The sequence below is a fragment of the Ramlibacter albus genome, assembly GCF_014297445.1.
Taxonomy (GTDB): Bacteria; Pseudomonadota; Gammaproteobacteria; order Burkholderiales; family Burkholderiaceae_C; genus Ramlibacter; species Ramlibacter albus.
This window is the reverse complement of record NZ_JACORU010000001.1, coordinates 1-56,800: the sequence shown is the minus strand read 5'-3', so window position 1 is coordinate 56,800 and position 56,800 is coordinate 1. Positions and strand designations below refer to the sequence as shown.

The 56,800-nt window shown below is 65.4% G+C and carries 52 protein-coding genes (1 of these 52 cut by a window edge); 21 read left to right on the top strand and 31 right to left on the bottom strand.

The window, feature by feature from the left end; all coding sequences use genetic code 11:
- Positions 1–1,130, bottom strand: the 5' portion of a protein-coding gene (locus H8R02_RS00260) for an AMP-binding protein (RefSeq protein WP_187079351.1). It extends 838 nt beyond the left edge of the window; only the first 1,130 of its 1,968 coding nucleotides appear in the window; the start codon lies at positions 1,128–1,130; the stop codon falls past the left edge of the window.
- A gap of 80 nt (positions 1,131–1,210) precedes the next feature.
- On the opposite strand from H8R02_RS00260, the gene H8R02_RS00255 reads away from it, so the two are divergent.
- Together H8R02_RS00255 and H8R02_RS00250 are read left to right on the top strand one after the other, a co-directional pair.
- Positions 1,211–1,894: a nitroreductase gene (locus H8R02_RS00255; RefSeq protein ID WP_187079350.1), complete on the top strand. Its 684-nt coding sequence runs from the start codon at positions 1,211–1,213 to the stop codon at positions 1,892–1,894.
- Positions 1,895–1,940: 46 nt separating this feature from the next.
- The gene (locus H8R02_RS00250; RefSeq protein WP_187079349.1) at positions 1,941–2,432 is read left to right on the top strand and encodes a flavodoxin family protein; all 492 of its coding nucleotides are present in this window, start codon (positions 1,941–1,943) and stop codon (positions 2,430–2,432) included.
- 8 nt (positions 2,433–2,440) lie between these two features.
- Here the strand turns inward: H8R02_RS00250 and H8R02_RS00245 are convergent, their stop codons facing one another.
- The 8 genes from H8R02_RS00245 to H8R02_RS00210 are packed head-to-tail and all read right to left on the bottom strand — an operon-like array spanning position 2,441 to position 10,650.
- Positions 2,441–3,640: an ABC transporter substrate-binding protein gene (locus tag H8R02_RS00245; RefSeq protein ID WP_187079348.1), complete on the bottom strand. Its 1,200-nt coding sequence runs from the start codon at positions 3,638–3,640 to the stop codon at positions 2,441–2,443.
- 38 nt (positions 3,641–3,678) lie between these two features.
- Positions 3,679–4,716 (bottom strand): branched-chain amino acid ABC transporter permease, encoded by a 1,038-nt coding sequence (locus tag H8R02_RS00240; protein ID WP_187079347.1) that lies wholly within the window; start codon positions 4,714–4,716, stop codon positions 3,679–3,681.
- A complete protein-coding gene (locus tag H8R02_RS00235; RefSeq protein WP_187079346.1) occupies positions 4,716–5,588 on the bottom strand; it encodes a branched-chain amino acid ABC transporter permease in 873 nt (290 codons plus the stop codon). Before H8R02_RS00235 ends, H8R02_RS00240 begins: the two co-directional genes overlap by 1 nt.
- Entirely contained in the window at positions 5,588–7,465 is a 1,878-nt protein-coding gene (locus H8R02_RS00230) for an AMP-dependent synthetase/ligase (protein WP_187079345.1), read from the bottom strand. The genes H8R02_RS00235 and H8R02_RS00230 overlap by 1 nt, the downstream gene beginning before the upstream one ends.
- Positions 7,462–8,241: an ABC transporter ATP-binding protein gene (locus H8R02_RS00225; RefSeq protein ID WP_187079344.1), complete on the bottom strand. Its 780-nt coding sequence runs from the start codon at positions 8,239–8,241 to the stop codon at positions 7,462–7,464. Before H8R02_RS00225 ends, H8R02_RS00230 begins: the two co-directional genes overlap by 4 nt.
- A gap of 10 nt (positions 8,242–8,251) precedes the next feature.
- Entirely contained in the window at positions 8,252–9,043 is a 792-nt protein-coding gene (locus tag H8R02_RS00220; protein WP_187079343.1) for an ABC transporter ATP-binding protein, read from the bottom strand.
- 16 nt (positions 9,044–9,059) lie between these two features.
- Entirely contained in the window at positions 9,060–9,845 is a 786-nt protein-coding gene (gene badI, locus H8R02_RS00215; RefSeq protein WP_187079342.1) for a 2-ketocyclohexanecarboxyl-CoA hydrolase, read from the bottom strand.
- Between the two features lie 10 nt (positions 9,846–9,855).
- Entirely contained in the window at positions 9,856–10,650 is a 795-nt protein-coding gene (locus H8R02_RS00210) for an SDR family NAD(P)-dependent oxidoreductase (protein WP_187079341.1), read from the bottom strand.
- A gap of 135 nt (positions 10,651–10,785) precedes the next feature.
- Between H8R02_RS00210 and H8R02_RS00205 the strand changes: the two genes are divergently transcribed.
- Positions 10,786–11,178, top strand: coding sequence for a hypothetical protein (locus H8R02_RS00205; RefSeq protein WP_187079340.1), 393 nt, complete (start codon positions 10,786–10,788; stop codon positions 11,176–11,178).
- 4 nt (positions 11,179–11,182) lie between these two features.
- Here the strand turns inward: H8R02_RS00205 and H8R02_RS00200 are convergent, their stop codons facing one another.
- Positions 11,183–12,340, bottom strand: a complete 1,158-nt coding sequence (locus H8R02_RS00200; protein WP_187079339.1) for an acyl-CoA dehydrogenase family protein — start codon at positions 12,338–12,340, stop codon at positions 11,183–11,185.
- Between the two features lie 7 nt (positions 12,341–12,347).
- Entirely contained in the window at positions 12,348–13,748 is a 1,401-nt protein-coding gene (locus H8R02_RS00195; RefSeq protein WP_187079338.1) for an MmgE/PrpD family protein, read from the bottom strand.
- Positions 13,749–13,903: 155 nt separating this feature from the next.
- Between H8R02_RS00195 and H8R02_RS00190 the strand changes: the two genes are divergently transcribed.
- Together H8R02_RS00190 and H8R02_RS00185 are read left to right on the top strand one after the other, a co-directional pair.
- Positions 13,904–15,076: an ABC transporter substrate-binding protein gene (locus H8R02_RS00190; RefSeq protein WP_187079337.1), complete on the top strand. Its 1,173-nt coding sequence runs from the start codon at positions 13,904–13,906 to the stop codon at positions 15,074–15,076.
- A 17-nt stretch (positions 15,077–15,093) separates the two neighbouring features.
- Positions 15,094–15,882, top strand: coding sequence for an enoyl-CoA hydratase/isomerase family protein (locus tag H8R02_RS00185; RefSeq protein ID WP_187079336.1), 789 nt, complete (start codon positions 15,094–15,096; stop codon positions 15,880–15,882).
- A gap of 38 nt (positions 15,883–15,920) precedes the next feature.
- Here the strand turns inward: H8R02_RS00185 and H8R02_RS00180 are convergent, their stop codons facing one another.
- Genes H8R02_RS00180 through H8R02_RS00150 form a run of 7 tightly spaced genes read right to left on the bottom strand, consistent with a single transcriptional unit; the run spans position 15,921 to position 24,552 of the window.
- Entirely contained in the window at positions 15,921–17,087 is a 1,167-nt protein-coding gene (locus tag H8R02_RS00180; protein ID WP_187079335.1) for an acyl-CoA dehydrogenase family protein, read from the bottom strand.
- 31 nt (positions 17,088–17,118) lie between these two features.
- Positions 17,119–17,922: an enoyl-CoA hydratase/isomerase family protein gene (locus tag H8R02_RS00175; RefSeq protein ID WP_187079334.1), complete on the bottom strand. Its 804-nt coding sequence runs from the start codon at positions 17,920–17,922 to the stop codon at positions 17,119–17,121.
- Between the two features lie 50 nt (positions 17,923–17,972).
- Complete coding sequence (locus H8R02_RS00170) at positions 17,973–18,893, bottom strand: SDR family oxidoreductase (protein WP_187079333.1); 921 nt, start codon at positions 18,891–18,893, stop codon at positions 17,973–17,975.
- Between the two features lie 49 nt (positions 18,894–18,942).
- Positions 18,943–20,073, bottom strand: a complete 1,131-nt coding sequence (locus H8R02_RS00165) for an acyl-CoA dehydrogenase family protein (protein ID WP_255429104.1) — start codon at positions 20,071–20,073, stop codon at positions 18,943–18,945.
- 35 nt (positions 20,074–20,108) lie between these two features.
- Positions 20,109–21,302 carry an acyl-CoA dehydrogenase family protein gene (locus H8R02_RS00160; RefSeq protein ID WP_187079332.1) on the bottom strand — a complete coding sequence of 398 codons (1,194 nt, stop codon included), beginning with the start codon at positions 21,300–21,302 and terminating at the stop codon, positions 20,109–20,111.
- 14 nt (positions 21,303–21,316) lie between these two features.
- Complete coding sequence (locus H8R02_RS00155) at positions 21,317–22,483, bottom strand: acyl-CoA dehydrogenase family protein (RefSeq protein ID WP_187079331.1); 1,167 nt, start codon at positions 22,481–22,483, stop codon at positions 21,317–21,319.
- Between the two features lie 17 nt (positions 22,484–22,500).
- Complete coding sequence (locus H8R02_RS00150; protein WP_187079330.1) at positions 22,501–24,552, bottom strand: NADPH-dependent 2,4-dienoyl-CoA reductase; 2,052 nt, start codon at positions 24,550–24,552, stop codon at positions 22,501–22,503.
- 147 nt (positions 24,553–24,699) lie between these two features.
- Here H8R02_RS00150 and H8R02_RS00145 point away from each other — a divergent pair, with 147 nt between their 5' ends.
- From H8R02_RS00145 to H8R02_RS00135, 3 genes are read left to right on the top strand one after another with little or no spacing between them, the layout of a single operon-like run.
- Positions 24,700–25,392: a transglutaminase-like domain-containing protein gene (locus tag H8R02_RS00145; RefSeq protein ID WP_187079329.1), complete on the top strand. Its 693-nt coding sequence runs from the start codon at positions 24,700–24,702 to the stop codon at positions 25,390–25,392.
- Complete coding sequence (locus H8R02_RS00140) at positions 25,379–26,278, top strand: alpha/beta fold hydrolase (protein WP_354004847.1); 900 nt, start codon at positions 25,379–25,381, stop codon at positions 26,276–26,278. The genes H8R02_RS00145 and H8R02_RS00140 overlap by 14 nt, the downstream gene beginning before the upstream one ends.
- Before the next feature lie 20 nt (positions 26,279–26,298).
- Positions 26,299–27,807: an AMP-binding protein gene (locus H8R02_RS00135; RefSeq protein WP_187079327.1), complete on the top strand. Its 1,509-nt coding sequence runs from the start codon at positions 26,299–26,301 to the stop codon at positions 27,805–27,807.
- A 37-nt stretch (positions 27,808–27,844) separates the two neighbouring features.
- Here the strand turns inward: H8R02_RS00135 and H8R02_RS00130 are convergent, their stop codons facing one another.
- Positions 27,845–28,654: an SDR family NAD(P)-dependent oxidoreductase gene (locus H8R02_RS00130; RefSeq protein ID WP_187079326.1), complete on the bottom strand. Its 810-nt coding sequence runs from the start codon at positions 28,652–28,654 to the stop codon at positions 27,845–27,847.
- A 57-nt stretch (positions 28,655–28,711) separates the two neighbouring features.
- Between H8R02_RS00130 and H8R02_RS00125 the strand changes: the two genes are divergently transcribed.
- From H8R02_RS00125 to H8R02_RS00110, 4 genes are read left to right on the top strand one after another with little or no spacing between them, the layout of a single operon-like run.
- Positions 28,712–29,884: an acetyl-CoA acetyltransferase gene (locus H8R02_RS00125; protein ID WP_187079325.1), complete on the top strand. Its 1,173-nt coding sequence runs from the start codon at positions 28,712–28,714 to the stop codon at positions 29,882–29,884.
- Between the two features lie 14 nt (positions 29,885–29,898).
- Positions 29,899–30,300 (top strand): Zn-ribbon domain-containing OB-fold protein, encoded by a 402-nt coding sequence (locus tag H8R02_RS00120; protein ID WP_187079324.1) that lies wholly within the window; start codon positions 29,899–29,901, stop codon positions 30,298–30,300.
- 7 nt (positions 30,301–30,307) lie between these two features.
- Entirely contained in the window at positions 30,308–31,540 is a 1,233-nt protein-coding gene (locus H8R02_RS00115; RefSeq protein ID WP_187079323.1) for an acyl-CoA dehydrogenase family protein, read from the top strand.
- Positions 31,518–32,309, top strand: a complete 792-nt coding sequence (locus H8R02_RS00110) for a TauD/TfdA dioxygenase family protein (RefSeq protein ID WP_255429101.1) — start codon at positions 31,518–31,520, stop codon at positions 32,307–32,309. The genes H8R02_RS00115 and H8R02_RS00110 overlap by 23 nt, the downstream gene beginning before the upstream one ends.
- A gap of 114 nt (positions 32,310–32,423) precedes the next feature.
- On the opposite strand, the gene H8R02_RS00105 is transcribed toward H8R02_RS00110, so the two are convergent.
- The 11 genes from H8R02_RS00105 to H8R02_RS00055 are packed head-to-tail and all read right to left on the bottom strand — an operon-like array spanning position 32,424 to position 46,267.
- Positions 32,424–33,578: an acyl-CoA dehydrogenase family protein gene (locus H8R02_RS00105; protein WP_187079322.1), complete on the bottom strand. Its 1,155-nt coding sequence runs from the start codon at positions 33,576–33,578 to the stop codon at positions 32,424–32,426.
- 47 nt (positions 33,579–33,625) lie between these two features.
- On the bottom strand, positions 33,626–34,408 hold the full coding sequence (locus H8R02_RS00100) for an alpha/beta fold hydrolase (protein WP_187079321.1): 783 nt from the start codon (positions 34,406–34,408) through the stop codon (positions 33,626–33,628).
- A gap of 4 nt (positions 34,409–34,412) precedes the next feature.
- Positions 34,413–35,609 carry an acyl-CoA dehydrogenase family protein gene (locus H8R02_RS00095; RefSeq protein ID WP_222622291.1) on the bottom strand — a complete coding sequence of 399 codons (1,197 nt, stop codon included), beginning with the start codon at positions 35,607–35,609 and terminating at the stop codon, positions 34,413–34,415.
- Between the two features lie 31 nt (positions 35,610–35,640).
- Positions 35,641–37,422, bottom strand: a complete 1,782-nt coding sequence (locus H8R02_RS00090; protein ID WP_187079320.1) for an acyclic terpene utilization AtuA family protein — start codon at positions 37,420–37,422, stop codon at positions 35,641–35,643.
- A gap of 26 nt (positions 37,423–37,448) precedes the next feature.
- Positions 37,449–37,946, bottom strand: coding sequence for a PaaI family thioesterase (locus H8R02_RS00085; protein WP_187079319.1), 498 nt, complete (start codon positions 37,944–37,946; stop codon positions 37,449–37,451).
- 7 nt (positions 37,947–37,953) lie between these two features.
- Positions 37,954–39,351, bottom strand: coding sequence for a VWA domain-containing protein (locus H8R02_RS00080; protein WP_187079318.1), 1,398 nt, complete (start codon positions 39,349–39,351; stop codon positions 37,954–37,956).
- On the bottom strand, positions 39,335–40,303 hold the full coding sequence (locus H8R02_RS00075) for an AAA family ATPase (protein WP_187079317.1): 969 nt from the start codon (positions 40,301–40,303) through the stop codon (positions 39,335–39,337). Before H8R02_RS00075 ends, H8R02_RS00080 begins: the two co-directional genes overlap by 17 nt.
- Positions 40,287–41,459, bottom strand: a complete 1,173-nt coding sequence (locus H8R02_RS00070) for an acyl-CoA dehydrogenase family protein (protein WP_187079316.1) — start codon at positions 41,457–41,459, stop codon at positions 40,287–40,289. Before H8R02_RS00070 ends, H8R02_RS00075 begins: the two co-directional genes overlap by 17 nt.
- Positions 41,456–42,604: an acyl-CoA dehydrogenase family protein gene (locus H8R02_RS00065; RefSeq protein WP_187079315.1), complete on the bottom strand. Its 1,149-nt coding sequence runs from the start codon at positions 42,602–42,604 to the stop codon at positions 41,456–41,458. The genes H8R02_RS00070 and H8R02_RS00065 overlap by 4 nt, the downstream gene beginning before the upstream one ends.
- 58 nt (positions 42,605–42,662) lie before the next feature.
- Positions 42,663–44,636 carry an acetyl-CoA carboxylase biotin carboxylase subunit gene (locus tag H8R02_RS00060; protein WP_187079314.1) on the bottom strand — a complete coding sequence of 658 codons (1,974 nt, stop codon included), beginning with the start codon at positions 44,634–44,636 and terminating at the stop codon, positions 42,663–42,665.
- Between the two features lie 11 nt (positions 44,637–44,647).
- A complete protein-coding gene (locus H8R02_RS00055) occupies positions 44,648–46,267 on the bottom strand; it encodes an acyl-CoA carboxylase subunit beta (RefSeq protein ID WP_187079313.1) in 1,620 nt (539 codons plus the stop codon).
- 92 nt (positions 46,268–46,359) lie between these two features.
- On the opposite strand from H8R02_RS00055, the gene H8R02_RS00050 reads away from it, so the two are divergent.
- The 8 genes from H8R02_RS00050 to H8R02_RS00015 all read left to right on the top strand — a co-directional run bounded on the left by H8R02_RS00050 (position 46,360) and on the right by H8R02_RS00015 (position 54,236).
- The gene (locus H8R02_RS00050; protein ID WP_187079312.1) at positions 46,360–47,058 is read left to right on the top strand and encodes a TetR/AcrR family transcriptional regulator; all 699 of its coding nucleotides are present in this window, start codon (positions 46,360–46,362) and stop codon (positions 47,056–47,058) included.
- Positions 47,055–47,804 carry an electron transfer flavoprotein subunit beta/FixA family protein gene (locus tag H8R02_RS00045; RefSeq protein ID WP_187079311.1) on the top strand — a complete coding sequence of 250 codons (750 nt, stop codon included), beginning with the start codon at positions 47,055–47,057 and terminating at the stop codon, positions 47,802–47,804. The genes H8R02_RS00050 and H8R02_RS00045 overlap by 4 nt, the downstream gene beginning before the upstream one ends.
- A 1-nt stretch (position 47,805) precedes the next feature.
- Complete coding sequence (locus H8R02_RS00040) at positions 47,806–48,747, top strand: electron transfer flavoprotein subunit alpha/FixB family protein (protein WP_187079310.1); 942 nt, start codon at positions 47,806–47,808, stop codon at positions 48,745–48,747.
- Positions 48,748–48,825: 78 nt separating this feature from the next.
- Positions 48,826–49,977 carry an acyl-CoA dehydrogenase family protein gene (locus H8R02_RS00035; protein ID WP_435531248.1) on the top strand — a complete coding sequence of 384 codons (1,152 nt, stop codon included), beginning with the start codon at positions 48,826–48,828 and terminating at the stop codon, positions 49,975–49,977.
- A gap of 12 nt (positions 49,978–49,989) precedes the next feature.
- Complete coding sequence (locus H8R02_RS00030) at positions 49,990–51,165, top strand: CaiB/BaiF CoA transferase family protein (RefSeq protein ID WP_187079308.1); 1,176 nt, start codon at positions 49,990–49,992, stop codon at positions 51,163–51,165.
- Entirely contained in the window at positions 51,166–52,542 is a 1,377-nt protein-coding gene (locus H8R02_RS00025) for an MmgE/PrpD family protein (RefSeq protein WP_187079307.1), read from the top strand.
- Positions 52,539–53,405 (top strand): HpcH/HpaI aldolase/citrate lyase family protein, encoded by an 867-nt coding sequence (locus H8R02_RS00020; RefSeq protein ID WP_255429100.1) that lies wholly within the window; start codon positions 52,539–52,541, stop codon positions 53,403–53,405. Before H8R02_RS00025 ends, H8R02_RS00020 begins: the two co-directional genes overlap by 4 nt.
- A 42-nt stretch (positions 53,406–53,447) precedes the next feature.
- Entirely contained in the window at positions 53,448–54,236 is a 789-nt protein-coding gene (locus tag H8R02_RS00015; protein ID WP_187079306.1) for a citryl-CoA lyase, read from the top strand.
- Positions 54,237–55,346: 1,110 nt separating this feature from the next.
- Here the strand turns inward: H8R02_RS00015 and H8R02_RS00010 are convergent.
- Positions 55,347–56,081, bottom strand: a complete 735-nt coding sequence (locus H8R02_RS00010) for an SEL1-like repeat protein (RefSeq protein WP_187079305.1) — start codon at positions 56,079–56,081, stop codon at positions 55,347–55,349.
- Positions 56,082–56,226: 145 nt separating this feature from the next.
- Here H8R02_RS00010 and H8R02_RS00005 point away from each other — a divergent pair, with 145 nt between their 5' ends.
- A complete protein-coding gene (locus H8R02_RS00005; protein WP_187079304.1) occupies positions 56,227–56,724 on the top strand; it encodes a hypothetical protein in 498 nt (165 codons plus the stop codon).
- Positions 56,725–56,800 lie beyond the last annotated feature (76 nt).

Genomic DNA, 56,800 nt, shown 5'->3' with positions numbered 1-56,800 from the left:
CGCATGAGGCTTCGAATCAGGGTGGGAGCGACTCCGAGATACGTGACCCGATGGTCCTGCAACAGGCGCCAGAAGCGGCCGGTGTCCGGGTAGTCGGGCGTTCCCTCGGCCACGAGCAGGCTGCCGCCGAAGTAGCTCGGGATGCACGCGCACATCGCGCCCACCATCCAGCCCATGTCGCTCATGAAGAAGAAGCGGTCGTCGGGGCGGAAGTCGGCGCAGATGTGCATGTCCCGGGTGACCATGGACCCGAGGAAACTCACATGGGTCCAGACGCAGCCCTTGGGCTTGCCCGTCGTGCCGGAGGTGTAGAGAAGAACCGCGGGATCGTCGGCCGACATCTCCGCCGTGGCGAGTTCGGCGGGTTGCCGCGAGACTGTTTCGGCCCAATCGAGGTCGCGAGCCGCAGCCATGGGGCACTGGATCGCGTCGCCCAGGTGCCGCAGTACGAGCACGTGCTCCACGCTCGGCACCGACGCGAGCGCGTCGTCGAGCACCGACTTCATCGCGCCTGCGGTGCCGCGCCGCCACGTCCCGTCCGCGGTGAGGACGATCTTGGCTTCTCCATCGTTCAGCCGTGCCACCAGCGGCTGGGGGCCGAAGCCGGAGAAAAGCGGCATGACCACGGCGCCGATCTTCAGTGCCGCGAAGAAAGCCACGAACGTTTCCGGCAGGTTCGGCATGTACAGGCCCACGCGGTCGCCTTGGCCAACGCCCAGCGCCTTGAGCGCGCCCGCGAGCCGGCAGACTTCGGCGTCGAACTCGCGATAGCTCAACTCGCGGCGCTGCTTCGGATCTTCACCTTCCCAAGTGATGAAGGTGCGTTCCCACACTGGCGAGCCTCTGTGCCTGTCGATGCAGTTCAGCACGATGTTGGTGGTGCCTCCGGTGCACCAGCGTGCCCACTCGATGCCCCGTGAGGTGTCCAGCATGGATTCGGGACTCCTGTAGAAACGGAAGTCACAGAAGTCGAAGACCTGGCTCATCAGCCAGGCAGGATCGGCATCCGCCCGTCGCTGCAGGGCACGAAGGTCCGGCTGTGCGGTATGGCGAATGAAGGCCGACAGGACGGACCGCGAAACAGTCTCGTCATCAGGGAGCCAATCGAACGGTCGTTTGGTAGAATCCATTGCCACGAGATTAGCGCAACCCCTTGGTGCCGTCCAGCGCGGAGTGGCGGCAACAGGACTCCCCGAGGAGATCACGCCCTATGCATGTCGATGAAGCCATACGCACCCGCAAGTCCGTGCGCCGATTCCTGCCTGAGCCCGTTGCGGCATCCGTTGTGCGCCACATCCTGGAGGTGTCCGCCCGTGCGCCGAGCGGGAACAACGTGCAACCCTGGAAGGTTTATGCCGTCGCGGGCGATGCGAAGGCGCGGGTCTGCGAGTCGATCATGGAGGCCGCCACAAGCAATCCGGATCGCCACCAGCCGGAATACGCGTACTACCCGACACAGTGGGTCGAGCCGTACCTCGACCGCCGGCGGCGGTGCGGCTTCGGCCTGTACGCCACATTGGGCATCGCGCGTGACGATGCCGAGGCGCGCCAGCGGCAGATGCTCCGAAACTACGTGTTCTTCGACGCGCCCGTGGGCCTTTTCGTGACGCTGGACCGGCGGCTGAACACGGGCAGCTACATGGACCTGGGGATGTTCGTCCAGAACATCATGGTCGCGGCGCGGGCGCAGGGCCTGCACACATGCGCCCAGGCGGCCTTCGCCTGGTTCCATGACGTGGTGCGCAGGCATTTGCCGCTGTCAGAGCACGAAATCCTCGCTTGCGGCATCGCGCTCGGCCACGAGGACGTGAATGCGCCGGAGAACGCCTTCATCACCGAGCGTGCGCGGCCGGAGGAATTCGCGCACTTCGTGGGATTCGAATCGAGGGGGTGACCCAGTCCATGCGTTCGCGGCCGCTTGGATGCTGCGCCGCCCCACGATGAAAACGTTGCTGGTCGTCCATCACACCATGACGGGCGGAACTGCCCAGATGGTGGCGGCCGCGGTGGAAGGAGCACGACGCGAGCCCGGGGTCGAAGTCGTGATGCGGCGGGCCTTTTGTGCATCCGCCGAGGACGTCCTGCCATCGGACGGCTACCTGTTCGCGACGCCGGAGAACCTGGCGGCGATGTCGGGTGCGTTGAAGGACTTTTTCGATCGCACGCACTATTCCGCGCTCGACCGGCTCAACGGGCGGCCGTATGCCGTCATGATTTGCGCGGGCACGGACGGCATCGCCGCGGCGCGCCAAATCGAACGCATCGCGACGGGGTGGCGCCTGCGGGCTGTCGCCGAACCGCTCATTGTGCGGACCGGCGCGCAGACCCCCGAGGCCATCCTTGCCTGGAAAAAAATCGACGAGGCCTCGCTCGTTCGCTGCCACGAGCTCGGCCAGGCGATGGCTGCCGGACTCGCGGGCGGCGTGTTCTGAGTTTCGGTCTACTTGTCTGAGAGCCAATCCGAGGCGCGCTCGAACTTGCCCGATGCCACGTTCGCCTTCAGTAGGATCGGGCGCGTTCCGCTCTGGCGGATTCCGGGCCCGAATGTCAGCGGCGCCATGATGCCGTCGCTCGTGAAGTTCCTGGTTTGCTCCAGCTTCTGCACCAGGCATGCCCGGGTGAGGTTGCGGCCGCAAGCCTGGAGTGCCGATTCCAGAAGCATTGCCGCCACATAGCCGGTCAGCGAGTAGCGGTTCATCGCCTTGACGTCGTCGGCGCTCAGGTACTTGTACGCCAGGGCGTTGAGGCGGCCGATGCCCTGCGTTTCCGTGTCAGTGATCGGCGGCACGTAGTCCGCCACGAGAAGGCCGTCGGCGGCGTTGCCGGCCAGCTGCAGCACGGCCCCAAGGTGCGAGGGGTGCGCCGCGAGGCGGACGACGTCCATGCCGTTCTTCTGGATCTCCTTGAGCATGGTCGCGGTTTCGCTGATGATGCCGCCCACCAGCACGAAGGTCGCGCCCGACTTCTGCACCGACAGCACTTCGGCGGAAAAGTCCTTCTGGGCCCGCTTGTACGGCACGTTGATCGCGCTGGTGAGGCCTGCGGACTTCAGGGCGGCGTCGTAGCCGCACTTCACGTCCGCCCCGAAGTCGTCATCCTGGTAGATCAGGGCGAACTTGGCCTTCTGCAGTTTGCGCGACGCGATGAGATGCTTCATCGCGCCCGTGATCTCCTGGCAGTACGTGGCCCCGATGTTGAAGATCGTTTTTCGCGGCGGGTTGAAGTGAGGTCCCGCCACGGCCGCGAAGTTGATCGCCGGAATCTGGTTCTCTTCGATCGTCGGCATCATCGCCAGCAGGTGCGAGGAGCCGGACGTGCCGATCACCGCGAACACCTTGTCCACGTCCACGAGCTTCTTGATCGCTTGCACGGAGCGCTGCGGAACGTAGCCGTCCTCCTCGACCCGCAGGTCGATCTTGCGTCCGTGGATGCCGCCACGCGCATTCACGTCCTTTTCCCAGACGCGCAGCGCGATCACACCGGCTTTGCCGATCAGGCTGGGCGGGCCCGTCTGCGGAAGCACGCCCCCGATGACAAGCCGGTCGTCAAAGACACCGGGGTCCGCGGCGTTCGCCGCCGCCGTCAGGCCCGATAGTGCCAGGACTGCAAACGGGCGCAGGATGCGAGCGATTCTGCTCATGTGGGTCTCCTCAGATTGGGTGGGGCCCCATGCCCCGCCTAGTAACGAAATGGCCAGTGGATCCAGTAGTGCTTCAAGTCGCGCCAGCGTCCGACGAGGCCGTCCGGCTCGAACCGCAGGAACAGCACGATCGCCAGCCCGTACACGATTCCCTTGATCTCGAACGCGGCAGTGGACAGCATTCCCGACCCCAGGGCGCTGAACAGCAACCCGAGGCCCTCGTTGAGAACGAAGATGAAGACCGTCCCGAGGAGGGCGCCGGTCACGGTGCCCAGCCCGCCGACAATCAGCATCGAAAGCGCCTCGATCGAAATGAGAAGGCTGAAGCTGTCGACGTTGAGATAGCGGGTGTAGTAGGCGAGCAGGGCGCCGGCAATGCCCGTGTAGAACGCGCTGACAGTGAAAGCGAGCAGGCGCCAGCGAATCAAGTCGACGCCCATCGCGCGCGCCGCGATGTCGTGCTCGCGGATGGCCATCAAGGCGCGGCCCACCCGGCTTCGTTGGAGATTGAGCGTGGCGAACACAGCGAGCAGCAGGACAGCGAACACCACGTAGTAGTAGCCGCCTTCCGCGGCAAGCGGCTGTCCCAGCAACGCGGGTTGCGGAACCTTGAGGCCCTCGGACCCCCCGGTCAGCGCCCCTCCGTTGAGGATGAGGTGGTTGATGATGACTGCGAATGCCATTGTCGTGATGGCGAGATAGAGCCCCTTGAGCCGGAGCGAGGGAACACCCACCACCAGACCCGCAACGGCCGCCATGACGCCACCTGTGACAATGGCGAGAGGCATCGGCCACCCCCAATGGGTGGCGACGATGCCGGCCGCATAGGCACCCACCGCCAGGAAACCGGCGTGCCCGAGCGAGATCAGACCCGTGGTGCCGGTCAGAATGTTCAGTCCCAGCACGCCCACTGCGGTGATCATGAGCAGCACCAGCAATGAGACGAAATATTTGCCGACCACGAACGGCCCGAGCCCGACGGCCACCACCAACACGATCGACCACGCCACGACGGGCCTGGAGTCGGTCAATGCCAGCAACTGCCCGTACGTTTCCTTGAAGTTTCCGCTACGCATCAGACACGCTCGATCTCGGCTTTGCCGAACAGGCCATAGGGGCGGACCATGAGGACCACGAGGATCAGCACGAAGCCCGCGATTTCCTTCATTCCGCGGCCGATGTAGCCTTCGGACAGGTTCTCGACGAGTCCGATGAGCACGCCGCCCAGGGCAGCGCCGAACACGGAATCGAGGCCTCCCAGGATGACCGCCGGGAAGCTGCGAAGCCCAGTGAGCCACATCCCCGGGTTGAGGTCGTAGATGACGCCGACCAGCACGCCCGCGATTGCGGCAAGCCCTGCCGACAGCGCCCACGACAGCGCGAAGATGCGCTTGACGTTGATGCCCATGAGCAAGGCCGTCGTCTGGAGGTTGGCCGTGGCGCGCATCGCGATGCCCGTGCGCGAGTAGCGGAAGAACAGCCACAGTGCGGCGACCACGGCCGCCATGATGCACAGCGCGTAGAGCTGTGCGGGATAGATGCCCGCAGGGCCGATTCGGATCGGCGTGGTCGGCAGCCCCGTCGTGAGCGGCATGGGGTCGGCGCCCCAGATCAGCACGACAACGGAGCGGATGATCACCGCCAGCCCGATCGTCACCATGACGGTGGAGAACACCGGCTGGCCGAGCATGGGCCGTATCAGCAGCAACTCCACCAGCAAGCCGGCGAGCATCGACACAGCGATCGAGGCCAGCAACAAAGACCAGAAGCCGAGCTTGAACGCCCCCACCAGCGTAAAGCCGATGTAGGCGACGAGCATCATCAACTCGCCCTGGGCGAAATTCACGACGCCGGTGGCGCGATAGATCATGGCGAAGCCCATGCCGATGAAGCCGTACACGAGCCCCACCGCCAGCCCCGACACGAGAAGTTGAACCAGGTAGTCCATCAGGCCGTCCCTCCCCCGTAGATCATCTCGATCTCCCTGGCGAACTTCTTGCCGATGATGTTGCGCCGTACCTTCTGCGTGGCCGTGAGCTCGCCGTCATCGTGGTCCAGTTCCTTCTCCAGGACCAGGAACTTGCGGATGTTTTCCACGCGTGCGAAGAGCTTGTTGACGCGACGCACCTCGGCATCGACGAGTTCCCGGACTTCGGGAAGCTGGGACAGGTTTCGGTAAGTGGTGAACGCCAGACGCTTTTCCTGCGCCCACTTGCCGACGGTGTCGTAGTCGATCTGGATCAGGGCGGCAAGGTAGTGGCGGCCATCCCCGAGCACGATGGCTTCACGAATGTAGAGGCTGTCCTTCAGCGCGTTCTCGATCTCCGAAGGCGAGATGTTCTTGCCGCCGCTCGTGATGATGATCGCCTTCTTCCGGTCGACGATCGTGAGTTCGTTGTTCGGCGCCAGTGCCACGATGTCGCCGGTGTGCAGCCAGCCATCCTGCACGGTCAGCGCGGTTGCGTTGCTGTCGTGGATGTAGCCCTTGAAGACGGCGGGATGCTTGACGACCAGTTCGCCGTCTTCCGCAATCTTCCAGTTCAGCCCCTCGATCGGAGTGCCGGTGGCGCCCAGGCGCGCAGCTTGCGGGTGCTGGTGGAAGATCACGCCGCCCGATTCGGTCATGCCGTAGACCTGATAGACGGGCAGGCCGAGGATCCGAAAGAACTTGAGCACTTCGGGTGACACGCTGGCGCCACCGCAGAAGCCGCAGCGAAGACGGTCGAGGCCGATGAATTTCTGCAGGTTGCGGAACATCAGCAGCCACAGCACGAAGAAGTGCAGGCGCTCCGGCATGGTGAACGGGCCGCCACGGCTTTCGACGCGCTCGAACAGCGCCCTGCCGGACTCGAAGCAGCGCCGGAAAGCCCAGCGTTGCAGGCGCGTCGCATCTTGCATGCGCATGAGGATGCCCTGCTGCAGCTTTTCCCAGATGCGCGGAACGCCGAGAAATACCTTCGGCGCGATTTCGCGCAAGTTGACCGCGACAGTGTCGATCGATTCGGCGTAGTTGACGACGCCGCCGGTCATCATGTGCATGACGCAGGAGAACGCCCGCTCGGCGACGTGGCAAAGCGGCAGGTAGCACAGCACTTCCATATTGTGCCGGTCCAGGTCGAAGCAGCGACGCAGCTTGTCGGTGGTCACCAATAGGTTACGGTGCGACAACATTGCGCCCTTGGGCGGCCCCGTCGTCCCGGAGGTGTAGACGAGCATGCAGGTGTCATCGGGACGGGTCGCGGCGATGCCATCATCGAAGGCGCGCGCCTGCTGCGGCGATCCAGCCGCATATTGGTCGCCGAGCTCAAGGACCTCGTCGAACGACAATAGCTTGTCGCGCGGATACCCACGCATGCCTTTCATGTCAACAGCGATGATCTTCACGACGTCCGGCAGGCCGGCGTCGTGCTTGCTCATGGCATCGAACACCTTGTCCACCTGTTCCTGGTCGCCACAGACGACGAACCGGCTGTTCGAATGGTGGACGATGTATTGCAGTTCGGGCCAGGGATTGGTGGGATAGATGCCCACGACGACGCCGCCGATGGCCTGCGTGCCGAGGTCCGCGAACATCCATTGCGGCGTGTCTTCGCTGGCGATGGCGAGCCGTTCGCCGGGCCGGAATCCCAGCCTCAGGAGGCCGAGTGCGAAGCGCCGCGCCGTGTCGTGGTACTCCCGCCATGTCACGCGGTTCCAGATACCGAGGTCCTTCTCGCGCAACGCAAGCGCATCGGGCGTCGTTCGTGCCCAGTGCTGCAACAGGCGCGGCAGCGTGTGCTCCCCGGCGTTCAATGCCGCGTCCTGGATGCTTTCGTCGCTGCTCATGCCGCTTTCGCTCCTCCGAGATAGGCTTCGATCACCGCGGAATCCGCCGAAACCTGCGCCGGTGTGCCTTCGGCGATCTTGCGGCCGAAGTTCAGCACGCAGACGCGGTCGGAAATGTCCATCACGATGCCCATGTCGTGCTCCACCATCAGCACGGTGATGCCCAGCTCGTCGCGGATGTCCAGGACGAAGCGCGCGATATCCTCGGTTTCCTCGGTATTCATGCCCGAGACCATCTCGTCGAGCAGCAGCAGACGGGGTTCCGTCGCCAACGCGCGGCCCAGTTCGACGCGCTTCTGCATGCCGTACGAAAGCGCACCGACCGGCATGTCCCGGATATCCTCGATTTCGAGGAAGTCGATGATTTCCTCGACCTTCCTGCGGTGTTCGAGCTCCTCGCGGCGGGCGCGGCCGGCGAACCACATCGCGTCGAGGACGTTCGTGCGCATGTGACAATGGCGGCCCACAAGCAGGTTTTCGACCACGGTGGCGTGCTTGAAGACGGCCAGGTTCTGGAAGGTGCGGCCGACTCCAATGGCCGGCATGCGATGCGGAGGCTTGCCGCCGATGTCGACACCGTCGAACGTGACCTTGCCGGACGAGGGCCGCACCACGCCGCTGATCATGTTGAAAGTGGTCGTCTTGCCAGCGCCGTTCGGACCGATGAGGGAGTAGATCTCTCCCCGGCCGACGTGAAAGCTTACGCCCGAGACTGCTTCGACGCCGCCGAAGCGTTTGGTCAGGCCTTCGACCCGAAGGAGGGTACCGTCGTTCACCGGGGCGCTCTCATGACAGCCAGCGCTTGCGACGCTTGTAGTGCTTCACATCGCGCATGCTCTTGCGCATGCCGCCTTCACTGAAGCCAAGGTAGAACTCGCGGACATCCTCGTTGCGCAGCAGCTTGTCGGACGGGCCGTCCAGAACGATGCGCCCGTTCTCCATGATGTAGCCTTCGTCTGCCACGGCCAGTGCCGCCTGCGCGTTCTGCTCCACCAGCAGAATGCTCACGCCGGCGTCGCGACGCAGTTGCACAATGATCGCGAAGATCTCCTCGCAGATCTGCGGCGCCAGCCCGAGAGTGGGCTCGTCGAGCATCAGCACCTTGGGCTCGGACATCAGCGCGCGCCCGATGGCCACCATCTGCTGCTCCCCGCCGGAGAGGTAGCCGGAAACGGTGGTGCGCTTCTGGGTGAGCCGAGGAAAGAGCCCATACGCGCGCTCGAGACCGCGCCGGGAATCCGCGGCGCTGCGCGTATATCCGCCCATCAACAGGTTTTCCTCGACCGTGAGCTGGTCGAAGAGCCTGCGGCCTTCCGGGACCATCACGATGCCCTGACGGACGATGCGGTCCGGGGGCAGTCCCGCCAGGGGTTGTCCATCGAAAGTGATGTGGCCGGCCTTCACCTCACCGTCCTCAGGGTAGAGGACGCCGGAGATCGCCTTCAGGGTCGTGGACTTGCCGGCCCCGTTGGCGCCGAGCAGCGCCACGATGCGACCCTTGCCGAGCGTGAACGACACATCGCGAACCGCCTCGATGCTGTTGTCGTAGACGATCTGGACGTTGGTAAGGGCTAGCATTGGGACGGCCCGTCTTTCAGCCGCGCGCGAACTTGCGGAAATCGGGCTTGCGCTTCTCGAGGAAGGCGGCCACGCCTTCCTTCGATTCGTCCGTGTCGTAGTAGAGGCTCAGGGCCTGCATGCCCAGACTTCCGATGCCGCGGATGTGCTCCGTGGACGCATTGAACGAACGTTTCGCGATCGCGATCGCTGTAGGACTCTTCTCGACGATCTCGCGGCCCCATTTCGCCACTTCGGCGTCCAGCTGGTCGTGTGGCACCACGACGTTGCACAGGCCCATGGCGAGCGCTTCCTGGGCGGTGTAGCGGCGGCACATGTACCAGATCTCGCGCGCCTTCTTCTCGCCGACCACGGCCGCGAGGTAGGCCGTGCCCCAGCCCGGGTCGACCGAGCCGACCTTGGGCCCCACCTGGCCGAACACAGCCTTCTCGGAGGCGATGGTCATGTCGCACAGCGTGGCCAGCACGTTGCCGCCGCCGATGGCATAGCCCTGCACGCGGGCGATCACCGGTTTCGGGACGTCGCGGATGAGGCTGTGCAGTTCCTCGATCGGCAGACCGGCGGTGCCCCGGCCGTCGTATTGCCCTGAGTGCGCCGACTGGTCGCCGCCGGTGCAGAACGCGCGGTCGCCCGTGCCGGCCAGCACGATGGCGGCAATGTTCTTGTCCCAGCCCGCCTTCATCATGGCGTGCAGCATCTCCTCGATCGTCTGGCCGCGAAACGCGTTCATGACGGCGGGACGGTTGATGGCGATGGTCGCGACCTGGTCGCGCTCTTCGTAGACGATATCGGTGTAGTCCATGCGCACTTCCTCAGCCGATCATGCTGTAGCCGCCCGAGACGCTCAGCACCTGGCCGGTCACGTGGCCGGCACGGCCGGAAGCCAGGAAGACGACGGCGTTGGCAACGTCCTGGGGACGGCCGACCTTTCGCAGCGGCATCGCCTTGGCGGCCTTTTCGATCTGCTCGGGGCTGAACATGCTGTCGGCGTTGGTCCACATGCTGCTGCCACCTACTTCGTCGGCGTTCGAGGGGATCGTCACGCCGGGGCAGACCACGTTGCAACGGATGCCGTAGCGGCCGTTTTCCTTGGCGATCGTCTTCATGAAGCTGTTCACGGCCGCCTTGACGCCGCCATAAACGGCCTCGCGAGGCTCGCCCTGGCGGCTGGCGTCGGAGCTGATGGACACGATCGCGCCGCTGTTCTGCTTGATCATCACCTCCAAGGCGGTCTTCGTGCAGTTGAGCACGCCGACGTAATTGATGTCGATGACCTTGCGCCAGAACTCCGGCGAGGTCTGCGTGAAGAACATCAGGTTGTCCCAGCCAACGTTGTTCACGAGGACGTCGACCGCGCCGTGCTTGTCCGTTGCTGCCTCGAACATCGCCTGCACCTGTTCGAGCTGGGTGACGTCCGTCTTGACCACTTGCGCCGACGCGGCACCGAGCTTGCGCGCGAACTCGGCCGTCTTCTCCGCCTGCGCGGTGTCAATGTCGCCGATGGTGAGGTGAGCGCCTTCGGCGGCGAATGCCAGCACGATCGCCCGGCCGATGTTCGAGCCGCCACCGGTCACGATGACCGACTTGCCCTTGAGTTCGAGATCCATGTTCAACCTTTCGCTTTGGAAATGGCGTGCCGCACACACGCAGTCCTCCGCATTATACCGGTCAAACGCTTGGTAGGTAACACTCGGGCAATCCCGGATTACCATGCGGGTAGCCCTTCAAACCGCCAGCTTTCCATGCAGGAACCCGTCAATTCCCGGCTCTGGGTCGAACCCGTGGGCAACATCATCGTCGCGCGACTGCGGGGACCATGCACATCCGACCTGCTGTTGGAGTGCCAGAACAGGGTCCTGACACTGGCACGCGATTCGGGAATCGATCGCGTGCTCTATGACGCCTTGGAGATGGATGTGCCCTCGGATGACCTTGTCTTCCTGCAGCAGCGACTGGAGGATGAGAAGCGCGCTGCGCTGGGCAGCGCGGGGCTTCGAACAGCAATCCTGGTGCCGAACACGCGCATCGCGCTGCTGGCCCGGATCGCCTTCGGCGCCGTCGGCGAGTCGCATTACCGCGTGTTCTACAGCGCGATGCTCTCAGCAGTGCGTTGGCTGGAAGAAGCGCACGAATGATCCATCACGCCGGATTGCGCTGTACCAGCTGCCTCGCGATGATGATCCGCTGCATTTCGTTGGTCCCTTCCCCGATCAGCAGCAGGGGCGCGTCCCGGTAATACCGCTCGACGTCGTATTCGGGCGAATACCCGTAGGCGCCGTGGATGCGCATGCATTCCAGTGCGTTTTCCATCGCCGCTTCCGTCGCGAAGTACTTCGCCATGCCCGCCTCCATGTCGCAGCGCTCGCCGCGGTCATGAGCACGGGCGGCGGACTGCACCAGGAGCCGGGCCGCTTCCACCCGGGTCGCCATCTCGCCCAGCTTGAGCTGGATGGCCTGGTGCTCGCAGATGGGTTTGCCGAAAGTCTTGCGTTGTTGCGCGTAGGCAACCGCGTCCTGAAGCGCCGCCGTGGCCACGCCCACACCGCGAGCCGCCACGTTGATCCGGCCCAACTCCAGCCCGGACAACACCTGGTGCAAACCGCGGCCTTCCGCGCCGCCGACGAGGCGCGACACAGGCACGCGATAATCCTGGAACACGAGTTCGCACGTGTCGATGCCACGATAGCCCAGCTTCTTCAGCTTGCGGGCGACGACAAATCCGGCGCCTTTCTCCGCGACCAGGAGGCTCATGCCGCGATGCCGCGGTTCGGCCGACGGGTCCGTCTTGACGAGAAGGGCCAGGCAATTGCCTTGGCCAGAGTTGGTGATCCAGGTCTTGCGCCCGTTGACGACGTAATGGTCGCCATCTCGAACCGCGCGCGTGCGGATCGCCTGCAGGTCGGTGCCTGCATCGGGCTCGGTCAGGCCGATGCCCCCGCGCAATTCGCCGCTCGCAAAGCGCGGGAGCAGTTCCCGCTTCTGTTCCTCGGTCCCGTGACGCAGCACGGCCGACGCCATGATCAGATGCGAGTTGACGATGCCCGAAAGCGACATCCAGACGGCAGATATGCGCGCCACGACTGCCGCGTATGTGGAAGTCGAAAGCCCGAGCCCGCCGAATTCCGTCGGGATGATGCATCCGAACAGTCCCATGGCCTTCATCCGCTCCACGATCTGCTCGGGGTATTCGTCAGCGTGTTCCAGCCGCTTCACGTGCGGGCGCACCTCGACGCGCAGGAACCTGTCGACCGCATCGAGGATCGCGGAGTCGGTATCGTTGTCGGGAGCGTTCAACATGTCCTCCTCAGCCGTCCGCCGCGAGCGACTGCTGCAACGAGCGGGCCGTCATGCCCGAGCCGATGGACAGCACGAGCTCGCGCACGCGGTCGGCGCGCGCCGAGTCCGTCACGAGGGCCATGTTCTCGTGAAACTTCCGCGCGATATCGTCGTTGCTGATCGGACGATCCTCGCCGCCGCGATTGACCTGCTCGCGATGGCGCAATTCCCGCCCGTCCGCAAGCGTGACGATCACCTCTCCGGAGTAGTACTTCGGGAACGGCGACAGCGGGTCGGCTTCGTATTCGATACGCGACGCCAGCGCGAGGACCTGCTCATCATGCAGTGCGGCGTCTTCCAGCGCGGTGAGCCCGAACCGCCCCCGCAGCAGCGCGGTCGCGACGATGTAGGGGAGACTGAACTGTGCGTCGTAGCTGTTTTGCGGACGTTTTTTCGTCGACACCGGTTCGCAGACGGTTTTCACGACCTCGGCGGGAACCAGCACGCGAACGGCGCGGATGTCTTGGCCGGCCAGTCCGTGACGCTCTCGCAGGTGGGCGGCGGCATCCGCCGCAGCGTGGGTGAAGTGGCAAGCAGGAATCGGCTTGATGTTCACCTTCGGCAATTCCCAGTCCTCGCCCAGGCCCGCGATGGCGAGCGTGATGTCGGCGTGCTCCGCCCATGCGCCCAGGTGGCTGTCGAACAGGCCGAAGCGCCCTTCGTACGGATGCTTCGGCCCTTGGAAGCCATGGCGTGCCAATGTCGCGCAAGTGAAGCCGGCCGCCGCCGCCCACCCGGGATGCATGCGCTTGGTCCAAGCCCCTTCCTGCAGGAACTCCATGCTTCCGCTTGCCACCGACAGCGCGATGCCCTGGGCCGACGCGAGTTGCGCAGGGCCGAGTCCGAGCAGCTTGCCGCTCACGATCGCACAGGCGAAGGCGCCGACCAGCCCGGTGGGGTGAAACCCGACCTGGTGTAATCCGCCCTTGGCGACCGACGCCAGGCGGGCGGCAACCTCCATGCCGCAAACGTAGGCGGCGAGCATCGCCTGGGCATCCAGACCCGCGGATGCGGCCGTTCCGAGCGCGCACGGGAAGGTGCTGGCCGTGGCGTGGATGATGCCCGCAGCATGCGTGTCGTCGTAGTCGAGGCCATGAATGAGGATGCCGTTCATCAGCATCGCGTCGCGTGGGGACACCCGGGCCGCCAAGCCGATGACCGGCGTCTGGCCCTCCGCTCCCGAGAGTTCCTGGATCGCGGACAACGAGCAACGCGCGAACTCGTAGTGCGTGGAAGCGTGCGCAATACCGATGGCATCGAGGATCAGGTAGCGTGCACGCTCGAGTACGGGAGCCGGGATGCTTTCGTGCCGCAAGCCAAGCGCGAAGCCAGAAAGCGTTTCGGAGATCGGATGCTCACGTTCAACCATGACACTCAAGCCTTCACAAAGCAGCGCCGGACGGACGGGCCAACGACGCGCGAGCAATTCTAATCTATCTAACACTTGACAGGGAAAAAGTGAAAACCTAATATTGCATCGACAGCTACAGCCCGGCGGGCCTTCACCCCAAGACCAGAGGAGAGATGACGATGATCGTTGCATCAACAGTGCCACTCAGCCGTTTTCTTGCGGGCGCGGCGCTTGCGCTGGCCTTAGCTTTCGCCTGCGCCACGACGGCCTTGGCTGAAACAGGAGTTGGAGCCAAGGCGATCAAGATCGGGGGCAGCATGGCGCTGAGCGGACCGCTCGGCAGCATCGGCAACGAGTTCGCCACGGGTCTCAACGTCGTGGTGGACGAGGTGAATGCCAAGGGCGGAATCCACGGCCGGAAGATCGAGTTCGTCCAGATGGACGATGGCTACGATGCCAAGCGAACTCTGGAAAACTCCAAGAAGATGGCGGAGGAGGGGGTATTCGCGTTCGTGGGCACCTTGGGGACCGCCAACATCCTGGCTGCCATGCCCGTGGTCGAACAAAACAGGATTCCGCTCTTCGGAGCATTCTCCGGCGCCGACTCGATCCGGGCGCTCAAGCAGGAGCTCATGTTCACGACGATCGCCGCATACGGTGACGAGTCGGAGAAGATGGTGCAGCAAGGCTGGACGTTGAATGTCCAGTCCTACGCTGTGGCTTATCTCGACAACGCGTTCGGCAAGGATGGGCTGGCGGGTGTGGAGCGTGCGCTTCAGAAGCGTCAGTCGGCCCCGGTGATCGTGGCGGCGGTGAAGACGGATGCCAGCAACGCCGAGGAGGCCGCCAAGACCATTGCCGCGTCTCCCGCGCAGGCTGTCCTTGTCATGACGGCGGGCAAGGCGACGCTGGAATTCGTCCGGCATATTCGCCGCCTCAGCCCGTCGAAGCAGGTCATGCTGCTTTCGGTCGCGGACACGAACCTGATCGTGCGCGAACTGGACAAGGCGGCAGCGGGCATCGTGGTTGCGCAGACCGTCCCTTCACCCATCCAGAGCAAGCTCAAGATTTCGCGCGAATACCAGGACGCCATGAAGCGAGCGGGAAAGGAAGAGCAGGTGAGCTACGCTTCCATGACGGGCTACATGACAGCCCGGGCCTTCGTGGAGATCCTGCGGCGAGCCGGGCCTTCGCTGACCCGCGAACGATTTCTCCAGGTGGCGCATGGCTCCGGCCCGATCGAGCTTGGGGGATACCTTCTCGATTACGGCAACGGCCGCCAGCATGGAGCCAGCTACGTCGAGCTGACGATGATCGGCTCCGGCGGGAAGGGCTTCAAGTACTGACAACGGGAAGAAGGCAAGTGGACAACACCGGCGCAGCATCCACCGCAGGCATCGAAAAGAATGGACATGTCGCGGTCGTCGAGATCAGGAAACCGCCGCATAACTATTTCGACATCGGCATGATCGAGGCGATAGCCGACGCTTTCGAATCGCTGGAAGCCGACTCGGATTGCCGCGCGATCGTCCTCGCATCGCAAGGAGCGTCGTTCTGCGCGGGTGCCAACTTCGCCAACCGCGATGCGACGCCACCGCAAAAGAGTCCGCGCGCGGTCAACCCGCTCTACTTCGAAGCAATCCGTCTTGTAGCCTGTACGAAGCCCGTCGTCGCTGCGGTGCATGGCGCGGCCGTCGGTGGGGGGCTCGGCCTGGCATTGGCGGCCGACTTCCGCGTGACCTGCGCCGAAGCGCGCTTCTCGGCGAATTTCAACCGATTGGGCTTCCACCCCGGGTTCGGCCTCTCCTACACGCTGCCCCGACTCGTGGGGCAGCAGCAGGCCGCATTGCTCTTCTACACCGGACGGCGCATCGGCGGGGACGAGGCGGTGAAGATCGGCCTTGCCGACCAGCTGGTTCCGCTGAACGACGTGCGGGCCAAGGCGATTGCGCTGGCCGAGGAGATCGCCATCTCGTCACCGCTCGCCGTTCAATCCACGCGCGCAACCCTGCGCGCGGGCTTCGTGGAACAGTTCCGGCTGGCCGTCGCCCGTGAGAGTGTCGAACAGAACCTCCACTTCCAGACGGAGGACTTCCGCGAGGGCGTGCAAGCCATGGCGCAGCGCCGTCCGCCGCGGTTCCAGGGCCGCTGACAAGCGCCGGCCCACAGGACCGGCGCCCCGCGTGACGCTCAATACGACCGCGGCAATCCCATGACGTGCTCGGCAATGTAGTTCAGCACCATTTCGCGGTTCAGCGGCGCCGTCCGCAGCAGCCGCACCAGACCGTAAAGGTCGTAGATGCCGTATTCCTTGGTGAACCCGTTGCCGCCGTGGGTCTGGATCGCGGCGTCGACCGCGTGGATGCCGGCCTCGGCACCCGCGTACTTGGCGATGTTCGCGAACTCGCCAGCCGGCAGCCCCTGGTCAAAGGCCCAGGCGGCCTTGAGCGCCATCAGCGAGGCCATCTCGATCTCGCTGCGCGCGATCGCGAGCGGATGCTGCACGCCCTGGTAGGCGCCGATCGGCGTCTTGTTGAACAGCTTGCGATCATTGGCGTAGGCTACCGCCTTCTTCAGCGCGAAGCGGCCGACGCCGGTGCACAGACCAGACAGGATGATGCGCTCCGGGTTGAGCGTGTCGAACAGGATGCCGAAGCCCTTGTCGACCTCACCGATCACGTCGTCCTCGGTCAGCGCGACGTCGTCGAAGAACAGCTGCCATTGCGTCTCGGGCACCGGGAATGCGACCGGGATCAGCGTCTTGCTGATGCCCTTTTTCTTCATGTCGACCATGAAGATGGTGAAACCGTCGGACTTTTTCTTCACGTCCGAGCGCGGCGTCGTGCGGGTCACCACCATTGCGTAGTCGGCGTGGTTGGCATCGGTGATGAACACTTTCTGGCCGGTCAGCCGGAAGCCGCCCTTGCCGTCGGTCCTGGCGAGGGACGTGATCTCCATCGAGTTCGACCCAGCGTTCGGCTCGGTGATGGCGAAGCAGAAGCGGATTTCGCCCGCGCAGCCACCGGGCAGCAGGCGGCGCTTCATCGCTTCGCTGGCGTGCTTGGCCATCAGACCCATCGTCATCGTCGGGCCGACCACCAGGTTCAGCAGCGGGATGCCGTTGTTGGCGAGGCCTTCCATGAACAGCAGCATCTCGGTCATGCCCTGGCCGGCGCCGCCGTACGCTTCGGGGACCATGATGCCGAGGAAGCCGTCGTCGGTGATCTGCTTGTACAGCTCGGCCGGCGGCTCGCTCTTCTCGGCGTACTTCTTCCAGTACCCATGGTCGAAGCGCTGCGACACGCGGTCGCCGTACTCATAGACCATGCGCTGTTCCTGCGTGAGGGCGAAATCCATCTGTTTGCTCCAGGGTATGCGACTGCAGGATTCAGCGGTTCGCCGAGGGAAACTTGGGCGCTCGCTTTTCCTTCACGGCGGCGACGCCTTCCTTGGCGTCTTCGCCGAGGAAGCAGAGCATCTCCATCGCCAGCGAACTCTCGAAGATCGGGCGCGCCATGTTCATCCAGCCGTTCAGGGAGCGTTTGGTGAATCGGATGGCCTGCTGGCTGCCCGCCGCCAGCTTGTCGGCCACCTCCATGGCCTTGTCCATCAGCTGGGCGCGGGGAACGCACAGGCTCACGAGACCGATGCGTTCGGCTTCCTTGCCGTTGACGAAGTCGGCTGTCATCAGGTAGTACTTCGCCTTGGCCATGCCGCAGAGCAGGGGCCAGCAGATCGCGGCGTGGTCGCCGGCGGCCACGCCAAGCTTCACGTGGCCATCAGTGATCTTGGCTTCCTCCGCCATGATGCTGATGTCGGCCATCATGGCAACCGCCAGGCCCGCGCCGACCGCCACGCCGTTGATCGCGGAAATGACCGGTTTGTCGCAGGCCATCACGTTGTAGACGATGTCCGATGCCTCGTTCATCACCATGTTGATGGTCTCGGCATTGCCGACCATGTTGGTGATCCAGTTCAGGTCGCCGCCGGCGGAAAAGGCCTTGTCGCCCGCGCCGGTGATCACCGCGACCTTGGCCTTGGGGTCGTCGTTCACCACGCCCCAGACCTTGGTCAGCTCCCAGTGCAGCCGGCCATTGGTGGCGTTCATCACTTCGGGGCGATTGATGGTGATCAGCACGACGCCGTTGGGTTTGTGGTCGAACTTCAGGAACTCGAAATCGGTGTAATTCATGGCAGGGTCCTCGGTTTTGGGGTGTGGATGGATGCGGTTGCGGCTCGGGTTCAGACAGGGTCCCAGGAGAACACCACCGCGGAACTCTCGAGCGGGAAGAAGTTGGGCTTCATCGCTGGCAGCACCCGCTGCGCGATCGTTTCGGGCGTCCAGCCCTCGGCGGTGTGCATGCCCCGAACGGGTCGCGGCTGGCTCATGAGGAAGATCTCGTTTCCTCGCACGGCGAAGATCTGCGAGGTGACCTCGGCGGCGGCGTCGCTCGCAAGAAACGCCGCCATCGGCGCGATCTGCGCCGTGTCGAGCTTTTTCAGCTTCTCGACACGCGCTTGCTGCTCAGGGGTCTCGGTGGGAATGGAACCGATCATGCGGCTCCATGCAAATGGGGAGATGCAGTTGGAGCGGACGTTGTATCGCTTCATGTCGCCGGCGATCGACCGGGAGAGCGCGACGATGCCGAGCTTGGCCGCGCCGTAATTCGCCTGGCCCACGTTTCCGATCAGCCCCGACGTGGACGTCATGTGGACGTAGGCGCCCGAACCCTGGGACTTGAAGTGCGGAGCGGCGGCACGCGAGACATAAAACGTGCCGTTGAGGTGCACGTCGATCACGGCTTTCCATTCGTCCTGGGACATGGAGAAAAACATCCGGTCGCGCAGGATGCCCGCGTTGTTCACGACGACGTCGATGCGGCCAAAGTTGTCGAGCGCGCATTGCACGATGCGGGCGGCGGAGTTCCATTCCGACACGCTGTCGACCGACAGCGCGGCTTGCCCGCCCATCGCCTTGATCTCGTTGACGACCTGCTGCCCGAGGCTGGCGTCGTTGCCTTCGCCACTGACCGACGCGCCGACGTCGTTGACGACGACCTTAGCGCCCTGGGCGGCCATCTCTAACGCGATGTCGCGACCGATTCCCCTGCCAGAGCCCGTGACGACCGCCACCTTATCTTGCAGCATGTTGCCTTTGTGCATGAATGTTTCTCCTCTCGTGGATGTTCGGATTGAAGGCGCCGCCGTGGGCTCACCCGGGGAGCTGGAGCACGGCGCTCGCCAGGATGTTTCGCTGGATCTCGTTGCTGCCGCCGTAGATGGTGGCCGGCCTGGCGTTGTAGAACGTCGTGAGGACGTCGATCGTGCCGCCGTCGGTTTCGATGTCCCCCGCCATGCCCCCGCTCGTCCCCGCGATTTCCACCAGCAGGTTCGCGAGGCGCGAATAGGTCTCGGTGGCGAAGACCTTGAGCATGGAGACGTCGGGACCGAGGGCTTCGCCGCGCTTGACCTGCTCAACGAAACGCGCATACAGCGTTCCCAGGTCGGCAACGTCCAGTGAAAGCTGGGTGAAATTGGCCGTGAACACGGGGTCGTCCAGCAGCCCGAGCTTTCGGGCCGCGGCATGAACACGGGAGAGGGCATACTGGCTCTGCTTGGGGCTCCCGAGGAAAATGCGCTCGAACCCGAGCAGTGCCTTCGCGATGGTCCAGCCCTTGTTGAGGCCGCCGACGATGTTGGCCCGTGGCACACGGACGTTGTCCAGGAAGACCTCGCAGAAGTCCTCCGCGCCAGCGATGTTCCGGATGGGGCGAACACGGATACCCGGAGTCTTCATGTCAGCAAGCAGGAAGCTGATGCCTTCCTGTTTTTTGGCGTCCTTGTCGGTGCGCACCAGCAGGAAGATGTGCGTCGCGTCCTGTGCGAGCGTGGTCCAGATTTTCTGGCCGTTGACGATGAAGTCGTCCCCGTCCGGCACGGCCTCGGTTCGCAGGCTCGCCAGGTCGGACCCCGAATCGGGCTCGGAATAGCCCTGGCACCAGATGTCCCGGCACGACAGGATGCGAGGCAAGTAGTGCTCGCGTTGCGCGTCGGTGCCGTTCTGGATGAGAAGGGGGCCGACCATCGTGATGCCCATGTCCGGCGCGCGCGCGACGCCGTGCCGCTCCTGTTCCTCGATGAACGCGATGAGCTTGTCCGGTGCCAGGCCCATACCGCCATGACGCTGCGGCCAGCTCGGTGCGAGCCAGCCACGCGCGGCCAGCTTCAGCGTCCACTCGCGGATCTCGTCCCAACGCAGCCGGCGCTTCGGATAGCGCAGGTGTTCAGGGTAGTTCTGCTGGAAGAAGCTCCTGACCTCGGCGCGGAAGGCCTCGATGTCCATCGCATTCCAGTCGTGCATCGTCGAAGTCTCTTCGGTCATGCGGAACTCCCCTCGTCGGTCACGCTCCGCGGCGACAGTGCGGCAAACCGGCGCCGCTGCTGCGAGCCATTCCCCAGCCAAGCCGACAGGACCAGTACGCGTTGCAGAAAAAGGCCCAGGTCGAATTCGTCGGTAACGCCGACCGCCCCGTGCATTTGCACCGCCTCGCGTGCGGTGGCGAGCGCGGCATCGGAGCATCGCGCCTTCACCCGGGTCGCGAGTCGCGCGCGCTCCGTGCCGTCGAGGCCACGGTCGAATTTGGCGACCGCATGCTGGACGAGCGCGCTCGCGAGTTCCTGCTGGATCAGCAGGTCGACGGCGCGGTGCTGAAGGCCCTGGAAGCTGCCGATCGGCTTGCCGAACTGCTTGCGGGTGCGCAAGTAGTCGAGCGTCATCGCCATCATGCGGCGCGTGCACGCCAGCAGTTCGACACTGGCCATAACCAAGGCTTCGTCGTAGGCCGCCCAGAACGCCGCGCGCGCTGCCTCGCCGACGGCAAGCAAGTGGCTGGGGTGCAGTTTCACATCCTTCATGTCCACCTGGCCGGCGAACGTGCCGTCCGCCAGCCGCTGCAGGGTGCATGAAACCCCCGGGACGCCTGCAGGCACCCACACCAGCGCCAGCCCATCGGGAGACGTTGCTGTGACCACATGGCCGCTTGCGGCCCCGCCCGGGCGCACATGGAGCTTTCGTCCGCTCAGGCGCAGCCCGGCTGTGCCTGGCGCGCATACGGTGGATGGTTCCGCCAATCCCCCTGCCCGATCGAAGCTGGTGCCCCCTGACGCGTCTTCCTGCCATGCGACCGCGGGAAGCAGGCGGCCCGACACGGTCTGCTCGAGGAGTTGTGCCGCCGTTTCGCCTTCGCCGCAGGCCGCCAGCAACCGCCCCGCGAAAACCAGCACGGGCGTCACGGGTTCGGGGGCAACTTGCCCGGCAAGCGCCGACACGACTTCGGCCATCTCCGAGAGGCCCTGCCCGAACCCGCCTGCGGATTCTGGCGCCCGCACGCCGGTCCAGCCCTGCTGAACCAGCGAGTTCCAGAAACCCAGATCGAAGCCCGGTGATTTGCCGCGAAGGCCACGCGCCCGGGAAAGCGGCGACTCGCTTGCGCAGAACGCTTCGGCGCTTGCGCGCAGCAAGGCACGCGCTTCGATGCGATCGGCCGTGTCGGCCTCTGAGTCAAGGGTCATTCGAAATTCATGGTTCAATAGGATTTCGGGAGGCCGAGTACCTTCTCGGCGATGAAACACAGGATCAGCTGCGGGCTGATGGGTGCCACGCGCGGGATCAGCATCTCGCGCAGGTACCGCTCGACCTGATACTCCTTCGCATAGCCGAAACCGCCGAGCGTGGCCATGGCACGCTGGCACGCGGCGAAACCCGACTCGGCGGCCAAATATTTGGCCGCGTTGGCGTCGGCGCCGCACTCGAGCTTGTGGTCGTATTTCCAGGCTGCGCGCATCGCCATCAGCCAGGCGGATTCCAGTTCCATCCAACTTTGGGCAAGCGGATGCTGGATCGCCTGGTTCTGCCCGATCGGACGGTCGAAGACGATGCGCTCGCGCGCGTACTTCGTCGCCCGCTCCAAGGCGGCCTGACCCAAGCCCACCGCCTCGCCCGCGATCAGGATGCGCTCGGGGTTCATGCCGTGCAGGATGTATTCGAACCCGCGGCCTTCTTCGCCGATCCTGTCCTCGACCGGCACCTGCAGGCCGTCGATGAACAGCTGGTTGGAGTCCACGGCGTGGCGGCCCATCTTCTCGATCTCCCGGACCTCGACGAATCGGCGATCGAGGTCGGTGTAGAACAAGCTCAGGCCGAGTGTGGGCTTCTTGCATTGCTCCACGGGCGTCGTGCGCGCCAGGATCAGCATCTTGTTTGCCACCTGCGCGGTGGAAATCCACACCTTCTGTCCGGTCAGGACGTAGTGATTTCCGCTTCGCTCGGCGCGCGTCTTCAGCTTCGTGGTGTTCAGGCCCGTGTTGGGTTCGGTTACCGCGAAGCAGGCTTTCTCCCGGCCCGCGATGAGGGGCGGCAGCATGCGCCGCTTCTGTTCGTCGCTGCCGAACACCACCACGGGTTGTAATCCGAAGATGTTCATGTGCACCGACGAACACCCCGACAGCCCGGCGCCCGAACGGGCGATGGCGGCCATCATCACGGTGGCTTCGGTGATGCCCATGCCGCTGCCGCCGTACTCGGCGGGCATGCAGATGCCCAGCCAGCCGCCGGCGGCCAGCGACTGGTACAGATCGTGCGGAAAGCCGCCGTCGCGGTCGCGCGCGAGCCAGTAGTCGTCGCCGAACCGCGCGCAGATCTTGCCGATCGCCTCGCGGATCTCCGCATGCTCGCGAACGTCGCTGAAGTCCATGCTCGATCAGCCTCCCGTCACAATGTCATTGCGAGACGCGTGCCCTGGTCGATGGCGCGCAGCGCATCCAGTTCAGCCGCGACCTGTGCGCCCCCGATCACCGCGGGCTCGACGCCGTGTGCCCGCAGCTCGGTGGCGAGGCGCGACTCGGACTCCTGCCCGGCGCAAACGACCACGGTGTCGACCTCCAGCACCATGGGTTGACCGTTGACACGCAGGTGGAGGCCGGCATCGTCGATGCGCTCGTAGGAACACCCGGCGATGGTTTTGAGCCCGAGCTGATCGAGCCTGGCCCGCAGGGCCCAGCCCGTGGTGAGCCCCAGCGTCGCGCCAGGTTTTTGTGGCTTGCGCTGGAGGAGCGTGACCGAGCGCGACGGGCTGGCAGGCCGGGGCGGGCGCAGCCCGCCAGCGCTTCCATTCGCAAGGTCGACACCCCACTCGGCGTGAAATTTCAGCACGGCGGCCTCCGGCGTTGCCAGGGCTCCCGCTGGATCAGCCTCGTCGTGCAGGAGGTATTCCGCAACGTCGAATCCGATGCCGCCCGCGCCGATAATCGCCACGCGTTGGCCGGCACCTCGGCGCCCGGAGAGGAGGTCGGCGTAGCCAATCACCTTGGGGTGATCGATGCCCGCGATGTCCGGCTGCCGCGGCTTGACGCCGGTGGCAACGACTACGCGGTCGAAACGGCCCGCGGCGAGGTCGGCGGCGCTCGGCTGCGCGCTCACCTTGAGATCCACGCCCAGATCGGCGATGCGTGTGCGGAAATAGCGCAGCAGTTCATCGAACTCCGACTTGCCCGGAACGGCACGAGCCAGGTTCAGCTGGCCTCCGATCTGCGGAGCCGCTTCGAACAAGGTCACCCCATGGCCACGCTCCGCGGCGGTCACGGCAAACGCCAGACCCGCCGCGCCGGCGCCGACGACCGCAACGCGGCGTCTGGCGGCGGGTGGTGGCATTTGAGCGAACTCAAGTTCGCGCCCCGCGCGCGGATTCACCAGGCAGGACGTGGGCTTGTTGTTGAAGATGAAGTCCAGGCACGCCTGGTTGCATGCAATGCAGGTGTTGATGGCATCGGCCCGCCCGGCGGCGGCCTTGCGGACGAAGTCGGCATCCGCCAGGAAAGGGCGCGCCATCGAGACCATGTCGGCGTCGCCCGAGGCGATGATGTCTTCGGCGACGTCCGGTGTATTGATGCGGTTCGAAAGGATCAAGGGAATGCGCAGCGCGCGCTTGATGCGCGCGCCGGCCGCGCGGAAAGCCGCCCGCGGCACGAGATACGCGATCGTTGGCACCTTGGCTTCGTGCCATCCGAAACCTGTGTTGATGATGTCGGCCCCGGCAGCCTCGAGCGACCGCGCCAGCGCGACGATTTCATCCGCCGGCGCGCCGCCTTCGACCAGGTCGAGAGCCGAAATCCGGTACATGACCAGCGCCTTCTCGCCCAGCCGCTCGCGCGTGCGGCGCACGATCTCCACCGGCAGTCGGTGGCGGTTTTCCACGCTGCCGCCGAATTCATCGGTTCGGTCGTTGCAGCGTGTCGTGGTGAACTGGTTGATGAAGTAGCCCTCGGACCCCATGACCTCGACACCGTCGAAGCCGGCGTGCATGGCCAGTTCCGCGCAGCGGACGTAGTCCTCGATGGTGCGCCAGACTTCCTCGCTCGCCAGAGGCCGCGGCACGCGCCGGTTGATCGGCGAGGGGATCCCCGACGCGCCGACGAGGTTGGCCACCTTGCCATAGCGCCCCGTGTGCAGGACCTGCAGCACGATCTTCCCGCCTTCGGCATGGACGGCGTTCGCGATCGGTCGGAGCGCCTCGGCCTGTTCCGGCGTGACCAGCATCGGGCCGTGCTCGTCGAGACGCGCCTCCGAGTTCATCGCGAACCCGCCCGTTGCAATGAGTCCGGCGCCGCCGCGAGCCCGTTCCGCATAGAAAGCCGCCAGCCGCTGGGCCGGCCGGTCCAGGTGCTCGATGCCGGTGTGCATCGATCCCATCAATGTCCGGTTGGGCAGTGTGTGCGCGCCGGCCTGCAGCGGGGACAGCAGGTGGGGAAAAGGATGCGTTGTCATCGGCGGAGCTAACTAACGTCTGTTCGGTTGGATATGATATCGTATCCGTCGGGCATGCGCATCGGCGCGTTGTTCCTGGCCCGCGTCAGCGCGCGGCCGGAGAAACGTCCTGCGACAGCCCGCGTCCTTCAGAGGAGTTCTTGCTGCATGTCCAGCCTTTCGAGTTCCACCGCCGACACTTTTCTCGAACCGGGCCGCTGCGTGGACAGCGACCATCCGTCGGTGCAGGCTTTCGCGCACGCCCACGCGGAACCCGGGCTGCCGCCGCGGGAAATCGCCGTTCGCCTGTACTACGCGGTTCGGGATGGCTTCCGTTACGACCCCTACCTGTTCGACATGTCGGAGCAGGGCCTCAAGGCCAGCCAGGTCATCGCCAATGGGCGAGGGTTTTGCGTCCCCAAGGCGGCATTGCTCGCGGCGTCCGCACGCGCGTTAGGCGTGCCCGCGCGGCTGGGGTTCGCCGACGTACGCAATCACCTGACCAGCCCGAGGCTGCGTGACATGATGCGAACGGACATCTTTGCCTTCCACGGCTTCACCGAGTTGATGATCGACCGCGTGTGGGTCAAGGCCACGCCTGCGTTCAACCTTTCCCTGTGCGAGAAGGCCGGTGTCAAGCCGCTGGAATTCGACGGAAAAACCGATTCCATCTTTCACGAGTTCGACGCCCATGGGCGGCGCCACATGGAGTACCTGCGCGACCGGGGGAGTTTCGCCGACGTCCCGCGCAAGCAGATGCTGACGACGTTTGCGCAACTCTACCCACCGTTCGAAACTTGGATGAGCAACACCGGGGATGTCGATTTCGAGCGCGAGGTGGAGACCGGTGACCCGGCATGAACCATGGGCACGCCACGCGCGCGCCAAGCAGGTCGAGTTTTCGGGCTTCGATGGCGGCGCTTGGGTGGGCGACGTCGCGGGAGCGCCCGGTGCGCCGACAGTGCTGCTGATGCACGGGGGGGGGCAGACCCGTCACGCGTGGCACGGCACGGTGGAAGCACTGGCCCGCGCGGGCTGGCGGGCCGTCGCGATCGATTTGCCGGGACACGGGGACTCGGCCTGGTCGCCGCGGGGGGACTACCACGTCGACAAACTGGCGGGCGAGGTCGTGAACCTGTGCCGCGGCCTGGGCTCGCCCCTATCCATCGTCGGCGCCTCGCTGGGGGGCATGATCGGGATGGCCCTGGTCGGCCGCGACGACGCGCCGCCAGTGGCCGCGCTGGCGCTGGTGGACGTGGGGCCGTGGCTGGAGTCCGCGGGCGTGGACCGCATCGTCAACTTCATGCGGGCGCATCCCGATGGTTTCGCATCCCTCGACGACGCGGCTCGTCATATCGCCGCCTATCGCGGGCGGGCGGTGCAGGCGCACCCAAGGGGCCTCCGAAAAAACCTGAAGCAGAACGCGGCCGGACGCTGGGTGTGGCATTGGGATCCGCGGCTGATGAACGATGAGAACCACAGCCACCGCAACGATCCCGATTTCCTGGCGCGTTCCCTGGGACGGTATGCGGGGCATGTCGCGCTGATTCGCGGTGGCCGCAGCGATGTCATCAGCCCCGCCGGCGCGGCGCGCGTGTGCGAGGCTTTTCCGCAGGTTCGTTTCTACGAACTCGCCGAGGCCGGCCACATGGTGGCCGGTGACGCCAACGACATCTTCACTGCCAGCCTGATCGATTTTCTCGGTGTTGCGATGCCGGCAACCGGCGCCGAAAGCGCCACGCCTTGACTTTACGAGGAGACGCTTTCGTGAGCCTTCGATCCTTCACGCTCGCCGATCGCATCGAAGCCAACGCACGCCTTCATTCGGAACGGATGGCGTACCGGGACGGTGCGCTGCGCGTGACGCATGCGCAATACGCTTCAAGGGTGCGTAGCCTTGCCGCGGGACTTTCAGGAGCGGGCGTGTGTCCGGGAGACCGCATCGCGGTGATCGCGCACAACAGTGCGCTCTATCTCGATCTCCTCGGCGCTGCCGCATGGCTGGGGGCCATTGTCGTGCCGGTCAACTGGCGACTCTCCGCGGACGAAGTGGCGCACGTCGTTGCCGATACGGCGCCACGAATCGTTGTTGCCGCCCCGGACCTCCGCGCGCAGTTGCAGACAGCCGACATTGGGGGCATGCAGACATTTTCGGCCGGCGCCGAGGCGCCCGGCTGGCCCACGACGGATGACCTGTATGTCGAGGTTGGAACGCGGTTCGCGCCCGCCGCCATCGACGACGAAGCGGGGCTGCTGATTGTCCATACAGCCGCCATCGGCGGCCGCCCGCGCGGCGCCGTCCTGTCTCATCGCGGTTTGCTGGAGGGTGCGGCCCGTTCCGCACGCGCATGGGGCCTGACGTGCGAAGACGTTCATGTCGGAGTGTTGCCGCTGTTTCACATCGCGGGCATCGCGATGTGGCTTGCCACGCAGGCCGGCGGCGGGTCGACCTTCGTGTTGCCGCGCTTCGACCCGAAGGCCGTTCTCGGAGCGATCGACCACGAGGGCGGCAGCCTCATGGGCTCATTCCCTCCGATGTTGTCGGGGCTGCTGGATGCAGCGGCGGCGCAGGGATCGGGACTGAAAGCGCTACGTGTGGTGAGCGGCATCGAGTCGCCCGAAACCCTTGCGCGTTTCGCTTCCACATGCCCTCATGCCCGATTCTGGTCGGCTTATGGCCAGACCGAAACATCAGGTTCCATCTCCATGGCGCCGCTGGCCGAGCGGCCCGGTAGCGCCGGTCGTCCCGTCGATGGGCACGTGGTGGCCATCGCCGACGACGCGGGCGTGCTACTGCCAGCGGGAAGTGCCGGCGAGATCCTTGTGCGCGGGCCGATGGTGTTTCGCGGGTACTGGCAACGCGACGCCGACAACGCGCTGACGTTTCGCGACGGCTGGCACCACACCGGCGACATGGGCCGCCTCGATGCAGACGGCTATTTGTGGTACCTGGGCCGCTCCCCTGCCAAGGAACTGATCAAGCCTGGAGGCGAGAACGTTTATCCCGCGGAAGTCGAGCGCGCGCTCGGGGAACATCCCGCCATCGCGGGAGCTGTGGTGTTCGGCGTGGCCGATCCGCAATGGGGCGAGGCGGTCAAGGCCGTCTGCGAGTTGAAATCCGGGGTGTCGATTCAGGCAGACGAGTTGATCGAATTCGTCGGGCAGCGGATCGCGCGGTACAAGAAGCCCAAGCATGTTGTTTTCGTGGACCGACTTGCGCGTTCCGCGGACGGAGCCGTCGACCGCGCGGCCGTCAAGGCGGCGCACGCCGGCTGAGCGCAAACGCTCGCTTTCCAAGCGTCGTCGAACGGCGTCAGCCCGGCGTGCTCAGGCCGCCATTGACGCTGAGCGTCTGCCCGGTGATGGCATCCGATTCCGGTCCGGCGAAGAAGGCCACGGCTCGCGCGATGTCGTCGCAGTGCACGGGAAACAGCATCCGCTTCTTCAATTGCTGCAACATCCCACGCTCATGGCCTGCCAGCGCGGGGGAAGCACCGCCCCAGCGTGGTTCGGCATCCGCGATGTAGCTCATCGCAACGGCATTGATGCGGATCCCGTCTCGGCCGAGCTCGCGCGCGAGAACGCGGCACATCTGCATCATGCCGCCCGTGGCCCCGCCGATGAAGGACTCGCCGACGGTCGCCACGCGGCCCGCGTCAGTGCCGATGGCGACGATCTTGCCGCGCCCCTGCGCTCGCATCGCCGCCGCGGCCGCCTGGATCACGTGCGCCCGCGCCAGCCAGTGCGAGCGGATGTAGGTATCGAAGTCATCGCCGCTCATGTCCATGAAAAGCTTGAAGGCCAGCGAGTCGCTGCTGGCGCCCGCGCCGCTGGCCGCCAGCACGTCCAGTCGTCCATGGCGACTCACAATGCCCTCGACGAGCGCCTTGACCGCCATGCGATCGGCCAGGTCGGCACCCGCGAACTCCGCGTGCCCCCCAGCCGCCTCGATCTCGGCGACGACCGACCGGCCTGCGTCGGCATTGCGGCCGCTGACAACGACGCGCGCGCCGCGGCGCGCGAGCTCCAGCGCGATCGCCCGCCCGATATAGGCGGTGGCGCCCGTGACGAGGGCGATTGCATCCGACAGGCGAGGCGATTGTCGGGAACTCAGATTCGTCATAGAATCAACCTAACATTTGTTTGGGAAAAAATCGGATTGTGACGGAGAAACGCGGACATGAGCAATCGTGAGGCGGTGATCGTCGGTGTGGCCGACCTGCCCTTGAAGGATGGGAAGGTGACCACGCCGATGTCGGTGCTGCAGGCGCAGGCGCTGTGCGCGAGGGATGCCCTGGCCGATGCCGGGATTCCGATGCAGGAAGTGGACGGCCTGCTGACCGCGGGCATGTGGGGTGTGCCCGGCCCCGGCCAGCTGGCCACGGTAACCCTGTCGGAATACCTCGGCATCGCCCCGCGTTTCGTGGACGGCACGAACATCGGCGGCTCGGCCTTCGAGGCGCACGTGGCGCACGCGGCGACGGCGATCGAGGCCGGCCGCTGCGAAGTGGCTTTGATCACCTACGGCAGCCTGCAAAGAAGCGAGGCGAGCCGCAACCTGGCAGGCCGGCCGTCGGTCCTGACGATGCAGTACGAGACGCCCTGGGGCATGCCCACGCCGGTGGGAGGCTATGCCCTCGCGGCGATGCGTCACATGCACGAACATGGCACGACCTCGCAGCAGCTTGCGGAGATCGCGGTCGCCACGCGCAAGTGGGCTGCGCTGAACCCCGCAGCGACCATGCGCGAGCCATTGACCATCGACGACGTGCTGGCCAGCCCAATGATTTCGGACCCGTTGCACTTGCTCGACGTGTGCTTGGTCACCGATGGGGGGGGCGCGGTCGTGATGACGACGGCCGAACACGCGAGGGCGATCGGCCATCGGCGGCCGGTGCACGTCCGCGGTTACGGCGAGGCCCATACGCACTGGACAATCGCCGCGATGCCCGACCTCGCGAGGCTCACGGCGGCGGAGATCGCCGGCCGCGAGGCGTTGGCCATGGCCGGGATGCGCCCTGACCAGATCGACGTGGTGGAACTGTATGACTCGTTCACCATCACCGTGCTGCTCACCCTGGAGGCGCTCGGGTTCTGCGCACGCGGCGAAGGCGGCGCGTTCGTGTCGAACCAGCGCACGGCTCCCGGCGGCGAGTTCGCGATGAACACCAATGGGGGAGGGCTTTCGTACGCGCACCCCGGGATGTACGGGATCTTCCTGCTGATCGAGGCTGTCCGGCAGCTTCGCGGGGAATGCGGTGCGCGCCAGGTCGCCGACGCCGCAACCGCGCTCGTGCACGGCACGGGCGGAACGCTCTCCAGCGGGGCGACCTGCATCCTCTCGACGCGATAACCCAACCGACCATCATGTACGACAAGCCGCTGCCCATTATCGACCCCGAGAGCGCGCCTTACTGGAGCGCCCTGAAGGAGCGACGCCTGGTCCTCAAGCGCTGCCGCGATTGCGGCCGCCATCACTTCTATCCTCGGGCGCTGTGCCCGCATTGCCACAGCGATGCGCTGGTCTGGTCCGACGCGCGTGGAACCGGCACCATCTACAGCTACACGGTCGCGCGCCGGCCGGCGGGCCCGGCATTCAAGCCGGATGTGCCCTACGTCATCGCTGTGGTGGATCTCGACGAAGGCGCGCGCATGATGACAAATGTCGTGACGGACGACGTGGACTCGATCCGCATCGGCCAGCGCGTGTGCGTCGCTTTCGATGCCGTGACAGAAGAGGTCACTTTGCCCAGGTTCAAGCCGGCCTGAGGGGCACATGGACTTCGAAGTCGACGCGGATACCCGGGCGATCGGCGAGGCGATCCTGCGCTTCGTCGAACGCGAGGTTCTCCCGCTCGAGGACGAGTACCGCGGCGTGCTGTCCAGCGAACGCACGATGTTCCAGCCGGACGGCCGCTTTGTACCGCAGGTGCTGGCACTGAGGCGGCAAGTCCGCATGTGCTCCGCGGAGCTGGGCTATTACAACCTCTTCGGCGGGGAGGCGCTGGGCGGCGCGGGCATGGGCGCACAGGCCATGGCGCACATCCAGGAAACGCTGAACCACCGATTTGGACCCGGCCACCCCCTGATTCAGACCGTGGTGTTGCCGTCCCCCTTTACCAACGGCCTGTCGCCCGTGCTACGGCACCTGGACGCGGGGGTCTTCGCGCGGTATCGCGACTCGATCGCGAGCGGTGACAAGACCCTGTGTTTCGGCCTGAGCGAGCCCGATGCCGGCTCCGACGTCTTCGCCATGAAAACACGCGCGACGCGCGATGGCGACCACTGGGTATTGAACGGCACGAAGCAGTGGATCACCAATTCGCCGTATGCGGATTACGCGATGGTGTTTGCGGTGACCGACACCGATGCGGCGGCAAGGCACCAGGGCGGCGTCACGGGGTTCTTCGTCGACACCCGATCGCCCGGATTTTCAGTGCCGCGGGTGATCTCCACTTTGGGCCACCTCGGCGGCGACACCGGGGTCGTGGTTCTGGACAACGTTCGCGTGCACGATGATCATCGTCTTGGCTCCGAAGGGAGGGGATTGTCGGTCGCGATGGACGGTGTGAATGCCGGCCGCGTCGGGATGGCGGCGACTTGCCTCGGGCTGGCGCGGTGGGCCTTGGACCAAGCCGTCGAGTACGCGAAGGTACGCAAGACCCAGGGCGTGCCCATCGCGGAGCACCAAGCCATCCAGTTCATGCTGGCCGACTCCGCGATGGAGATCTACGCCGCCAAGTCCATGGTCCAGAACTGCGCGTGGCGCGTGGACCGCGGTGATACCGCTACCGCGCAGGTGAGCATGGTCAAGGCCTTCGCCACGGAAATGCTCGGCCGCGTCATGGACCGCAGCATCCAAGTCCATGGAGCGATGGGGTTGACCAACGAGTTGCGGATCGAGGAAGGCTGGCGCTTCGCACGGGTGATGCGCATCCCCGACGGGACGGCAGAAATCCAGCGTCGCACGATCGCCAGGCAACTGCTTGGCGGTCGGGCCGACCTGTAGCGAGGACAACGCAGCGGCGATGAAGGTCACGCGACTCGCCGGCGCCATCGGGGCGGAGGTGTCGGGTGTCGACCTGCGCCGGCCACCCGATGCGGAATTGGCCGCCGGACTGCGGCGCGTTTGGCTTGAGCACGGCGTGGTCGTGCTGCGCGGCCAGAAGTTGTCCAGCGATGAGTTCCTGGCCTTCGCGGCCACCGTGGGCCAACCCGTCGAATATCCCTTCGTGAAGGGACTGGAGGGCTACCCCACGATCATCGAAGTCAAGAAGCTCGAACACGAGCGCGTCAATTTCGGCGGCGTCTGGCACAGCGACACGACTTACCTGCAGAGGCCGCCGATGGCCACCATGCTGCTGGCGCGCGAGGTGCCGCCACCGGGCGGCGACACGCTGTTGGCGAGCCAGGCAGCTGCGCACGACGCGTTGTCTCCCGGAATGCGGCGCCTGCTGGCGGGCATGCGCTGTGTCAACAGCTCGGCGAAGGCCGACACCTCGCGCACGCGCGAGGATCGGATCGCCGAGGCCGGCAAGGCGGATCGGAGAGTCTACGAGGCCGAACATCCGGCGGTGTGCGTGCATCCCGAGACGGGCCGGCGGGCGCTTTTCATGAACGTCGCGCACACGGTGCGATTCGCGGACATGACAGAGGAGGAGAGCAAACCGCTCCTGCAGTGGCTGCATGCGCACCAATGCAAGGAAGAATTCACGTGCCGCGTGCGCTGGCAAGCTGGCACGCTGGTGCTGTGGGACAACCGCAGCACGCAGCATTAGCCCATCAACGACTATTACGGACACCGCCGCGTCATGCACCGGATCACGCTGGCCGGCGAAGTCCCCCGCGCGGCTTGATCCGGCTCGATCCCGCTCGGCGATCGGCCGGTGCCGTCAGAGGCCGAGATCCTTGGCAATCGAGGTGCGCATCACCTCGCTGGTGCCGCCGCCTATGCGCATCAGGCGCGAGTCGCGGTAGTGGCGTTCCATCGGAAACTCGGGCGTGAGCGAATAGCCGCCCAGAATCTGCATGCCTTCGTCGGCGACACGGAAGTAGGCCTCGGCGCAAGCCACCTTGGCGATCGACGCTTCCTTCCTGCAATCGATGCCCGCGTCGAGGCGGCGGGCGAGATCGTAGGTCAGCATGCGAGAGGTGTGGACGGCCACCTGCATGTCGGCCAGCTTGTGCTGGATGGCCTGGAACTTCCCGATCGGCTGGCCGAACTGCTTCCTGTCCTTCGCGTACTGGAGTGCGCAGTCCAAAGCCGCCTGCGCGGCCCCGGTCACTTGCGCGGCCAGCGAGAATCGTTCCTTGTTCAGGTTGGTCATCAGCTGCTTCCAGCCGCCGTTCAGCTCACCGAGCAGGTCTTCCTGCGGCACCCGCACGTTTTCGTAAGTCACGCGGTTGGTTCCCACCGCGCGGAAGGCGAGTGTCTCGATACGCTCGATGCTGACCCCCGGACTCTTGGGGTCCACGAAGAACAGGCTGATGCCCTTGTGCGCTGGGGCACTTGGATCGGTCCTCGTGACCAGCACGGTCCTGTCGGCCAGGTCAATCTGGGAGTTGAAGACCTTCGCGCCATTGATCACGAAGTGGTCTCCATCGCGCACGGCGCGCGTGCGAACCGCCGAAGCATCGGACCCGGCGTCCGGTTCGGTCAGGCTCATCGACGACTTGAACTTGCCCGCGGCGATGAGGGGAAGGTACTTTCGCCGCTGGGCCTCGTTACCGTAGGTGAGCAGGGAATGCGCGCCGTGCACCGTGGCCCGGTAGAACAGCACTGCGAGTTCGAGGAGTCCATATGACAGTTCTTCCTGGATGATCCCGAGCTCGACGAAGCCGAGCCCCGAGCCTCCGTATTCCTCCGGGATCGCTACCCCCAGCCACCCGAGGGCCGCCATCTTGTCGAAAGCGGCGAGCGGCGCGATCTTCTCGCGGTCGTGCCGGCGAGCCTCGGCGTCGGGCATCTCCCTTCGCACGAAATCGCGCACGGCGTCACGCAGCATCAGTTGTTCGTCGGTGAATCCAAAATCGCGATCGCCGCGCATCTCATTTCCTTCCGCATTGCTGAACACACCGGCCCACTGCGCCGCGATCAGGACAAGGCACCAGCAGCCACCAATACGCGATCGAGCGCACGCAGCACCGCCGGCCGAGCCCTGTGATGGGGATCGTGACCGGCTCCCGGCAATGCCGACAGTTCCAGCGGCATGCGGCCGTGATCCACCAGGAGGCCGGCACTGGCACGCCAGCCGTACACGTCGTCCTGGCCGAAGACGGCCGCGACCGGGCAGCGTACGGCGGCAACCTGGTCGGCCATCGACCAGCGAGCTGCGGCCACGTCGGCCCAGGGCTCGTACCATGCCCAGAACATCGCGTCCGTCTTGTCGCCATGGTGTTTGCGCAACTTGTCTCGAAGGTCCCCGTGTTCGAAGGCGTCGCGCGCAGAAGACATCGCGCGCACCATGGGGATGTCCACCGCTGCCGTCGGGGAACAAGCACAGACGCCGATCACCGTGTCTGGGTGGGCCGCGGCAGCCAGGATGCCCATGGCTCCCCCGTCGCTGTGGCCGAAGATCACTGCTTGTCGAATCGCGAAGAACTTCAGCACTTCGCCCAGCACGGGACCCGACTCCTCGAACCGGTAGGAACGATCGCGGCGGCCGACGAATCCTTCGGAGCCGCCATATCCCCATCGATCGTAGGACATCACCGCGAGCCCGGTCGCGCGCGCGATGGCTTCGGGCAAATCCCGCCAGGTGCTCGTGCAGTCCAGCCCGCCGTGCAACATCACGATCACCGGATGTTCCCCGTCGAGCCGCCCCCACGTAAAGGCGGCGAGCCGGTGCCCACCCGCGCTCAATTCGTGCTGTTGCATGGCGTCAGTACGACTTCGGCAGTCCGAGCACGTGTTCGCCGACGTAGTTCATCAGCATCTCATTGTTGATGGGCGCGATCTCCAGCAGCCGGATCATCGGCCAAAGCGTGACCACGTCGTAATCCCGGTCGAAGCCGTACCCTCCATGCACCTGAAGCGTGGCGTCGATCGCGGCGACCGCAGCCCGGGAGGCGAGCAGCTTCGCCATGTTTGCGTGCGCTCCGGCGTCCTCGCCGTTGTCGAACCGGTCCGCCGCGTCATAGGTCATCAGCCGGGCCGCTTCGATCTCGGCCTTCGCCAGGGCCAGCCGGTGCTGCAGCGCCTGGTAGCTGCCGATCGGCTTGCCGAAGGGCTTGCGGTCGTTCGCATAGGTCACGGCTTTCGAAAGCGCGTAGTCGCCCAGGCCCAATGCCGCGCCAGCGGCGAGCAGGCGCTCGGAGTTCAACCCCTCGAACATCAGTTTGGCCCCCTTGCCCGGCTCGCCGATGACCGCGTCGGCCGGCAACTCGACATTGTCGAAGAACACCATGTACTGGCGCTCGGCGGTCTCGACCTGGATGTTGAGCTGCTGGAGCTTGATACCCGGCGTCTTCATGTCGACAACGAACAGCGACATGCCGTCCGTGCGGTGCTTCACCTCTGCGGCCTTGGTGGTGCGCGCGACGACGAGCATGAAGTCGGCATCGCGCGCGCCGGAGATGAAGACCTTCTGACCGCTCAGCCTCCAGCCTCCACCGGCGGCGGGTGTCGCCAGCGTGGACATCGCGAAGCTGTTCGTGCCGGCGTTGGGCTCCGTGATCGCGAAGCAAAGCTTCTTCTCGCCGGTGCAGGTGGGAGTGACGTACTTGGCGATCTGGTCAGCCGTGCCGTGCCTCACGATTGGCACTCGGCCGAGGCCCGTCACGACGAGGAACAGCGTGGGAACGCCCGCCAGCGCCAGGGCCTCGTTGAGTGCGGTGATCTCGAGCACGCCGCCGCCGGAGCCCCCATGTTCCTCGGGAATCGAAAGGCCCAGCAGGCCGAACTTGCCAAGCTCACGCCACAGCTCGTCGGGGAAACGGTCCTCCTTGATGCACTGGAGGATGTAGCTGCGGGGGTACTGCTTCGTGACGCCGCGGGCGGCTTCCTGGATATCGCGGATGCGCGACTGGATGATCGAGGAGGCCGTCGTGCGGCCGGTCGGTGGTGTCATGGCAGTCATGGATTCGGCTCCGGTTCAGACTGTTCGGTTGTCAGATGGCCAGGTCGGCGGGGATCGTCACGGGGTGGTCGAGCAGCATTTGCGCGTAGGCCTTGCCTTGCGAGTCCATGCGCACCGAAGCAATTCCGCCTCCGCCGAGCGCTTCCTGCAGCGTGAAATTGATGGCGTGGATGCCGGGTAGGTCGTAGCGGCGAACGGCTCCCCGCGCGAGGTGCGCGAACCAGCGGGCCACGGCTTGCTCGGTGATGGCCGCGCGGATGAAGGGCAGGTAGGCGGGCCGGCGTGCAATGATGCCGATGTTCGCCGAGTCGCCCTTGTCGCCGCTGCGGCCCCAGGCTAGTTGCGCTAGCGGCACGTCGCGCGATCCACGCGCGAACGCGTTCGCGTCGGGCAACGGTCCGCCAACGTCACGCAACGCGGCGGAGTCGAACGGGACGCCGCCGAGCGGCGGCGCGGCCACGATCTGAGCGCCCATGTCGATGCTGACAGCAAGTCGCGACTTCGGCACCAGGCAGGAGAAAAGCCGGACCACGGGTTGCACCTTCGGTCTGCCGCCGGTGAAGCCGGTGATGGCAGGCGCGGACATCAGCGCCATCGGCGCGACTTCGCGCGAGAAAAGCTCCAGCGCGTCCTTCAATGGGTGGCGAACGCCGACCTTGAGCATGACCTCGCGCGCGTTCGACCTTGCGCGAGGGCCGTAAGTGTCTTCGGCGCCGATGGCTTCGACGCTGGCTTCGGTGAAGTCGGGCCAGTCCCGCTCGGCGAACTTGCGCCGCAGGCGGGCCAGCATCGCCGCGCCGACGCGGTGCGCTTTCGGTCCTGCGTCGATGCCGCCGATCATAAAGAGGCTCATGGCGCGGAAGCCGTCGGCGTGCGTTACGCTCACCTTCGCATGGTCGGTCGGCGGACGACCGCGCGCGCCCCGCACTTCGACGCGGTCGGTGCCGGCCTGCGCCAGCGTGACGGCAGTGAAGTCGCATACGACGTCCGGCAGGATGTAGGCGCGCGGGTCGCCGATCTCGTAAAGCATCTGCTCGCCGACGGTCGAAGGGGCGACGAGTCCCCCCGTGCCTGCGGGCTTGGTGATCACGAAGCTTCCATCCGCGCGGCACTCCGCGATCGGAAAGCCCATGTCGTCCCAACCGGGAACGCTTTCCCAATCGGTGTAGTTTCCGCCGCTCGCCTGCGTCCCGCACTCGATCAGGTGGCCGGCCAGACTGCCCTGCGCGAGCTGGTCCAGGTCGTCGGCTGTCCAGCCGAAGTTCGCGATCAGAGGTGCCAGCGTGACAGCGCTGTCCACGCAGCGGCCGGTGACGACGATGTCCGCGCCTGCGGCCAGGGCGGCGGCGATCGGGAAGGCGCCCAGGTAGGCGTTGGCGCTCATCACCCTGGAAGGGAATGGGGCACCGGAGAACATTTCCTTCACGCCCGCTGCTTTGAGCTGCTCCACCAGGGGCATCAGGTCATCACCCAGGACGGCGGCGATCTTCAGGTCGACCCCCTCGGCCTGTGCAGCCGCCACGAGCGCGTCCCGGCAGGCAGAGGGGTTCACACCACCGGCGTTGGCGATCACGCGGATGCCGCGTGACTTGAGCTGCTTCATGAGCGGCTTGATGGTGCCAACGAAATCGGGGGCGTAGCCCAGCGTCGGGTCCTTTGCCTTGGCGCGAGTGAGCAACGACATCGTGATCTCCGCCAGGTAATCGAAGACCAGCACGTCAATCTCACCGCGTTCGACGAGCTGCGCGGCCGCGAACTCGCTGTCGCCCCAAAAGCCGGATGCGCAGCCAATGCGAAGGGTGTCTTTCCCCATGCCACTTCCTTTCGGTTTCAAGGTGTTCATCGGCTTGCGGGCCGCGGCAAAGAGACGCGCCAGATGCCCTTGGCCGTGGCGCAGATGCCGCCCGTTGCATCAAGCAGCCGGCCTTCTGCGAACGCGACGCCGCGCCCGGCGCGCACGACTTCCCCGTGCGCCTGGAATGCCGGCCCGGCAGCCGCCTGGACGTAGCTGATGTCGAGGTTGATGGTCGATTGGCGCAGCTCCCGCGGGTCTGCCATGCGCATCTCCGGTCGCGCCAGGTTGGCTGAAGCGATGGCGCAGCCGAGCGCTGCATCGAACATGTACGCGATGACCCCGCCGTTGATCACCTCGGCCGAGCCGGCGCCTCCGCGTTGCTCGGCGGTGGGCTGCCGCAGGTGCACGATCGACCGACCCACGCCGACGATCTCGAGATCGAGCCCCTGTGCGCTCAGGAAGGTATTGCTGCCCCAGCGCGCCCAGAATGCGTCGGCCACATGCGGCGGCAGTTCGTGAAAGGATGGGAGGGCAGGCTTCATGTCGGGCTCATGCGCTCGCGTTGCTCGAACGAAGCAGCTCGTCAAGGGTGCGCTCGAGGTGGCGCAGCGAATTGCATTCCCGCGCGATGTGGCAATAGGGCGCGTATCGCTTCATCTCCGAGTCGCCCAGCCCCCAGAACGAGCGGGGTTCGGGGTTGAGCCAGATGACGCGGCGTGCGCGTCCATGCAGAGTCTTCATGACCTCGGTGCGGGGATGACCCCGGTTGTTGCGCGCGTCACCCAGCACGAGAACAGTCGTCCGGCGGTCGATCCGGTGCATCAGCTGCTCGTCGAGGTCGAGCAGCATTTGTCCGTAATCGGTGCCTGAGCCTCCAACGGCATGCAACACCCGGTCGACCGCCTGTTCCACCGGCAGCGATTCGAACGTCGCGCTGACGTCGACAAGATGGTTGGTGAATGCGAGGGTCTGTACGTCCGAGAGCAGTTCGTCGAGGCTGTACAGGAACAGCAGCAGGAAGCGCGCGTATTGGCGCACCGAGCCACTCACGTCGCAGATCGCCACGACCTTGGGCCTCTCGATGCGCGTGCTGCGCCAGTGGGTCTCGAACAGGACTCCGCCATAAGCCGCGTTGGCCCGTTGCGTGCGGCGGAAATCGAGCAGGCCGCGCTGCTCGCGCCGCCTGCGGCGCGCGTGACGCTCGGCCAGGCGGCGCGCGATCTTGCGCACGATCTCGTGCATCCGCGCGAAGTCGCGGCGGTCGATGTTGGACAGCTTCTGGGACTGCAGGAATTCGTCGTGCAGCTCGCGTGTCGGCGCCGTCCCGTACATCGACAGCTTGCGCTCGACGAAGTTGCGCACCTCGTTGAACAACCGCTTGCGCGCCACTTCCAGATCGGCCATGCGCTGCGGCGCAAGCGCCTGGCGGCGCGCATCGCTGATCTCGCGGTCCAGCAGTTCCAGGCCCATTGCCTGCTGGATCTTCTGCGTGTAGTGGCCCTTCTGCGTGAAGAACCAGATGTCCGTGAGCCCGACGTCGCGCGCGGCCTGTTGCATGCGGCGCGACAGCGCGACCGAATCGCCCGACAGCAGGAGTTGCGACAGCGCCTGTCCCGCGCTCCCATGGCAGCCGCCCGGGCCACCGTCGCCCTGGCCACCGGACTCGCGCGATTGCGCCTGGTCCTGCGCCACGCCTGGAGTCGGACGGCCTGCCGGCGCACCCGTACCGAAAGAGTCGAAGCGGAAGAACCGATCGAATAGATCGTCGAAGATCGCGAGATCGGGCAGTGTCTTGGCGAGGGTGGCGCCCAGTGCCGACTTCAGCAGGTCGCGCTGTGACCAGCCGACGAGCGACGCGGCGCGCGCGGCGTCGATCTGCGCGTTCAGGCTGACCTCCAGGTCGCTGCCGCGCAAGGCCTTGAAGAAGTCCTCAAGCGTTTCTTGCATGGGGGAAATCCGCGTTCTTCCGTGCCTTGTCCAGCAGGGCGGGCAACTGTTCGCGCGCAGTGGCGATGTCCTGCTCGAACTTCAGGAAGACGTAGAGCGTGTCGCGCACCAGGTCGAGGCTGAGGTGTTCGGAATTGAGCAGGAGGAGTGTTTTGGCCCAGTCGATCGTTTCGCTGACCGAAGGTTGTTTCTTCAGGTCCAGCTCGCGCACGGCCTGCACGAAAGCCACCAGGTCCCGGTTCAGTTTTTCACCGAGCCCCGGGACGCGGCGCTCCAGGATACGTCTCTCGATTGCGGCATCGGGGAAGGGGATGTGCAGGTGCAGGCAGCGCCTCTTCAGGGCGTCGCTCATCTCGCGCGTGTTGTTGCTGGTGAGGAACACCAGGGGCTTCACCTTGGCGGCGATGGTGCCGAGCTCGGGTACCGAGACCTGGAAGTCGGACAGGACTTCCAGGAGGAAGGCCTCGAACTCCGGGTCGGACTTGTCGACCTCGTCGATCAGAAGCACGCACCCCCGGTCCTGATGCAGGGCCTGATATAGCGGCCGGGGCTCCAGGAAATGCTCCGAAAAGAACAGGTCGTCGTGCGAATGCAGCTTTTCGATCGACGCGGCAAGGCCGACGGCGCCCTGCATGAGCTCGGCCAGCTTGTCCTTGAGGAGCTGGGTGTAGAGCAACTGCTTGCCGTACTTCCATTCGTACAGTGCCTTGGATTCATCCAGCCCTTCGTAGCACTGCATGCGGATAAGGGGCACGTCGAGAATCCCAGCCATGGTTTTGGCCAGCTCCGTCTTTCCCACGCCCGCCGGCCCTTCGACCAGGACCGGCTTTTCGAGATTGAATGCGAGGTACACGGCCGTCGCCAGCTGCCGGCTCGCGATGTAGTCGGCGCCGGCCAGGCGGGACGAGACCACGTCCACGCTCTCGAAATGGGTGTCATGCAGTGACTTCATCCGATTCCTTGGGTTGCAGCATGTGTTGCCCCGCCTCGAACGCGCGGGCTTCGCCGACGCCGCGGGCAATGCCCAGGACGCAGCGCAGGTCCCGGCAGATGGCAGGGATGGGGTCGGCGAGGTCGTCGAGGGGCACGGCGAGGGCTTCGAACTCGCTTTGCCAGCGCTCGAAAAGACGGCGGCTCCCCACATTGAACTGAGCCAATTGAACTCCCGGCCCGTCGGCCGCCAGCGAATCTGCCGCGCGGTTCGCGACTGCTTCGAGGACGGTCAACTCCAGGTGCAACGCACCCAGCTTTCGCACTAAGGCATGCGGCGGCTGCGCTTGCCTCAGCCAAAGCGACAACCGGTCGAGCTCGGCATGCATGGCTCCCGCCATCGCGCTCGCCAGCAGTGCGTCCTCGATCACGCGGATGGGCCTTGCGATCCTGTCGAAAGCCGTGCCTGCGGCACCGAGCCGGGCACTCGCCGAAACCAAGCAGCCCTCCAGCTTCAGGCTCGCGTGCTGCAACGGAGCCAGCGGCGCGGAGGTCGACGCAGAGAGGCCCGGAGCGGAAACCGCGGGCTGAAGGACGAGGCCGGCAGCGCCCGCCTGTATGAGGAAAGCGTCGAATTCCCTGCGGGAGCCGGCGCCCCCAGTGGCCGCGATGACGACGACCGCGTCGGCGACGGGGCCGTTGCTCACATGCGACTTCGCGCCATCGATGATCCAGCGCTCGTCCTGCCCGTGCACGTCCCGCCGCGCGGTGGATCGCAGGTGTTTGGGATGCGCCCCGGCTTCCGGTTCGGAAACCGCCAGCCCCACAATGGCGTCTCCTACCGCCATCCTCCTGAGCCAGCCGCGCTGCGATTCGTCCGCGGGAGAGCCTATGGCACAGCGTCCGACCATCTCGTTCAGCAGCCAGGCGAGTGTGAGCCCGAGGCTGCCCGTCTCCCGGGCAAGGCAGCACGCAAGGCGAGCAACCAGGGGCCATTCGGCACGAGGTCCGCGCCCGTCCAGGTCGAAGGACAGTCCCAACAGGCCGTGCTCCCCCAGATGCCGCCACCAATCCCGTGGAAATCCCGAGTCACGCCCGAAGCGGGGTGCGGTGCGTAGCGCGGCAGTGAAGGCGCGGACGAGCCGTTCGTCGCCCGACCGCAAGCCCTGCGTCTTCATGCATGAAACCCCAGCTGACGCGCGGCGAGGTCACGCATCACTTCTTCGGCCCCCCCGCCGATGGCGTTCACCTTCACTTCGCGATAGATGCGTTCGACAGTCACGCCGCGGATGAAACCCGCGCCGCCATGCATCTGGACGGCCTCGCTGGCGCAATGCGCAAGAGTCTGAGTGGCCTGGTTCTTCAGCAGGCAGATCTCGCCGACCGGGCGGTCACCGTTTTCCACGCGCCACGCCAGCGACTCGAGCATGGCCTGTGTCGCTTCAATTCGCATCGCCATGTCCGCCAGCTTGTGGCGCGTGACTTGCTGGTCGATGAGTTTGCCCCCGAACATTTCGCGCTGCCTGGCCCACGTCAGCGCTTCGTCGAGGCAGACGCGCGCGAAGCCGTTTGCCCCGGCCGCGAGGAAGATGCGCTCGCGGTTGAAGTTTTGCATGATGGCCTTGAAGCCCTCGTTCTCCACGCCCACGAGGTTCCCGGCGGGAACGCGGACGCCGTCGAAGTGCAGGGTCGCCGTGTCGGAACACAGCCAGCCCATCTTGGACAGCGGCGTCTGCGTGAAGCCCGGCATGCCCTTTTCGAGCAGCAGCAGCGAGACGCCCGCGGGCCCGGGGCCGCCCGTGCGGACGGCAACTGTGTAAAAGTCCGCCCGGATGCCGGACGTGATGAAGGTCTTGCTGCCGCTGACGATGTAGTGGTCGCCCTCGCGTCTTGCCGTGGTGCGCAGGTTGGCGACATCCGAGCCGCCCGAGGGCTCCGTGATGCCCAGCGCACTGATCTTTTCACCCCGCATGACAGGTGGAAGGACCCGGCGTTTGATCGCTTCGCTGCCTACGTTGACGATCGGAGGGCAACCGATGGTGTGCGACAGCAGGCTGGCGAGGACGCCGCCGGCGCCGCAACGCGCCAGTTCCTGCGCCGCGATGATGGTCATGAACAGGTCGCCGTCGTTTCCGCCGTGATCCGTCGGAAACCCCAGGCCCAGGATGCCGAGTTCGGCGGCTTTGCGGTAGAGCTCCCGTGGAAAGCTGCCCTCGGCCTCCCATGCTTCGACGTGCGGCGTGATCTCGCGCGCGACGAAACGCCGGACGGCCTCGCGGAATGCGTCATGCTCGGGCGTGTAGAAGGGACTCGAGCGGCTCACTGAACTACCCTCCTCGCTATGTGCTGCGGGACTATTCGCCTTGGGGCGGCCCGGCGGCTCATGCTGCCTGCTCCCCGGCAAGCTTCACGATGACTGCACGAGAGGTGACTTGTTCGCCCACAGTCGCGCCGATGCGCTCGACGGTGCCGTCCCGCCGAGCGAGCAGCTGGTGTTCCATCTTCATGGCTTCCAGAACCGCGACGCGCTGGCCTTTGGTGACCTTGTCGCCCGTCGCCACGTACAGGGCCAGCAGGCGGCCGTTCATCGGAGCCGACACGCTGGAGTCGCCGCAGTCTTCGGTGCGTCGCGGGGGCGCGTAGGTGAGGTCCTCAAAGCTGCACGAACGGCCATTCCATGCAACATGGAGAAGGCCTTCGGCGAACGTGGCGGTGATCCGGGAATGGACGCCATCGACCGACACCCGGCGGCCCTGGGCTTCCGGGGCTTCAAGAACGATTTCATGCTCGACGCCGCCCGGGCATTCCACCTTGAACCGCCCGGCTTCTCGGACTGTGAGATGCACCGATGCGCGGCCCTCGTCACCTCCGAGCGTCAGTGGCCAGCGGGCCGCGCCGTTCGAGCGGAACCCAAACTGGGGTCCGCGGTAGGCACTGGCGTCGAACCACAGCGCTGCGGCGATCGCGAGAATCCGCGAATCTTCTTTCGCCTTGCGCAGTTGGCCAGGCCCGAAATGCCGGCCGATGAAGGCCGTGGTCGCATGTCCCGAAGCAAATTCGGGGTGACGGGCCGCGTCCGCGAGAAAGCCCAGGTTGGTGGGCAGGCCCAGGACGCGGGTGTCCCGCAGGGCGCCTACCAAGCGGCGGCGTGCCTCGTCGCGCGTGCCTCCGCGCGCGATGATCTTGGCGATCATCGGGTCGTAGAACGGGCTGATCGCCTGGCCCTGGGCCAATCCATGGTCCACCCGCACGCCTTCACCGGACGGCGGCTCCCACAGCGCAACCCCGCCGCTCTGCGGCAGGAAGTCGTTGGCCGGATCTTCGGCGTACAACCGGACTTCGATCGCGTGTCCTTCCAGCCGCACTTCTTCCTGCCGGAGCGGCAACGGCTCGCCGCGCGCGACGGCCAGCTGCCATGCGACGAGATCGAGTCCTGTGACGCATTCCGTGACCGGGTGCTCCACCTGCAAGCGGGTGTTCATCTCGAGGAAGTAGAAGCGCCCGTCGCTGTCGAGCAGGAACTCCACGGTGCCGGCGCCGACGTAGTCGACCGTTTTCGCTGCGGCCACCGCCGCGGCGCCCATGCGTGCGCGAAGGGCAGCGTCGACCGCGGGGGAGGGCGACTCCTCAAACACCTTCTGGTGCCTTCGCTGGATCGAACAGTCGCGCTCCCCGAGATGGATGATGTTTCCGAGACGATCGCCGAAGACCTGCACCTCGACATGGCGAGGTTCGATGACCGCGCGCTCGAGAATCAATTCATCGGATCCGAAGGCGTTGGCGGCCTCCGAACGGGCTCGCGACAGCGCGTCGGCCATCTCCGAGAGCTCGTGGACGATGCGCATGCCGCGGCCGCCGCCACCCGCCGCGGCCTTCACCATGATCGGAGCGCCGATCTCCCGGGCTTGGGCCAGCAACGCCGTATCGGACTGATCGGCGCCGTGGTAGCCGGGCACGCAGGGCACGCCCGCTTGGATCATCATCCGCTTCGCGGCCGCCTTGTTGCCCATCCGCTCGATCGAATGGGGATCGGGACCGATGAAGACCAGCCCGGCGGCTTGCACGGCACGGGCGAAGGCGGCGTTTTCAGACAGGAAGCCGTAGCCGGGATGGATGGCATCGGCGCCGCTGGCGCCGGCCGCACCGAGCACTGCGTCCATGTTCAGGTAGCTTTCACGCGCAGGCGCCGGACCGATGCACAGTGCCTCGTCCGCCTGCCGTACGTGCAGGGCCCCGGCGTCCGCTTCGCTATAGACGGCTACGGTGAGATAACCCTGCGCGCGGGCCGTGCGGATCACCCGGCAGGCGATCTCGCCGCGGTTGGCGATCAGGATCTTGTGGAAGGGCGTCGGCATCGGCAGGTCTCCTACATCCGCGCGACGCCGAAACTGTTGGGGCGCAAGGTGCGCTCGCGGCCTTCCCGGCAGACCGCAAGCGCCATTGCCAGCACTTGCCGCGTATCGCGAGGGTCGATGATTCCGTCGTCCCAGAGCCTGGCCGTCGCAAAGAGCGAGTGCGACTCCATGTCGAAACGCTTCAGGATTTCCTCGCGCATCGCGGCGAGTGCCGATTCGGCCACGGGCTTGCCTGCGCGGGCCATCTTTTCCTCGGTGACGATGCGCATGACCATCGCCGCCTGCTCCCCGCCCATGACCGCGACGCGCGCATTCGGCCAGGCGAACACGAACTGCGGGTCGTAGGCGCGACCGCACATGCCGTAGTTACCCGCGCCGAACGAGGCGCCGATCATCAGCGTGATCCTCGGCACCTTGCAGTTCGTGACGGCCTGGATCATCTTCGATCCATGCTTGATCATGCCGGCCTGCTCGACTTCCTTGCCCACCATGAAGCCCGTGGTGTTCTGAAGGTAGACCAAGGGCGTAGCGGATTGGTCGCACAACTGCATGAACTGCGTGGCCTTGTTGGCGCCTTGCGGGTCGATCGGGCCATTGTTTCCGATGAAGCCGCAGGGCTGGCCTTCGATCGCGCCGTGCCCGCAGACCGTGGCCGCGCCGTACTCCGGCTTGAAGTCGAGGAAGTCAGAGTCGTCGATCAGCCGCGCGAGCAACTCGCGAACGTCGTAGGGTTGCCGGTAGTCGGGTGGCACCAGGCCCACGATCTCCTCTGCAGAGTATCGCGGCGGCTTCCACGCGCCTGCGTGAGGCGGGCCGGCCTTGCCGACCCGGGGCATCCGGGCGAGAACGTCCCGGGCGATGCGGATTCCGTCGGCATCGTCCTCGGCCAGATACTCGGCCACGCCGGAGACGCGCGTGTGCATCTCGGCGCCGCCGAGTTCTTCGTCGCCGGCAATCTCGCCCGTCGCCGCCTTGAGGAGCGGAGGCCCGGCAAGGAAGGCCTTGGCGCGACCGCGCACCATGACCACGTAGTCGGACATGCCAGGCAGGTAAGCCCCGCCGGCGGTGGAGTGGCCGTGCATCACCGTGACCTGGGGAATGCCGGCGGCGGAGAGGCGCGCCTGGTTCGCGAATCCGCGGCCGCCTTCGATAAAGACTTCGCCGACGTGCATCAGGTTGGCGCCGCCCGACTCCACCAAACGCACCACAGGCAGCCGGTTCTCCAGCGCGATCGACTCGGCGCGCAGGCTCTTTCTCAGGCCCATGGGCGTGATCGTGCCGCCCTTGATGGCGCTGTCGGATGCGATGACCATGCACCGGTTCCCGCAAACGACGCCGATGCCGGTGATCAACGCCCCGCCCAGCACGTTCTTCTCCCCATCGTCGTCATGCATTCGCAGGCCTGCGAGCGAGGACAGTTCCAGCCAGGGCGAGCCGCGATCAAGTAAGAGCGCGACGCGCTCCCTCGGCAGGAGTTGCCTGCGTTCACGAAATCGGGGCTCCAGCGCATTGGACGTGTCACGCACGCGGGCTTCCAGCGCGCGAAAGTTCCCGATCAGCGCCTGCATCTGCAGCCGCTGGGCCTCGAAGTTCTCTGACTGGCGGTCGACCGCCGATTCGATGATGGGCATGGATAGTCAGGCACTGCGCAGGCCGCCAAAGGGGGGCACCCGAAGCTTTCGGGCATTCGACCTAACGCTTGTTAGCTGATATAGTGTACGCCATGACGGACCCATCCGACAGCCTCCGACGGCAGGAAATCCTGAAGAGGGCTGCCAGGCTCTTCCGCCGCAGCGGCTTCGAGCGCACAACGGTGCGGCAGATCGCCGCGGCCCTGGAAATCACATCAGGATCGGTCTTCTATTACTTCGAGTCGAAGGAAGAACTCCTGGTCGCCATCATGGAAGATGGCATCCGGGACGTGCATGCCGCCGTGGCCGAAGGCTTGGCCGCGAAGCGCGGCGTGGCCGAGAAGCTGCTGGCCATGGCGAGATGCCACTTGACGGCCTTGCTGGGATCGAACCTGGATTCCCTCATGGTTCTGCTTTACGAGTGGCGCAGCCTCTCGCCGGCCGCAATGAAGCGCGTCTTGGCGAGCCGGAACCGTTATGAAGACCTCTGGGATCGGGAACTTGCGGCGGCGGCGGCGCGGGGCTGGGTCGATTCGGACACGGTGCTCGTGCGCCAGACCGTGCTTGGCGCGCTGAACTGGGCGGGACAGTGGTACCGGGCCGGAAGCCGGTTCGGCATCGACGCGCTTGCGCACCGGATGTTCGCCATCCTGATGCCACGAGTCCACGAGCAACTTGACCAAGGCGCGCGTTCGGTGCCCACCGGAAGTTCGCTGCCTGCCGCCCTCGCGCAGAGTGGGGCCTCCCCTCCCATATTCGGCATTCAACCTACAGGAGCGTTTTCGAAGTGAAGATTCTGGTCGCCGTGAAGCGGGTACTCGATTACAACGTTAAGGCCCGCGTGAAGACTGACGGTTCGGGAGTGGATCTCGCGAACCAGAAGTTGTCGATGAACCCGTTCGACGAAATCGCCTGCGAGGAAGCCGTGCGGCTGAAGGAAGCCGGCGTCGCATCGGAGGTGATCGCCGTCTCGTGCGGCCCAGCCGGCTGCCAGGAGACATTGCGAAGCGCCCTGGCGATCGGCGCGGACCGCGGCGTCCTCGTCGAAACCGATGCCGTTCTGGAGCCCCTGGCCGTGGCCAAACTGATGAAGCACGTGGCCCAGAAGGAAGGCGCCCAGATGGCAATCTTCGGCAAGCAAGCGATCGACGACGACGCCGGCCAGGCCGGCCAGATGTTCGCAGGCCTGCTCGGATGGGGGCAGGCGACGTTCGCTTCGAAGGTCTCCGTGGAAGGCTCGTCGGTCCTGGTGACTCGCGAGATCGACGGAGGCCTCGAACACCTGAGACTCAAGCTGCCCGTCGTGATCACGACCGACCTGCGGCTGAACGAGCCGCGCTTCATCACGCTTCCGAACATCATGAAGGCGAAGAAGAAGCCGCTGGAGGTTGTCAAGGCCGCGGATCTCGACCTGGACCTGGCCCCCAGGACGACGACGCTGCGTGTCGACGAACCGGCAGCGCGCAAGTCAGGCATCAAGGTGGCCGACGTTGCCGAACTGGTCAGGCGGCTCAAGGAAGAAGCAAAGGTTTTCTGAAATGACGATCCTCATCATCGCGGAGCACGATGGCGCTTCGATCAAGCCATCGACCCTGAACACCATCGCCGCGGCTGCGAAGCTCGGTGGCGACGTACACGTGCTGGTGGCCGGGCACAGGTGCGCGGCGGCGGGCAATGCCGCCGCGGCTGCGACCGGCGTCGCCAAAGTCCTGCTCGCCGACGCGCCGCACCTGGAGTCTCAGTCGGCGGAAAACCTGGCGTCGGTCGTCGTGTCCAGCTTAAAGGCCGACGCGGGTTACACGCACGTCCTCGCACCTGCGACCCCGTTCGGCAAGAACGTCCTGCCACGCGCCGCCGCGCTGCTGGACAGCTCGCAGATTTCCGATGTCATTGCGATCGAGGCGCCTGATACGTTCCTGCGTCCTTTTTATGCGGGCAACGCTGTGGCGCGTGTGCAGTCGCACGACAAGGTCAAGGTGCTCAGTGTCCGCACCACCGCGTTCGACGCCGCCCCGGCCTCGGGCGGCACGGCGCCGGTGCAGGCCGTTCCGCCGGGCGACGAACTTGGCCTGAGCGAACTGCTCGGCCGCGAAGTGGTCAAGCTGGAGCGCCCCGAGCTCACCGCGGCCTCGATCATTGTCTCCGGCGGCAGGGGCGTGGGATCGGCCGAGAAGTTTCGCGAGGTGCTCGAGCCGCTGGCAGATAAGCTCGGCGCAGCGCTGGGCGCCTCACGCGCCGCCGTCGATGCGGGTTATGCCCCGAACGACTACCAGGTCGGGCAGACGGGAAAGATTGTCGCGCCGCAGCTTTACGTCGCCGTCGGCATCTCGGGCGCCATCCAGCATCTCGCTGGGATGAAGGACAGCAAGGTGATTGTCGCGATCAACAAGGATCCGGATGCCCCCATCTTCCAGGTGGCGGACTACGGACTGGCGGCCGACCTGTTTGCGGCCGTTCCGGAGATGACGGGAGCCATCTGATTCGACGAATCCTGCCCGGGTGCCTGCCCGGGCGGCCGCACTGCCTGACGGTGTAGCCGCGAACCCAAAATGAAAGCCTTGCCTGAACGCCATCTCGAACTGCGGGCCGCGCTGCGCGACCTCTTCAAGCGATTCCCCGACGAATACTTCCGCCGCATCGACCACGATCGCGGCTATCCGGAGGAATTCGTCGACGCGTTGACCAAAGCCGGCTGGCTCGCCGTGATGGTCCCCGAGGAGTTTGGAGGTGCCGGACTCGGGCTCGCCGAAGCATCGGTGGTAATGGAGGAGGTGAACCGCTGCGGCGGGAACGCGGGCGCGTGCCATGGCCAGATGTACAACATGGGCACGTTGCTGCGGCATGGCTCGGAAGAGCAGAAACGCCGCTACCTGCCCGGCATTGCCACCGGCGAGCTGCGCTTGCAGAGCATGGGCGTGACAGAGCCAACCACGGGCACCGACACCACGCAAATGAAGACCACCGCGGTTCGCAGGTCCGACCGCTATGTGGTGAACGGGCAGAAAGTTTGGATCTCGCGCGTACAGCACAGTGACCTCATGATCCTGCTGGCCCGCACGACTCCGCTTGCCGAGGTCGGCCGCAAGTCCGAAGGCATGTCGATCTTCATCGTGGACCTGCGTGAGTCAATCGGCAAGGGGTTGACCGTCAAGCCGATCCGGAACATGGTCAATCATGAAACCAACGAGATGTTCTTCGACAACCTGGAGATTCCGGCGGAGAACCTCATTGGCGAGGAAGGCAAGGGATTCAAGTACATCCTCGACGGCCTGAACGCCGAGCGCACGCTCATCGCGGCCGAATGCGTCGGCGATGCGCGATGGTTCGTCGCGCGCAGCGCAGCCTACGCCCGCGATCGCCGCGTGTTCGACCGGCCGATCGGCCAGAACCAGGGCGTTCAGTTCCCGATCGCTGAAAGTCACATCGAGACGGAGGCCGCCGACCTCATGCGCTGGCGCGCCTGCGACTTGTTCGACGCGAAGCAACCCTGCGGCCCCGAGGCCAACATGGCCAAGTACCTCGCCGCCAAGGCTTCGTTCGAGGCAGCCAACGTGGCGATCCAGACACATGGCGGTTTCGGCTTCGCGTGCGAATATGACGTGGAACGCAAGTTCCGCGAGACGCGCTTGTACCAGGTGGCGCCGATTTCCACCAACCTGATCCTCTCGTTCGTCGCGGAGCATGTGCTCGGCCTGCCGCGTTCGTTCTGAAAGCCCGATGCCATGCAACCGCTCCAGGGAATGCTCGTCGTCACGCTGGAACATGCGATCGCGGCGCCCTTCTGCACCCGGCAACTCGCTGACCTCGGCGCACGCGTCATCAAGGTGGAACGGCCGGGGGAGGGTGACTTCGCACGCGCCTACGACCAGCGCGCGCACGGGCTCGCCTCGCACTTCGTGTGGTGCAACCGTGGCAAGGAAAGCCTCACGCTCGACCTGAAGCACCCGGCCTCGCGGGCGCTCCTTCAAAGGCTCGTGGAAAGTGCCGACGTGCTGGTGCAGAACCTGGCGCCGGGTGCGGCGTCGCGCATGGGCTTGGCCCATTCCAGCCTTTCGCCCCGCAATCCGAAGCTGGTGGTCTGCGACATCTCAGGCTATGGCGAAGGCGGGCCCTACACCGAAAAGAAGGCCTACGACCTGCTCATCCAGAGCGAGTCGGGCTTCGTGTCGGTGACGGGAACGCCGCAGGAGCCTTCCAAGGCGGGGCTGTCGATCGCGGACATCGCGGCGGGCATGTACGCTTACAGCAGCATCCTCGCCGCCCTGATCGAGCGTGGGCGCACGGGACGCGGAAAGCGGCTCGAAATTTCGATGCTCGAGGCCATGTCGGAGTGGATGGGTTTCCCGCTGTACTACACGCTCGACGGCCAGCCGCCGCCGACTCGTGCCGGTGCGGCGCACGCTGCGATTTATCCGTACGGGCCCTTCACCTGCGGCGACGGCAGGCAGGTGGTGCTGGCCGTGCAGCACGATCGCGAATGGATCCTCTTCTGCGAAAAGGTCCTGCGGCAGCCGGCACTCGGGCCAGCCTACAAGGGGAATGCCAAGCGCCTTGCCGAGCGTGAGACCTTGCGCCAAGCCATCGAAGGGGTTTGCTCGAGGTTGACCGGGGCGGAGCTCATTGAGCGCCTCGACGAAGCGCAGATCGCGTACGGCCGCCTCAACGAAATGGGTGACCTGTGGGCGCACGAGCAACTTCTGGCGCGCGGTCGATGGACGAAGGTCGCGACGCCGGGGGGGACGGTGCCGGCGCTTTATCCGCCGCATCATGTGCAGGGGGACGATCCCCCGCCAATGGCCGCCGTTCCGGCCTTGGGAGAGCAAACGGACGCGATCCTGGCTGAGCTGGGCTGTTCGCGAGAAGAAATCAGCCGCCTGCATTCCGAAGGGGCTGTTTGAATGACCACGCATGACCACCCCTCCGCGACGTTGGCCGGTTTCGCGGCGTCGCTGCGAACGCAGGATGTCCCCGAGTCCGTGCTTCGGCGCGCCGAAGATCTTTACCTCGACTGGCTCGGCTCCACCCTGGCCGGCAGGAGCGCCCGCGCCGTGCAGGCGATCGAGCGCTATGCGCAGGCGATGGGGCCGGAGCGCATTCGGGACGACGGCGCATCCGAGGTCTTGATCTCGCGCCGCACCACCTCTCCCCATTTCGCCGCGATGGTGAACGCCGCCGCCTCGCACGTGGTCGAGCAGGACGATGTGCACAACGGCTCGGTGTTTCATCCAGGCGCGGTGGTATTTCCCGCCGCCCTGGCGACGGCGCAGGCCATCGGCGCGAGCGGACGTGAATTCCTGGCGGCCGTCGTTGCCGGCTATGAGGTCGGCATCCGCGTCGGAGAGTTCCTGGGGCGGTCTCATTACCGGGTCTTCCATACGACCGCAACGGCCGGAACGGTCGCAGCCGCGGCCGCGACGGGCAGGCTCCTCGGCCTCGACTCGGCCACGATGTTGAACGCGTTCGGCAGCGCGGGAACACAGGCGGCGGGCTTGTGGGAGTTCCTGCGCGACGCAGCCGATTCGAAGCAGCTCCATTGCGCGCATGCGGCATCTTCGGGACTGGCGTCCGCCTACCTCGCCCGGGACGGTTTCACGGGAGCGCGCCGCATCCTCGATGGAGAGCAGGGCATGGCCGCGGGAATGTCCAGCGACGCAGATGCCGCCCGTCTCGTCGCTGGTCTCGGGACGCGATGGGCCCTTGCCGAAACTTCTTTCAAGTTCCACGCGTCCTGCCGCCACACGCATCCGAGCGCAGACGCGCTGCTCTCCCTCATGCGCGGGCATCGCGTGGCTGCAGACGACATCGCCGAGGTGAAGGCCTTGGTGCACCAGGGCGCGATCGACGTACTGGGCCGCGTCGTCGTGCCGCAGACCGTTCATCAAGCCAAGTTCTCGATGGGCACGGTGTTGGCGTTGGTTGCGGAGTTCGGATATGCGGGACTCGACGAATTCGACCGGCACTTTCTCGCGCCGCGCGTGGCCGCCTTTCGCGACCGCGTTGCGATGCAGCTGGATGGCGAGGTGGACACAGCATATCCGCGACAGTGGATCGGCAAGGTGCAGGTTCGCCTGCGCGCCGGGAGAGTGCTCGAAGCCCGCGTCGACGAGCCGAAAGGCGATCCGGGCAATACGCTCTCGCGGCCCGAACTCGAGGACAAGGCGCGGCGACTCGCAGCGTATGGAGAAGCGGCCACGCCGGAAGAAATGGATTGTCTGATCCAAAGCGTGTGGCGGCTCGAGCGAGAGCCGCGAATGGGACGCGTGTTCAGCCGATGATTCCCGACCCTGCAATGTCGAAAGCGGCGGCTGGGGCTACGCCGGCGTCGCCGCTTCCGCGCACGTACCTCTTTGTTCCCGCCGACCGGCCGGAGCGATATTCGAAGGCACTTGCTTCGGGTGCGGATGCGGTCATCGTCGATCTTGAAGATGCCGTCGCGCCGGGCGCCAAGCGAGGTGCGCGCGATGCATTGGCCGGCTCTCTTGACGAAGCAACTCCATTGATCGTGCGCGTCAACGCGGCGGGCTCGCCCTGGTTTGAAGAAGACCTCGCCTTGTGCAGGCACCCTGGCGTCGCGGCACTCTTGCTCCCGAAGGCCGAAAGCATCGACGTCGTTTGCCACGCATTTGAGTCCACATTCAAGGACGTGCTGCCGATCGTCGAGTCCGCGCGGGGGCTTGAAGAAGTTCGCGCGATGGCAAGAGTTCCAGGCGTGGTTCGGCTCGCGTTCGGAAGCATCGATCTGGCGCTCGACCTTGGAATCGATTGCGCGCCTGGGGGCGGCGAAGCCGAACTGCAGCCTTACCGCGCGCAGGTGGTGCTCGCATCCCGGCTCGCCGGATTGCCGGCGCCCATCGACGGCGTGAGCACCGCTATCGAAGACGCTGCGGCGCTCCGTGCGGACGCGGAACGCTCTCGGCGCCTGGGCTTTGGCGCGAAGCTGTGCATTCACCCAAGGCAGATCGCAGTCGTGCGTGCCGCGTTCTCCCCCGACCCGCAGAGAATCGATTGGGCGCGACGCGTCTGTGCGGCATTTGAGGCAGCGGGCGGCGCAGCGGTGGCGGTCGACGGCGAAATGATCGACCTGCCCGTGGTCGAACGCGCCCGAGTCGTCTTGCGCGGCGCCGGTTTCGCAATCTGAATCACAAGAGAAAGAACTGGACGACAGAAGAGGAAACATTCGATGGCACGAAAGACAAAACCCATCCGATCCGATATCGCCTGGAGCACCCCCGACCATATCGAGGTGCGGGGCCGGAGCCTCCCCGACGAGCTGCTAGGCAAGATCAGCCTGGGCGACATGGCTTGGCTTTTGATCGTCGGGCGCAACCCGACGCCCCAAGAGTCGGTGATGTTCAATGCGATCGCGGTCACGCTGGTCGAGCACGGCATCACGCCAAGTGCCTTGGCCGCGCGCCTCACGTATGCCGGCGCACCCGAATCGATCCAGGCGGCAGTGGCAGCGGGGCTTTGCGGCTTGGGGTCGGTCTTTGTGGGCTCAACCGAGGGGACCGCGAAAATGCTCTATGAGGCTTTGCCACCAGGGACAAAAGGTGCCGACCTGCCGAAGATTGCCAGGGAGCTGGTTGCCGGATATCGCGAGCGCGGTCAGATTGTGCCCGGATTGGGTCACCCACTGCACAAGCCGATCGATCCGCGCGCGCCTCGGCTGTTTGCAATTGCAGAAGAAAATGGATTTGCGGGCGCGTACGTCCAGCTGGAACGTTTGATCTGCGCCGAGGCGGAGCGAGCCAGTGGGAAGATGCTGCCCATCAACGCAACCGGCGCAATCGGCGCGATCTGCTGTGAGCTGGGCCTGCCGTGGAAGATCGTCCGCGGCGTCGGCGTCTTTGCTCGGGCCATCGGGCTGGTAGGGCACATACTGGAAGAAGGAAAGAGCCCCATGGCCGTGGAGATATGGCAACGGGTGGAGGAAGAGGCGAGCGCGCACCTTCGACCGAACGGGGGTTGAACAGTGCTGATCGTGGGGGAGTTGCCCACCATGAGGTCTGGCCCCCGCGAGCGGGTAGGCTTTATGTGACTCAGTTTGATCGGCGAGGCCACCGAGCGGTGGCCGTTGGCCTCCGCGATCATGCCCCGGTGCGCGGTGCGCGGATGCGCCAGCGCCTCCACCACGTCTTGGGCCACGCCGCACGGCACGTCCACCGCGATCAGCTTCTCGAACCGGTGCTGCGCGGCGAACGGACGGAAGGTGGCTTCCAGCCGGTGCGTTCGAAGCGATGGACCGCGCGTGTCGGCTCCGACAGCGCCTGCGCTCTCGATGGAATTGAAGCCGCGCGTCCTGGTCGACCGAAGAAGCTGCAGCTGAAGAATCCGCAGGGCGCGGTGGTTGCGGAGCGCAGCCGCCATCGAGCGGAGAGAGGCGAGCTCCCGCGCCGCGCAGCAGCAGCTCGCCGGGCCGGGACAGCAGTCCCTGCCCATCTTTGGTGGCAAGACGAAGCAGACGCCCCGGTATGGAGTTGGTCGAGCGTGCACTTCAGTACGACGAAGGCAAGTGGCGCGATCTCCGTGCGCAGATGCGCCTGGGCGCGGATGCCGTCGACGAGGGGAGTCGGCTCCACGAGCTCAAGATTTTTCGGGAGCGGAGCCGAACACGACTCAGATGACCGAGTCGGAGGTCTGCGCGCCCGGGAGCACTGACAAGTTCTACCTGGGGATCATCTTGGCAATGACATAGCGATCCAATGGAGAGAGCTGCCGCGTCATCCGGCCTCGTCCTCGCGCATGTTGGACTCTGCCTCGCTGTCGGCGCCGTGTTCGTAGTCAAACACCAGGCTCGCCGCGAACTTTACGTTCGTGAACTTGCTGCCCCCGCTGCCCGCCGGCCTTAGCTGCTTGAGCGGATCCGTGATGATGCGAATGAAGGGCTTTGCATTCTGCCCTTCGAGGTTCGAGACTTCCGCATCCTTCCGCCTCAGAACTACGAACTATTGCGATAACTCCTGCTAGCTGAACGTCAGAGAGGGTTGACTGAAGGAGCTCCCGATCTCCAAAATTTCTGCTTGGGCCGGGAGTGGCCCTCGGCCCCTGAAGGACCGAGCGCTCCACACTCACGCGCTTGCTAGTGCATCTCCGTCGCGTCGGCAGAGATGTGTCCAGAAGCGATGAGCATCGAGAGCTTCGTCTCCGCTTCTTCATTCCCGTACTCCGCGGCCAAGTCGTAGTAGCACGAAGCAATCTCAGCATCGGCGAGCACACCATCCGGTCGAGTCTTGTTGTCGGAGTTTGGATCCCAGAAAAGTCCTGCGCGGTATGGGCCGCCGGTCATCTCGAATTCCCCCTCGGCTGCCACTTGGTAGTACTGCAATGCAAGCTCGTGGTCGGTGACCCCATCGATCAAGCCCGTAGCCCACATATCACCCAGCATGCTGAACGAAAGTCCAAGGACCTCGTCCGAGTCTGCCCTGGTGTGGGCTTTGAAAAGACCGTGGACTGCGCGCCCGACGTCGCGAGGCGTGCCGATGCCGTGGAACAAGTGGTGGCTTCGGATCAGCATGGCGAGTTGGCGTTCGTCGCACTGGGCATCGTCCGCTGCGGAAAAGAGAAGATAGTGGCCTGCCGTCTGTGCTTCGGGGGTTGGCTGAGCAATCATCCACGAACCCAATGCGGCCGCGAAGAGACGCGAATGCTTGTCAGCAATTTCGCATCCGATCTCAGCCAACTCGTTCCATTCGCACGCGACGCCACCGCGGAAAATGGAATCGAAGATGGAGGTGTCCAGCTCGAGAGACGGGGGATGCGGCGCTTCCCACTGGGGAACCGCCGCGACGAGAGATTGAAGAAGTTTGGTGTTCATGGCATTCAGTTTGCGGTCAATGGGAGGGGATTCATCCCCACGCTTCATACAGTCCGACGTACGTTGAAGCCCGAAATGCATCCGCACCGCCGGAAATTTGCGGCTGTCGCCTTGACGCGGGTCACTTCGCAGGTACGTTGGTCTCATGACCTACAGCGCTCCAAGCACCTTACGTGTCGACGAAGTCGGCGAAGCGACGATCCAAACCGCCACATTCCCACTACTGAACCTGATTCATGCGCTTGAAAGAAGGGACGAGGACCGTGTTTGGAACCTGTACCGGGTCTCGCGGGACCAGCCGCTCTTTCTGGATTGGCTTGCGAATTGGTCGGGAATGCGGGTCTCGACGCGGAAAGATCCCTGCCAGCTGATGCAGGTGTCGACCTGGGTACATATCCTCTTTGCTGTCCCTATCGTTCGCGACCCGGGCAGTGTGGGCAGCGACGAAGGGTTCACCGGGCTTCCCGATTCGCTCCAGAAGTGGTTTGGCGCGGGACATGAAGTGCATTTGCTGGGCAATGCTTCAAAGTACGCATCGGTTGCGAGGTGGTCTCCGCTGACTCAGAAGGAATATCTCGCCGGAATGTGCGGCACGCGGTCGTGTCCCTTGACGTGGTGTAAGTCCGCAGCCCGGAGAGGCTGAGATGCACGTCACTCAGCGAGCCACTGCGGGCAGCCGAGTCGGCACAGTATCGCAGAGGGTCTGCAGGCCTTCGAGC

Excerpts from the sequence above, each read along its gene's own strand:
- H8R02_RS00070 (WP_187079316.1), bottom strand. The coding sequence starts at position 41,459 with ATGAAGACGCAGGGCTTGCGGTCGGGCGACGAACGGCTCGTCCGCGCC.
- H8R02_RS00080 (WP_187079318.1), bottom strand. The coding sequence starts at position 39,351 with ATGCAAGAAACGCTTGAGGACTTCTTCAAGGCCTTGCGCGGCAGCGAC.
- H8R02_RS00205 (WP_187079340.1), top strand. The coding sequence starts at position 10,786 with ATGCAGGAACCCGTCAATTCCCGGCTCTGGGTCGAACCCGTGGGCAAC.
- H8R02_RS00235 (WP_187079346.1), bottom strand. The coding sequence starts at position 5,588 with ATGGACTACCTGGTTCAACTTCTCGTGTCGGGGCTGGCGGTGGGGCTC.
- H8R02_RS00210 (WP_187079341.1), bottom strand. The coding sequence starts at position 10,650 with ATGGATCTCGAACTCAAGGGCAAGTCGGTCATCGTGACCGGTGGCGGC.
- H8R02_RS00115 (WP_187079323.1), top strand. The coding sequence starts at position 30,308 with ATGGACTTCGAAGTCGACGCGGATACCCGGGCGATCGGCGAGGCGATC.
- H8R02_RS00075 (WP_187079317.1), bottom strand. The coding sequence starts at position 40,303 with ATGAAGTCACTGCATGACACCCATTTCGAGAGCGTGGACGTGGTCTCG.
- H8R02_RS00175 (WP_187079334.1), bottom strand. The coding sequence starts at position 17,922 with ATGAATTACACCGATTTCGAGTTCCTGAAGTTCGACCACAAACCCAAC.
- H8R02_RS00060 (WP_187079314.1), bottom strand. The coding sequence starts at position 44,636 with ATGCCGACGCCCTTCCACAAGATCCTGATCGCCAACCGCGGCGAGATC.
- H8R02_RS00195 (WP_187079338.1), bottom strand. The coding sequence starts at position 13,748 with ATGGTTGAACGTGAGCATCCGATCTCCGAAACGCTTTCTGGCTTCGCG.
- H8R02_RS00005 (WP_187079304.1), top strand. The coding sequence starts at position 56,227 with ATGACCTACAGCGCTCCAAGCACCTTACGTGTCGACGAAGTCGGCGAA.
- H8R02_RS00055 (WP_187079313.1), bottom strand. The coding sequence starts at position 46,267 with ATGCCCATCATCGAATCGGCGGTCGACCGCCAGTCAGAGAACTTCGAG.
- H8R02_RS00040 (WP_187079310.1), top strand. The coding sequence starts at position 47,806 with ATGACGATCCTCATCATCGCGGAGCACGATGGCGCTTCGATCAAGCCA.
- H8R02_RS00015 (WP_187079306.1), top strand. The coding sequence starts at position 53,448 with ATGGCACGAAAGACAAAACCCATCCGATCCGATATCGCCTGGAGCACC.
- H8R02_RS00020 (WP_255429100.1), top strand. The coding sequence starts at position 52,539 with ATGATTCCCGACCCTGCAATGTCGAAAGCGGCGGCTGGGGCTACGCCG.
- H8R02_RS00010 (WP_187079305.1), bottom strand. The coding sequence starts at position 56,081 with ATGAACACCAAACTTCTTCAATCTCTCGTCGCGGCGGTTCCCCAGTGG.
- H8R02_RS00125 (WP_187079325.1), top strand. The coding sequence starts at position 28,712 with ATGAGCAATCGTGAGGCGGTGATCGTCGGTGTGGCCGACCTGCCCTTG.
- H8R02_RS00240 (WP_187079347.1), bottom strand. The coding sequence starts at position 4,716 with ATGCGTAGCGGAAACTTCAAGGAAACGTACGGGCAGTTGCTGGCATTG.
- H8R02_RS00095 (WP_222622291.1), bottom strand. The coding sequence starts at position 35,609 with ATGACTGCCATGACACCACCGACCGGCCGCACGACGGCCTCCTCGATC.
- H8R02_RS00245 (WP_187079348.1), bottom strand. The coding sequence starts at position 3,640 with ATGAGCAGAATCGCTCGCATCCTGCGCCCGTTTGCAGTCCTGGCACTA.
- H8R02_RS00180 (WP_187079335.1), bottom strand. The coding sequence starts at position 17,087 with ATGGATTTCGCCCTCACGCAGGAACAGCGCATGGTCTATGAGTACGGC.
- H8R02_RS00105 (WP_187079322.1), bottom strand. The coding sequence starts at position 33,578 with ATGCGCGGCGATCGCGATTTTGGATTCACCGACGAACAACTGATGCTG.
- H8R02_RS00090 (WP_187079320.1), bottom strand. The coding sequence starts at position 37,422 with ATGGGGAAAGACACCCTTCGCATTGGCTGCGCATCCGGCTTTTGGGGC.
- H8R02_RS00220 (WP_187079343.1), bottom strand. The coding sequence starts at position 9,043 with ATGCTAGCCCTTACCAACGTCCAGATCGTCTACGACAACAGCATCGAG.
- H8R02_RS00150 (WP_187079330.1), bottom strand. The coding sequence starts at position 24,552 with ATGACAACGCATCCTTTTCCCCACCTGCTGTCCCCGCTGCAGGCCGGC.
- H8R02_RS00165 (WP_255429104.1), bottom strand. The coding sequence starts at position 20,073 with ATGGACATCGAGGCCTTCCGCGCCGAGGTCAGGAGCTTCTTCCAGCAG.
- H8R02_RS00050 (WP_187079312.1), top strand. The coding sequence starts at position 46,360 with ATGACGGACCCATCCGACAGCCTCCGACGGCAGGAAATCCTGAAGAGG.
- H8R02_RS00155 (WP_187079331.1), bottom strand. The coding sequence starts at position 22,483 with ATGGACTTCAGCGACGTTCGCGAGCATGCGGAGATCCGCGAGGCGATC.
- badI (WP_187079342.1), bottom strand. The coding sequence starts at position 9,845 with ATGGACTACACCGATATCGTCTACGAAGAGCGCGACCAGGTCGCGACC.
- H8R02_RS00030 (WP_187079308.1), top strand. The coding sequence starts at position 49,990 with ATGCAACCGCTCCAGGGAATGCTCGTCGTCACGCTGGAACATGCGATC.
- H8R02_RS00085 (WP_187079319.1), bottom strand. The coding sequence starts at position 37,946 with ATGAAGCCTGCCCTCCCATCCTTTCACGAACTGCCGCCGCATGTGGCC.
- H8R02_RS00025 (WP_187079307.1), top strand. The coding sequence starts at position 51,166 with ATGACCACGCATGACCACCCCTCCGCGACGTTGGCCGGTTTCGCGGCG.
- H8R02_RS00230 (WP_187079345.1), bottom strand. The coding sequence starts at position 7,465 with ATGAGCAGCGACGAAAGCATCCAGGACGCGGCATTGAACGCCGGGGAG.
- H8R02_RS00190 (WP_187079337.1), top strand. The coding sequence starts at position 13,904 with ATGACGATGATCGTTGCATCAACAGTGCCACTCAGCCGTTTTCTTGCG.
- H8R02_RS00170 (WP_187079333.1), bottom strand. The coding sequence starts at position 18,893 with ATGCACAAAGGCAACATGCTGCAAGATAAGGTGGCGGTCGTCACGGGC.
- H8R02_RS00130 (WP_187079326.1), bottom strand. The coding sequence starts at position 28,654 with ATGACGAATCTGAGTTCCCGACAATCGCCTCGCCTGTCGGATGCAATC.
- H8R02_RS00100 (WP_187079321.1), bottom strand. The coding sequence starts at position 34,408 with ATGCAACAGCACGAATTGAGCGCGGGTGGGCACCGGCTCGCCGCCTTT.
- H8R02_RS00255 (WP_187079350.1), top strand. The coding sequence starts at position 1,211 with ATGCATGTCGATGAAGCCATACGCACCCGCAAGTCCGTGCGCCGATTC.
- H8R02_RS00120 (WP_187079324.1), top strand. The coding sequence starts at position 29,899 with ATGTACGACAAGCCGCTGCCCATTATCGACCCCGAGAGCGCGCCTTAC.
- H8R02_RS00145 (WP_187079329.1), top strand. The coding sequence starts at position 24,700 with ATGTCCAGCCTTTCGAGTTCCACCGCCGACACTTTTCTCGAACCGGGC.
- H8R02_RS00200 (WP_187079339.1), bottom strand. The coding sequence starts at position 12,340 with ATGTTGAACGCTCCCGACAACGATACCGACTCCGCGATCCTCGATGCG.
- H8R02_RS00250 (WP_187079349.1), top strand. The coding sequence starts at position 1,941 with ATGAAAACGTTGCTGGTCGTCCATCACACCATGACGGGCGGAACTGCC.
- H8R02_RS00160 (WP_187079332.1), bottom strand. The coding sequence starts at position 21,302 with ATGACCCTTGACTCAGAGGCCGACACGGCCGATCGCATCGAAGCGCGT.